General features: G+C 35.4%; 55 protein-coding genes and 1 pseudogene (1 of these 56 only partly in view). 21 read left to right on the top strand and 35 right to left on the bottom strand.

Going from position 1 to position 57,671, the window contains the following annotated elements:
- Together msrB and N7Z68_RS04885 are read left to right on the top strand one after the other, a co-directional pair.
- Nucleotides 1-851: the 3' portion of a peptide-methionine (R)-S-oxide reductase MsrB gene (msrB, locus tag N7Z68_RS04890; protein WP_275117347.1), read on the top strand. The gene continues 109 nt to the left of window position 1, outside the view; the window shows 851 of its 960 coding nt (coding positions 110-960); its start codon lies beyond the left edge, outside the window; it ends in the stop codon at nucleotides 849-851.
- A 209-nt stretch (nucleotides 852-1,060) separates the two neighbouring features.
- Nucleotides 1,061-2,953, top strand: a complete 1,893-nt coding sequence (locus tag N7Z68_RS04885; protein ID WP_275117346.1) for a FapA family protein — start codon at nucleotides 1,061-1,063, stop codon at nucleotides 2,951-2,953.
- Nucleotides 2,954-3,067: 114 nt separating this feature from the next.
- Here the strand turns inward: N7Z68_RS04885 and N7Z68_RS04880 are convergent, their stop codons facing one another.
- The 4 genes from N7Z68_RS04880 to N7Z68_RS04865 all read right to left on the bottom strand — a co-directional run bounded on the left by N7Z68_RS04880 (nucleotide 3,068) and on the right by N7Z68_RS04865 (nucleotide 6,738).
- Nucleotides 3,068-4,081 (bottom strand): ABC transporter permease, encoded by a 1,014-nt coding sequence (locus tag N7Z68_RS04880; protein ID WP_275117345.1) that lies wholly within the window; start codon nucleotides 4,079-4,081, stop codon nucleotides 3,068-3,070.
- Nucleotides 4,071-4,949: an ABC transporter ATP-binding protein gene (locus N7Z68_RS04875; RefSeq protein ID WP_275117344.1), complete on the bottom strand. Its 879-nt coding sequence runs from the start codon at nucleotides 4,947-4,949 to the stop codon at nucleotides 4,071-4,073. Before N7Z68_RS04875 ends, N7Z68_RS04880 begins: the two co-directional genes overlap by 11 nt.
- Entirely contained in the window at nucleotides 4,936-5,334 is a 399-nt protein-coding gene (locus N7Z68_RS04870; RefSeq protein WP_275117343.1) for a GntR family transcriptional regulator, read from the bottom strand. The genes N7Z68_RS04875 and N7Z68_RS04870 overlap by 14 nt, the downstream gene beginning before the upstream one ends.
- A gap of 189 nt (nucleotides 5,335-5,523) precedes the next feature.
- On the bottom strand, nucleotides 5,524-6,738 hold the full coding sequence (locus tag N7Z68_RS04865) for a NupC/NupG family nucleoside CNT transporter (protein WP_275117342.1): 1,215 nt from the start codon (nucleotides 6,736-6,738) through the stop codon (nucleotides 5,524-5,526).
- A 597-nt stretch (nucleotides 6,739-7,335) separates the two neighbouring features.
- On the opposite strand from N7Z68_RS04865, the gene fumC reads away from it, so the two are divergent.
- Entirely contained in the window at nucleotides 7,336-8,721 is a 1,386-nt protein-coding gene (gene fumC, locus N7Z68_RS04860) for a class II fumarate hydratase (protein ID WP_275117341.1), read from the top strand.
- 112 nt (nucleotides 8,722-8,833) lie between these two features.
- Here the strand turns inward: fumC and N7Z68_RS04855 are convergent, their stop codons facing one another.
- The gene (locus tag N7Z68_RS04855) at nucleotides 8,834-9,028 is read right to left on the bottom strand and encodes a hypothetical protein (protein WP_275117340.1); all 195 of its coding nucleotides are present in this window, start codon (nucleotides 9,026-9,028) and stop codon (nucleotides 8,834-8,836) included.
- A gap of 142 nt (nucleotides 9,029-9,170) precedes the next feature.
- Nucleotides 9,171-9,722 (bottom strand): phosphatidylglycerophosphatase A family protein, encoded by a 552-nt coding sequence (locus N7Z68_RS04850; RefSeq protein WP_275117339.1) that lies wholly within the window; start codon nucleotides 9,720-9,722, stop codon nucleotides 9,171-9,173.
- 289 nt (nucleotides 9,723-10,011) lie between these two features.
- On the opposite strand from N7Z68_RS04850, the gene N7Z68_RS04845 reads away from it, so the two are divergent.
- The 4 genes and pseudogenes from N7Z68_RS04845 to mscL all read left to right on the top strand — a co-directional run bounded on the left by N7Z68_RS04845 (nucleotide 10,012) and on the right by mscL (nucleotide 12,405).
- Nucleotides 10,012-10,740, top strand: a complete 729-nt coding sequence (locus N7Z68_RS04845; RefSeq protein WP_275117338.1) for an alpha/beta hydrolase — start codon at nucleotides 10,012-10,014, stop codon at nucleotides 10,738-10,740.
- 24 nt (nucleotides 10,741-10,764) lie between these two features.
- A pseudogene (locus tag N7Z68_RS04840) lies at nucleotides 10,765-11,279 on the top strand (YjcG family protein).
- 2 nt (nucleotides 11,280-11,281) lie between these two features.
- Nucleotides 11,282-11,701: a GNAT family N-acetyltransferase gene (locus N7Z68_RS04835; RefSeq protein ID WP_275117337.1), complete on the top strand. Its 420-nt coding sequence runs from the start codon at nucleotides 11,282-11,284 to the stop codon at nucleotides 11,699-11,701.
- Nucleotides 11,702-11,901: 200 nt separating this feature from the next.
- Complete coding sequence (mscL, locus tag N7Z68_RS04830; protein WP_275117335.1) at nucleotides 11,902-12,405, top strand: large conductance mechanosensitive channel protein MscL; 504 nt, start codon at nucleotides 11,902-11,904, stop codon at nucleotides 12,403-12,405.
- Here mscL and hlpB read toward each other — a convergent pair.
- From hlpB to N7Z68_RS04810, 4 genes are all read right to left on the bottom strand, one after another.
- Nucleotides 12,402-12,695 carry an HNH nuclease-like protein HlpB gene (hlpB, locus tag N7Z68_RS04825; protein WP_275117333.1) on the bottom strand — a complete coding sequence of 98 codons (294 nt, stop codon included), beginning with the start codon at nucleotides 12,693-12,695 and terminating at the stop codon, nucleotides 12,402-12,404. The two genes, mscL and hlpB, sit on opposite strands and share 4 nt — an antisense overlap.
- Before the next feature lie 9 nt (nucleotides 12,696-12,704).
- A complete protein-coding gene (locus N7Z68_RS04820; RefSeq protein ID WP_275117331.1) occupies nucleotides 12,705-13,598 on the bottom strand; it encodes an MBL fold metallo-hydrolase in 894 nt (297 codons plus the stop codon).
- Nucleotides 13,599-13,602: 4 nt separating this feature from the next.
- On the bottom strand, nucleotides 13,603-13,776 hold the full coding sequence (locus tag N7Z68_RS04815; protein ID WP_275117330.1) for a hypothetical protein: 174 nt from the start codon (nucleotides 13,774-13,776) through the stop codon (nucleotides 13,603-13,605).
- A gap of 79 nt (nucleotides 13,777-13,855) precedes the next feature.
- Nucleotides 13,856-14,095, bottom strand: a complete 240-nt coding sequence (locus tag N7Z68_RS04810) for a hypothetical protein (protein WP_275117329.1) — start codon at nucleotides 14,093-14,095, stop codon at nucleotides 13,856-13,858.
- 218 nt (nucleotides 14,096-14,313) lie between these two features.
- Here N7Z68_RS04810 and N7Z68_RS04805 point away from each other — a divergent pair, with 218 nt between their 5' ends.
- Complete coding sequence (locus N7Z68_RS04805) at nucleotides 14,314-16,611, top strand: ATP-dependent helicase (protein WP_275117327.1); 2,298 nt, start codon at nucleotides 14,314-14,316, stop codon at nucleotides 16,609-16,611.
- A gap of 103 nt (nucleotides 16,612-16,714) precedes the next feature.
- On the opposite strand, the gene N7Z68_RS04800 is transcribed toward N7Z68_RS04805, so the two are convergent.
- From N7Z68_RS04800 to N7Z68_RS04790, 3 genes are all read right to left on the bottom strand, one after another.
- Nucleotides 16,715-17,242 (bottom strand): hypothetical protein, encoded by a 528-nt coding sequence (locus tag N7Z68_RS04800; protein WP_275117326.1) that lies wholly within the window; start codon nucleotides 17,240-17,242, stop codon nucleotides 16,715-16,717.
- A 161-nt stretch (nucleotides 17,243-17,403) separates the two neighbouring features.
- Nucleotides 17,404-19,284, bottom strand: a complete 1,881-nt coding sequence (locus N7Z68_RS04795; RefSeq protein ID WP_275117325.1) for a glycosyltransferase family 4 protein — start codon at nucleotides 19,282-19,284, stop codon at nucleotides 17,404-17,406.
- A gap of 173 nt (nucleotides 19,285-19,457) precedes the next feature.
- Nucleotides 19,458-20,267: a UTP--glucose-1-phosphate uridylyltransferase gene (locus N7Z68_RS04790; RefSeq protein WP_275117324.1), complete on the bottom strand. Its 810-nt coding sequence runs from the start codon at nucleotides 20,265-20,267 to the stop codon at nucleotides 19,458-19,460.
- A gap of 194 nt (nucleotides 20,268-20,461) precedes the next feature.
- Here N7Z68_RS04790 and N7Z68_RS04785 point away from each other — a divergent pair, with 194 nt between their 5' ends.
- Nucleotides 20,462-20,770 (top strand): hypothetical protein, encoded by a 309-nt coding sequence (locus N7Z68_RS04785; protein ID WP_275117323.1) that lies wholly within the window; start codon nucleotides 20,462-20,464, stop codon nucleotides 20,768-20,770.
- A gap of 83 nt (nucleotides 20,771-20,853) precedes the next feature.
- Here the strand turns inward: N7Z68_RS04785 and N7Z68_RS04780 are convergent, their stop codons facing one another.
- From N7Z68_RS04780 to N7Z68_RS04765, 4 genes are all read right to left on the bottom strand, one after another.
- Entirely contained in the window at nucleotides 20,854-21,615 is a 762-nt protein-coding gene (locus tag N7Z68_RS04780; RefSeq protein ID WP_275117322.1) for a CsxC family protein, read from the bottom strand.
- Between the two features lie 256 nt (nucleotides 21,616-21,871).
- Nucleotides 21,872-22,045 carry a hypothetical protein gene (locus N7Z68_RS04775; protein ID WP_275117321.1) on the bottom strand — a complete coding sequence of 58 codons (174 nt, stop codon included), beginning with the start codon at nucleotides 22,043-22,045 and terminating at the stop codon, nucleotides 21,872-21,874.
- A gap of 284 nt (nucleotides 22,046-22,329) precedes the next feature.
- Nucleotides 22,330-22,752 (bottom strand): M67 family metallopeptidase, encoded by a 423-nt coding sequence (locus N7Z68_RS04770; protein ID WP_275117320.1) that lies wholly within the window; start codon nucleotides 22,750-22,752, stop codon nucleotides 22,330-22,332.
- Between the two features lie 5 nt (nucleotides 22,753-22,757).
- Nucleotides 22,758-24,875, bottom strand: coding sequence for a coiled-coil domain-containing protein (locus N7Z68_RS04765; RefSeq protein WP_275117319.1), 2,118 nt, complete (start codon nucleotides 24,873-24,875; stop codon nucleotides 22,758-22,760).
- A gap of 245 nt (nucleotides 24,876-25,120) precedes the next feature.
- Here N7Z68_RS04765 and N7Z68_RS04760 point away from each other — a divergent pair, with 245 nt between their 5' ends.
- Complete coding sequence (locus N7Z68_RS04760; RefSeq protein ID WP_275117318.1) at nucleotides 25,121-25,864, top strand: BMQ_0737 family morphogenetic spore coat protein; 744 nt, start codon at nucleotides 25,121-25,123, stop codon at nucleotides 25,862-25,864.
- Nucleotides 25,865-26,041: 177 nt separating this feature from the next.
- Here N7Z68_RS04760 and N7Z68_RS04755 read toward each other — a convergent pair whose 3' ends face one another.
- Complete coding sequence (locus N7Z68_RS04755; RefSeq protein WP_275117317.1) at nucleotides 26,042-26,497, bottom strand: hypothetical protein; 456 nt, start codon at nucleotides 26,495-26,497, stop codon at nucleotides 26,042-26,044.
- A 316-nt stretch (nucleotides 26,498-26,813) separates the two neighbouring features.
- Here N7Z68_RS04755 and N7Z68_RS04750 point away from each other — a divergent pair, with 316 nt between their 5' ends.
- From N7Z68_RS04750 to N7Z68_RS04735, 4 genes are all read left to right on the top strand, one after another.
- Nucleotides 26,814-27,524: a BMQ_0737 family morphogenetic spore coat protein gene (locus N7Z68_RS04750; protein ID WP_275117316.1), complete on the top strand. Its 711-nt coding sequence runs from the start codon at nucleotides 26,814-26,816 to the stop codon at nucleotides 27,522-27,524.
- Nucleotides 27,525-27,721: 197 nt separating this feature from the next.
- Nucleotides 27,722-28,450 carry a BMQ_0737 family morphogenetic spore coat protein gene (locus tag N7Z68_RS04745; protein ID WP_275117315.1) on the top strand — a complete coding sequence of 243 codons (729 nt, stop codon included), beginning with the start codon at nucleotides 27,722-27,724 and terminating at the stop codon, nucleotides 28,448-28,450.
- Nucleotides 28,451-28,693: 243 nt separating this feature from the next.
- Nucleotides 28,694-29,182 (top strand): hypothetical protein, encoded by a 489-nt coding sequence (locus N7Z68_RS04740; protein ID WP_275117314.1) that lies wholly within the window; start codon nucleotides 28,694-28,696, stop codon nucleotides 29,180-29,182.
- A gap of 78 nt (nucleotides 29,183-29,260) precedes the next feature.
- Nucleotides 29,261-30,232: a CgeB family protein gene (locus tag N7Z68_RS04735; RefSeq protein WP_275117313.1), complete on the top strand. Its 972-nt coding sequence runs from the start codon at nucleotides 29,261-29,263 to the stop codon at nucleotides 30,230-30,232.
- A gap of 69 nt (nucleotides 30,233-30,301) precedes the next feature.
- Here the strand turns inward: N7Z68_RS04735 and N7Z68_RS04730 are convergent, their stop codons facing one another.
- The 12 genes from N7Z68_RS04730 to N7Z68_RS04675 all read right to left on the bottom strand — a co-directional run bounded on the left by N7Z68_RS04730 (nucleotide 30,302) and on the right by N7Z68_RS04675 (nucleotide 42,486).
- Nucleotides 30,302-31,396 carry a YheC/YheD family protein gene (locus N7Z68_RS04730; RefSeq protein WP_275117312.1) on the bottom strand — a complete coding sequence of 365 codons (1,095 nt, stop codon included), beginning with the start codon at nucleotides 31,394-31,396 and terminating at the stop codon, nucleotides 30,302-30,304.
- Nucleotides 31,397-31,472: 76 nt separating this feature from the next.
- Entirely contained in the window at nucleotides 31,473-32,285 is an 813-nt protein-coding gene (locus N7Z68_RS04725) for a sulfotransferase domain-containing protein (protein WP_275117311.1), read from the bottom strand.
- A gap of 45 nt (nucleotides 32,286-32,330) precedes the next feature.
- Complete coding sequence (locus N7Z68_RS04720) at nucleotides 32,331-34,937, bottom strand: glycosyltransferase (protein ID WP_275117310.1); 2,607 nt, start codon at nucleotides 34,935-34,937, stop codon at nucleotides 32,331-32,333.
- A 369-nt stretch (nucleotides 34,938-35,306) separates the two neighbouring features.
- The gene (locus tag N7Z68_RS04715; RefSeq protein WP_275117309.1) at nucleotides 35,307-36,236 is read right to left on the bottom strand and encodes a glycosyltransferase family 2 protein; all 930 of its coding nucleotides are present in this window, start codon (nucleotides 36,234-36,236) and stop codon (nucleotides 35,307-35,309) included.
- A gap of 44 nt (nucleotides 36,237-36,280) precedes the next feature.
- Nucleotides 36,281-36,736: a dTDP-4-dehydrorhamnose 3,5-epimerase family protein gene (locus N7Z68_RS04710; RefSeq protein WP_275117308.1), complete on the bottom strand. Its 456-nt coding sequence runs from the start codon at nucleotides 36,734-36,736 to the stop codon at nucleotides 36,281-36,283.
- Nucleotides 36,729-37,577 carry a dTDP-4-dehydrorhamnose reductase gene (rfbD, locus tag N7Z68_RS04705; RefSeq protein WP_275117306.1) on the bottom strand — a complete coding sequence of 283 codons (849 nt, stop codon included), beginning with the start codon at nucleotides 37,575-37,577 and terminating at the stop codon, nucleotides 36,729-36,731. The genes N7Z68_RS04710 and rfbD overlap by 8 nt, the downstream gene beginning before the upstream one ends.
- An 11-nt stretch (nucleotides 37,578-37,588) precedes the next feature.
- Complete coding sequence (rfbB, locus tag N7Z68_RS04700; protein ID WP_275117305.1) at nucleotides 37,589-38,548, bottom strand: dTDP-glucose 4,6-dehydratase; 960 nt, start codon at nucleotides 38,546-38,548, stop codon at nucleotides 37,589-37,591.
- Nucleotides 38,545-39,297, bottom strand: coding sequence for a sugar phosphate nucleotidyltransferase (locus N7Z68_RS04695; protein WP_275117304.1), 753 nt, complete (start codon nucleotides 39,295-39,297; stop codon nucleotides 38,545-38,547). Before N7Z68_RS04695 ends, rfbB begins: the two co-directional genes overlap by 4 nt.
- 128 nt (nucleotides 39,298-39,425) lie before the next feature.
- Complete coding sequence (locus N7Z68_RS04690; RefSeq protein WP_275117303.1) at nucleotides 39,426-40,256, bottom strand: SP_1767 family glycosyltransferase; 831 nt, start codon at nucleotides 40,254-40,256, stop codon at nucleotides 39,426-39,428.
- Nucleotides 40,257-40,307: 51 nt separating this feature from the next.
- On the bottom strand, nucleotides 40,308-40,991 hold the full coding sequence (locus N7Z68_RS04685; RefSeq protein WP_275117302.1) for a glycosyltransferase: 684 nt from the start codon (nucleotides 40,989-40,991) through the stop codon (nucleotides 40,308-40,310).
- 65 nt (nucleotides 40,992-41,056) lie between these two features.
- Complete coding sequence (locus tag N7Z68_RS04680; RefSeq protein WP_275117301.1) at nucleotides 41,057-41,749, bottom strand: galactosyltransferase-related protein; 693 nt, start codon at nucleotides 41,747-41,749, stop codon at nucleotides 41,057-41,059.
- Between the two features lie 62 nt (nucleotides 41,750-41,811).
- Nucleotides 41,812-42,486, bottom strand: a complete 675-nt coding sequence (locus N7Z68_RS04675) for a glycosyltransferase family 2 protein (RefSeq protein ID WP_275117300.1) — start codon at nucleotides 42,484-42,486, stop codon at nucleotides 41,812-41,814.
- 252 nt (nucleotides 42,487-42,738) lie between these two features.
- Here N7Z68_RS04675 and N7Z68_RS04670 point away from each other — a divergent pair, with 252 nt between their 5' ends.
- The 6 genes from N7Z68_RS04670 to sat all read left to right on the top strand — a co-directional run bounded on the left by N7Z68_RS04670 (nucleotide 42,739) and on the right by sat (nucleotide 49,920).
- A complete protein-coding gene (locus tag N7Z68_RS04670; RefSeq protein ID WP_275117299.1) occupies nucleotides 42,739-44,019 on the top strand; it encodes a UDP-glucose dehydrogenase family protein in 1,281 nt (426 codons plus the stop codon).
- The gene (locus N7Z68_RS04665; RefSeq protein ID WP_275117298.1) at nucleotides 44,016-44,972 is read left to right on the top strand and encodes an NAD-dependent epimerase/dehydratase family protein; all 957 of its coding nucleotides are present in this window, start codon (nucleotides 44,016-44,018) and stop codon (nucleotides 44,970-44,972) included. Before N7Z68_RS04670 ends, N7Z68_RS04665 begins: the two co-directional genes overlap by 4 nt.
- The gene (locus N7Z68_RS04660) at nucleotides 44,972-46,144 is read left to right on the top strand and encodes a glycosyltransferase family 4 protein (protein WP_275117297.1); all 1,173 of its coding nucleotides are present in this window, start codon (nucleotides 44,972-44,974) and stop codon (nucleotides 46,142-46,144) included. The genes N7Z68_RS04665 and N7Z68_RS04660 overlap by 1 nt, the downstream gene beginning before the upstream one ends.
- 205 nt (nucleotides 46,145-46,349) lie before the next feature.
- A complete protein-coding gene (locus N7Z68_RS04655) occupies nucleotides 46,350-48,119 on the top strand; it encodes an SLC13 family permease (protein WP_275117296.1) in 1,770 nt (589 codons plus the stop codon).
- Nucleotides 48,120-48,154: 35 nt separating this feature from the next.
- Nucleotides 48,155-48,778 carry an adenylyl-sulfate kinase gene (cysC, locus tag N7Z68_RS04650; protein ID WP_275117295.1) on the top strand — a complete coding sequence of 208 codons (624 nt, stop codon included), beginning with the start codon at nucleotides 48,155-48,157 and terminating at the stop codon, nucleotides 48,776-48,778.
- Between the two features lie 5 nt (nucleotides 48,779-48,783).
- Complete coding sequence (gene sat, locus N7Z68_RS04645; protein ID WP_275117294.1) at nucleotides 48,784-49,920, top strand: sulfate adenylyltransferase; 1,137 nt, start codon at nucleotides 48,784-48,786, stop codon at nucleotides 49,918-49,920.
- A gap of 86 nt (nucleotides 49,921-50,006) precedes the next feature.
- Here the strand turns inward: sat and N7Z68_RS04640 are convergent, their stop codons facing one another.
- Nucleotides 50,007-51,869 (bottom strand): hypothetical protein, encoded by a 1,863-nt coding sequence (locus tag N7Z68_RS04640; RefSeq protein ID WP_275117293.1) that lies wholly within the window; start codon nucleotides 51,867-51,869, stop codon nucleotides 50,007-50,009.
- 218 nt (nucleotides 51,870-52,087) lie between these two features.
- Here N7Z68_RS04640 and N7Z68_RS04635 point away from each other — a divergent pair, with 218 nt between their 5' ends.
- Nucleotides 52,088-52,501: a hypothetical protein gene (locus N7Z68_RS04635; RefSeq protein WP_275117292.1), complete on the top strand. Its 414-nt coding sequence runs from the start codon at nucleotides 52,088-52,090 to the stop codon at nucleotides 52,499-52,501.
- Nucleotides 52,502-52,682: 181 nt separating this feature from the next.
- Here the strand turns inward: N7Z68_RS04635 and N7Z68_RS04630 are convergent, their stop codons facing one another.
- The 4 genes from N7Z68_RS04630 to N7Z68_RS04615 all read right to left on the bottom strand — a co-directional run bounded on the left by N7Z68_RS04630 (nucleotide 52,683) and on the right by N7Z68_RS04615 (nucleotide 57,241).
- On the bottom strand, nucleotides 52,683-54,527 hold the full coding sequence (locus N7Z68_RS04630; protein WP_275117291.1) for a glycosyltransferase family 4 protein: 1,845 nt from the start codon (nucleotides 54,525-54,527) through the stop codon (nucleotides 52,683-52,685).
- The gene (locus N7Z68_RS04625; protein WP_275117290.1) at nucleotides 54,524-55,636 is read right to left on the bottom strand and encodes a CotS family spore coat protein; all 1,113 of its coding nucleotides are present in this window, start codon (nucleotides 55,634-55,636) and stop codon (nucleotides 54,524-54,526) included. The genes N7Z68_RS04630 and N7Z68_RS04625 overlap by 4 nt, the downstream gene beginning before the upstream one ends.
- A 177-nt stretch (nucleotides 55,637-55,813) precedes the next feature.
- Nucleotides 55,814-56,779, bottom strand: coding sequence for a dTDP-glucose 4,6-dehydratase (locus N7Z68_RS04620; RefSeq protein ID WP_373323101.1), 966 nt, complete (start codon nucleotides 56,777-56,779; stop codon nucleotides 55,814-55,816).
- A 108-nt stretch (nucleotides 56,780-56,887) separates the two neighbouring features.
- Entirely contained in the window at nucleotides 56,888-57,241 is a 354-nt protein-coding gene (locus tag N7Z68_RS04615; protein WP_275117288.1) for a DUF1360 domain-containing protein, read from the bottom strand.
- Nucleotides 57,242-57,671 lie beyond the last annotated feature (430 nt).

Raw genomic sequence — 57,671 nt, 5'->3', positions numbered from 1 at the left:
CAGGGGGGCATAAAGAAAACCCTACGTACGAAGAAGTTTGCAGTGAAACAACAGGACATTATGAAGCTGTACAAATCACATATGATCCAACCATTTTTCCATACGAAAAATTAGTCAATATCTTTTGGCAGCAAATTGACCCTACTGATCCAGGCGGACAATTTCATGATCGAGGCCACTCCTATAAGACTGTGATTTTTTATCATACTGAAGAGCAAAAAAGGATTGCGGAAAGCTCTAAAAAGGCCCTTGAAGAAAACGGTCGATTTTCAAAGCCGATTGTTACTGAAATTCAACCTGCTGTACCGTTTTATCCAGCAGAAGATTACCATCAAGATTTTTATAAGAAAAATCCGTTTAGATATATGACGTACAGAAAAGGCTCAGGTCGTGACCACTTTATTAAAGAACATTGGTCGGTTAAAAAAGACCCTGAAACACTTAAGAAAACTTTAACGCCGATGCAATACGAGGTAACTCAAAATAATGGCACCGAACCTCCTTTTCATAACGAATACTGGAATAATAAGGAAGAAGGAATTTATATAGACATCGTTTCTGGTGAACCATTATTTAGTTCATTTGATAAATTTGATGCCGGCTGTGGCTGGCCTAGTTTTTCGAAACCACTTCATCAAAACAAACTAGCTGAAGAGATGGATACTAGTCATGGAATGAGGCGTATCGAAGTTAGAAGTAAAAATTCTGATTCCCATCTCGGTCATGTTTTCGAGGACGGGCCAAAGCCGACTGGATTACGCTATTGTATAAATTCTGCAGCATTAAGATTTATTCATAAAGACGATCTAGAAAAAGAAGGTTACGGGGAATATAAAAGTTTATTTAAATAATGTACACTAACGAAGCTGACAACAATCCCTGTCAGCTTTTTTATGATTTTTAGACTATCTCTTAAGATATTTGTTCCTATCATTGAAGTTATGTTCAACTAACAAACTCTGATCCTAAATAAAATTGCGAGATCTTTTTCTATTTTCATGTAGTTTCGTAAGACTTTTATACTATATAATTAAATTATTAATTTCTTAGGTGATGCAGAATGAACAAAAAACAAAATGACATTATAGAGTTAATTAGAGATATACAAATTGAAAACTTCAGCAAGTATGAAACGATAGATACGACTACTGAAAGCGAACCAACTGAACACCATATCCTAAAGGATGATGGTTTTATTGAAGTAAGGGACCACCAGTTGTTTATTATTAATCCTAATGCCAATGGACGCCAACCTGTACTTGTTCCTAATGAGAACATTTACATGACCGTAAATGGCAAGGTCCTCAAAAAAGAAATCGCTGTGTTTGAAAAAGATACCATTGAGTGGACGGTTAAAATAAAGAAACCTTATCAAATTACAATTAGTGAAGATAAATTAAACGTTTACTTACAAGTATTTCCTGAACTTTTTACAAAGTACCGCTTAAAAGATAAAAAACGCAGTTTACGTTTCAAACTTGAAGTGGAACCATGCCATAAACCTTGTCACGTTGAAGAAGTCAGCTCAAAAATACTGGAGGATATCACAAAGTATGGAGTAAAAATTGAAGTCAAAACTTCTGCGATTATGCAGGAGTTAATGCAACCAACCTTTAATCGGATCCTAGTTGCTGAAGGACTCCCCCTCATTCCATCAAGAGATGGATTTGTAGAGAAGTTCTTTAAAAACGAGGTTGAAGAAGTCATAGAAGAAGTAAACGGTAAAGTTGACTTTAAGAACCGTCTTAAAATTCCGATTGCAGAAGCTGGGGCTGTAATAGCTCAAGTTCATCCGCCGAAAGAAGGAAAAGAAGGATATAATGTACTCGGTCAAACCTTATTGCCAAAAAAGGCAAAACGACTGGATGTCCGTGCTAAACCTGCCATAAAAATTACCGATGACGGAAAAGTAATTGCTCTACAACAAGGGCGCCCATCTGTAACCGGCCATTATGTAAAACATATAAACATCCTAGAAACATACGAAGTCAATGGTGACGTTGATATGTCAACAGGTAATATATTTTTCAGCGGAGATATTATCATTCGCGGTAATATTAAAGACCATATGACGGTAGAGAGCTCAGGAAGCATTTTCGTGTACGGAAGTGTGTATCATGCTTCAGTTACTGCCTCTCAGCACGTTATTATTTTAGGAAATGTAATGAATAGTAAAATAAATGCTGGGCAATTTGGTTTATTTTATAGTCGTGTGTATAAAATTACACAAGATTTATCTCTGTCCATTAAACAGTTGTGGGAAGCGTTGAAACAATTACAACAAGCAATGGAATTAAAAGGCATTTCAATGGATTTTGGCTATGTTCTTTCAACCCTTGTTGACTCTAAGTTTAAAAATATTCGCGATAAAGTATTTGAACTATACAAAACCATTCAGGAAATGGCTGAACATCAGATTTCCTTTCCACCTCAACTGAAAATTATCTTAAATGCGTTAGCCAAATTTAAGGACAATCAATCCATCTTATCCATAACATCTGAACAGTCTTTGCATAGTATTCAATATGCCATTAATGAATTGATGCAGCAGATGGAGTCGATTATTTTAGAAGAAAGTAATATTGATTTTTATTCCGCTACATCGTCTCAGATTAAAACAAATGGAAAGATCACTATCAAAAAAGAAGGTATTATTAACACAACGCTTTTTGCGGGTAAAGATATAGTATTCAACAGACAAAATGCTGTAATTCGCGGCGGAAAAGTTGAAGCCCTTGAAACCATTAAAGCAGGTATAGTTGGAACTGATATGGGACAACCTCCAGAACTTTATGCAGGTAAAAAGATATCGATTGAAAAGCTCCACCAAGCTAAAATCAGCTTTCCAAATTATAACTTATTCATTGAAGAACCCATTGAAGAAATTGAACTTATATATAACTCGAAAACAAATAAAGTTAAAAGTACTAAAATTTTCTACAACTCAAATTAAAACCTACCATCTAAGATGGTAGGTTCATATTTTCGATATATACGAAACAAAAAGCTAGGAAAAAAAGCAACACAATATACAACCAAAAAACTCTCTTCATCTTTTCTCACCTTTTTATTTATTCTTAACTGTGACGTTCATTGTTAATAACCTTGTCGTTAATCTATAAGACAGGTAAGCAAATACGAGAAACCCTATCCAATAGAACACGATAGTCAGTATATTACCATTCGTGTATGGCGTCAAGCTAGAAATTAACATGCCGCCCAGCAAAGAAAAACAAACGATAATTCCCACCTTAAAAATCGGCTGTAACCCCTTAAAAATAAGGAATTCACCATTATGTTCGGCTTTATTTACCATATACAACCGCGTTGCAATAATTGTGAAAATGATTGTTGCGGCAATAGGGATAAGTAATGGTTTGGAAGAATAGGTGTCGATACTATAAATCGGCCATACAAGATAAGTCAGTGCTTCAGGCTCTGGTAAATACCCATTCGTATGAACCATCCAAAACCCTTGTAGCAAGAAGTAAAACCCAAACGGAAAGAATGTAAATATGAAAGTCAATGCCATTTGTGAAATCATTTCTCCAGCAATTGTTCCAATTAACATAGCAAAGCTAAACAACGTAATAAAACCTAAGAGTGGTGTAATAAAAAGTTGAACATGAGAAAACTGCTCTAAAAAGTGACTATAATTTGAAGTTGCTACTAAGAAATAAGCCGCAAAATAATTGATTGTATAAAAAGTTGTGATTGTCACAAATCCAATCAACCATTTCGTTAAAAACATGTCACTTCGTTTATATGGCAGAGCAAACGAAAAGTCATTCTTACGAGTATTTCGTTCGGATCCAATCATAATTCCAGCTAATAAGACGATAAGTATTAATCCTAAAAACGTTGCAAATCCTCCAAAAAACAAGGAACGAACCATGTAATCATTTACAATCACATGCCCATACATGTCTGGATTGATTGCAGCCTGTTCCTCTAGTGTTTTCCAACTTTCTAAACTAAGTGAAACTCGAATAGGAAAATCAAAAAAGAAGAGTAAAAGTAAACCGAAAATCAAAGCCTTTGTTTGTTTAAATTCTTTCATCCATAACGCTTTATTCAGCAAAATCCTCACCTCCGAGCTTCGCTACGAAAATATCTTCTAAAACGACAGAAAGTTCTTCGTATAACAACGGTTCATACTTTTTGATTTCCGCCTCTTTTTCCGCTAAATCCCCGTCAATTAACAACGTGTAAACTCTTCCCGTTTGGCTGAGTACATTCACGTAATTTTTCAATTCATCTGGTAAGTATTCTTTAAACACGACTTGAACTTTTCGATAAGATTGTTTCATTTCATCTAGATCATAGTTGGATTCAATGGTGCCGTCTTTAATAACGATAATTTGATCGGCCATAAACTCCAGTTCATCTAAGCGATGTGATGAAATGATGACGGAAACTTGTTGTTCGGCCACTTCTTCAATTATATAGCGCAGGATTTTCTTTTTAATAATGACATCAAGACCATCGGTAGGTTCATCTAATAAGATATATTTTGCCCGCGTAGAAAAAGCTAAGACCAGTGCAAAAAGTGCCTTCATTCCTTTGGAGTAATTTCCAACTCTTCTCGTCTTCGGTAAAGAAAAGCGGTCTAGTAACTCATAAAAATATGTTTCATCAAAATTCGGATATATTTGTTTATACAACTTTACAATTTCCTGGGTCGAATAACTTTTCAACGCTTCAGGAGAATCTGGAACAAACACAATTTCCTTTTTAACTTCCGGAAACTGATATATACTTTTCCCTTCTAGTAGTACATCCCCTCTTGAGGGTAAAAGAATCCCAACTAGAAGTCGTAAAAGAGTTGTTTTACCAGCACCATTTCGACCGATCAATCCAATAATATTACCAGGCTTTAATTCAAAGTTAATATCCGATAAAACTTGGTGATTATGAATTGATTTAGATAACTGTTTAATTTCTATCATCTGAGTCACCACCTAAGTCTTTAAATAATTCATCTATCCACTGTTGCAGTTCTTCTTTCGTTATCCCTAAATACACACTATCTATAACTAGCTGTTCTAGAGATTTCTTCATTTTTTCTCTCTCCTTTTCAGACGCTTCAATTGATTCTCCTTCCGCTATAAACGTTCCCTTTCCCCGGATCGTTACAATAATCCCTTGTCTCTCAAGCTCCTTATAGGCTTTACTGACAGTGTTCGGATTAATAACGATCTGCGAACTTAATTCTCGTACCGATGGAAGCTTCTCATTCGCCTGTATGATTCCCTTTGCCCTAAGTTCTTTAATTTGCATAATGATTTGTTCATACAATGGAACATTACTTTTTGGATCAATTCGTAAAAGCATGCATTCACCACCTTATAGGTTGCACTAATTGTATTATGTGTACTACTTAATGTATTACACTTAATACAATATAAAATATTCCAGCATGTGTCAATAGATATATTGAAAGTAACTCATTTTTTTTACAATGTTAAGATCAACAATAAAAAGGTCCTCTTCATTTGTTGAAGAGGACCTGACCTTATCCAATTAAAATAACATTCCTGCCACTGCACCGCTTAATAACGAGGCCAACATCCCCGCTGCTACTGCACGTAAACCTAGTTTTGCAATATCACTTCGCCGGTCAGGAGCTAAGTTTCCTAGCCCGCCTAATAAAATTGCTAATGAGGAAAAGTTAGCAAATCCACAAAGCGCAAAGCTGACAACTGCCACTGTTTTTTCCGATAAATTCTCAATTTGCGGGGCGAATGAAAGGTACGCTACAAATTCATTGACGACTAGCTTTTGCCCAATAAAGCCCCCAGCTGTAACGGCTTCATGCCACGGTACACCGATCGCAAATGCTAAAGGAGCAAAAAGAAATCCTAAAATTCCTTCCAGGGTAAGTGCCGTTACTCCGAAGATCCCCCCTATCACACCGAGTATTCCATTAATCAGTGCAATTAAGGCAACAAAGGCTAGTAACATAGCGGCGATATTTAGTGCTAAAGTTAACCCCACACTTGCACCTCTAGCAGCAGCATCAATCACATTTGCAGACTCTTTATCTTTTTCCATCGTAAATTCACCTGTAATATCTTCTGGGTTCGTCTCGGGCACAATCATTTTAGCCATCACAAGCCCAGCAGGAGCTGCCATAAAACTGGCGGCTAACAAGTATTCCAGCGGAACACCGAGCAATGCATAACCGACGAGGACAGATCCAGCAACAGAAGCCAAACCACCTGTCATAACAGCAAATAACTCGGATTGAGTCATTTTTGATATATAGGGACGGATAACAAGTGGTGCTTCTGTTTGTCCAACAAAAATGTTGGCTGCAGCACTCATTGATTCAGACTTGCTAGTACCTAACAGTTTCGATAAAGCACCACCAATTATTTTAATGACCCACTGCATAATATTTAAATAATATAGAACGGAAATTAGGGATGAAAAGAAAATAATAACCGAGAGGACATTGATCGCAAACATAAAAATGCCGTTTTCTTCAACAAACATTTCACCAAACACAAAGCCGATGCCCGCATTAGCATAATCAATAATACTTCCGACCCCTTGCGTCAGCCAATTTAAAACTTCTCTCCCTACAGGAACTTTCAGTACGAGAATGGCAAATAAAAGTTGGATAGCAAATCCACCTAGAACCGTTCTTAAGTTGATTGCTTTTCGCTTTGCTGAGAGTAAAAAAGCGATAGTAAATATTACAATCACTCCAAAAATTCCCCAAAGTATATTCATTTTCCCCACCTCATTAATTAGATCCCAGAATGAACAGCTTTTTTTACAATGAAGTTATTATTTGCAATGTTGGAAATATCATTCAATACTAGGTGGGGAAATTTGAAACGATCATTCGTTATGCTCGGTCTATTTTCTTACTCTTTTGGTCGCGCAATTCTCTTTTATGGCTTAACTTCTCCTAGTTTCTTCCTCTTTTGGTCACGTAAATCTTTTTATGGCCCAACTTCTCCTGGTTTCTTCCTTTTTTGGTCGCATAATTCTCTTTTATGGCTCAACTTCTCCTATTTTCTTCCTCTTTTGGTCGCGTAATTCTCTTTTATGGCCCAACTTCTCCTATTTTTTTCCTCTTATGGTCGCATTCTTTTTACAATCTATCCCCTCAACATCCTTCCTCCTCTAGTAGTCAGATCATGCCTTCTTCACGTTCCCTAGGATAATATATTAGATACACTATTTGTATCCAAGTACCATCGCGTTATCAAACCGTTTATTGTTTTAAAAAAGTAGAAAGATACATATTATAGCGGGTATTAGGTATTTATTAACAGAAAATATATAAAGCTAAGGATATTAAGATGTTTGGAGGAATGAACAATGGAGTTTCGAATTGAAAAAGATACGTTAGGAGAAGTGTCAGTACCGAATGATAAATCATGGGGAGCACAAACACAAAGAAGTTTAGAAAATTTTAAGATCGGTAACGAAAAAATGCCGCTTCAAGTAATGCACGCTTTTGCCATTCTAAAAAAATCTGCTGCAATCGTTAACCATGAAATTAATAATCTTGCGGCAGAAAAAAAAGAGGCAATTGTTGCTGTAGCTGTTCAAATCATTGAAGGTAAATTTGATACACATTTTCCATTAGCCGTTTGGCAAACAGGAAGCGGAACCCAATCTAATATGAACATAAACGAAGTGATTGCTCATGAAGCCAATCAATTACTAGCCCAAAAAGGCAGTAAAGACTGGGTTCACCCCAATGATGATGTGAACAGATCCCAAAGTTCCAATGATACATTTCCAACAGCAATGCATATTGCTGCAGTTGAAGAAGTAAATAAATTATTACTCCCAGCAATTGAGAAAATGAAAACAACAATGGAAAGAAAAGTGAAAGAATACGATAATATAATAAAAATTGGACGGACGCATTTACAGGATGCAACTCCTTTAACATTAGGTCAAGAAGTAAGCGGATGGCTGCGAATGCTTGAGAAAACTGAGCGAATGATCATCGAAAGCTTAGAACATATGAAAGAATTAGCCATAGGTGGAACAGCTGTTGGTACGGGAATTAACGCTCACCCTGATTTTGGAAATAAAGTAGCAAAAGAAATCAGTAAGATAACGAACATTTCATTTACTTCAGCTAAAAATAAATTCCACGCCTTAACCAGTCATGACGAACTCGTTTATGCCCATGGTGCATTAAAGGCACTTGCAGCAGATTTGATGAAAATTGCAAATGATATCCGTTGGTTGGCAAGCGGCCCTCGGTCTGGAATTGGGGAGATTACCATTCCTGCGAATGAACCAGGGAGTTCTATTATGCCTGGGAAAGTAAATCCAACTCAAAGTGAAGCTTTAACGATGGTTGTTGCACAAGTGATGGGAAATGACGCAACCATTGGCTTTGCTGCTAGTCAAGGTAATTTTGAATTGAATGTATTTAAGCCTGTCATTATTTATAACTATTTACAATCTGTTAAACTGCTAGCCGATGCTATCCATTCGTTTAACGATAAATGTCTGGTTGGAATTGAAGCGAATACTGACGTTATTGAAAACCTGCTTTCTAGGTCGCTCATGCTCGTCACTGCACTGAATCCTCATATCGGCTATGAAAATGCGGCTAAGATTGCTAAAAAAGCGCATGAAGAAGGGTCTACTCTTCGTGAAGCTGCTATTGCAAGCGGTTTATTATCTGGGGAAAAATTTGATGAGATTGTCCGCCCTGAAAAAATGATTGGGAAAAAGTAAAAAGATATACTCTATAACTCATTAGACAGAAAATAGTTGATCAGCAACTATTTTTTTGTCTATGTATTTCTATAACTTTCTACACGTTATTCTCTAGGTGAAAAAAGAGATGTCAGGAACCTTCTGACATCTCATCATATGTGTATCGAACAACATACTTATTCGTTTTTAACTTTTTTATTTCCACACATGGTCCAATTTCATAGCCATTGTGCCAGTTATCTTCAAGCTTTGCTTTTAAACATCCTGCTTGAAATTTAGATTGAAATGTCTGTTTCCAATAAATCCACCGTGGACTTTTTCCCATACCATTCCCTTGCCTTTCACTGATTTATTTTTATTCTATCCAAATTTCATACAAAAGTTTACTCTTTCATAAAAAAATGGGAATTTCTTCAACAGCTTTTTCTCTCCGGCAAGGACAACTCTTCTATAGACCTTCTATCTATTTAGCCGATTTTATCTTCCATATCTAGTTTTTCTATTTCCTGACGGCTTCGATTTTCATCTCGGTCCCGCAGCCTGTGAGCCAATCTCGCAGCAGCACTAGCTGCGATACTCGCAACGAGGTCGTCTAAAAAAGTATGAGTCTCTACTTTAATCTCATCTAATTCTTTAATAATTCCCATCTTCGCTTTATCTAAATAGCCGAATGTTGTCACTGCAATACTTCCAAAACCAAATACAGAACCTAAGGCAATTGTTTCATCTACACCGAAAAGTCCTTCATCTGACTTAATGATAGACAGTAAAGGTTCCGATAACTGACCTCTTTCTGCCAGCTCGTCTAATTCGATTCCGACAAGGATTGCATGTTGTATTTCACGCTTATATAATACAGCATCAACACTTTCTAAACAGTCTTCCATTGTCAAACCACTATAAAACTTCACTTGGAGATCGTACACGATTTGGGCAATATCCTCGATCGATACACCTCGTTCTGTTAATTTTGTTCTTGCAGCTTGTTCAACAACATTTGATGGAACTGGTACTTTCATTTCGCTTCCCCCTCAGTTACTAATGACTATTTTTAACATAACTAGTACATATGCTTTTCTCGCAAAAGATCTTTTTTCAAACTACTGTAAATATTTTAACATAAGTTAGGAAAGGGAGCACTTGGAGTGGCAATTACGACTTCGCTAAACGGGCGCTTGGGCATTTCATATAAAAAAATTCTACACGTTTCGTAAAATAGTTCGTTTTGAAACCGAATTTTCTGCATATATGTTAGAATAATAACATCATCACGATGAAAATCTGGACAATGTGAAAGGTTGAATAACAATGAGCAAACAATTATTCGGAACAATTAAAGAAGATCAAATTTACAGCAAATACTTAAAAAAAGAACTTCCCCTTATGATCTATTTACCACCTAACTACTCACCTTTATACAGCTATCATTTGCTCATAGCTCAGGACGGTAAAGATTACTTTCAACTCGGTCGTATCGCTCGTCAAGCTGAAGAACTTATTTCTAGTAATGAAATTGAAGACGTTATCATTATTGGGGTCCCATATGAAAATGTACAGGAACGAAGAGAGATGTATCATCCAGACGGAGCGCAAGCGGATGCTTATATTCGTTTTTTAGCAGAGGAGCTTGTTCCCTATGCAGAAGATCATTTTCAAACGTTTTCACTCGCAGCAGGACGAACACTTATCGGTGACTCATTAGCCGCAACGATTTCTTTAATGACAGCTCTGCATTACCCAAATACATTTGGTCAGGTCATATTACAATCTCCTTATGTCAATCAAACCGTTTTGAAAGAACTGTCTTCGGTAAAAGCTCCCCATTTAAAAATTTATCACGTGATAGGCAGTGAAGAAACGAACGTAGAAACAACCAATGGAAAACAAAAAGATTTTCTTACGCCTAACCGCGAAATGAATAAATTACTAGTTAATATGGGAATGACTTATCATTATCATGAATTTAAGGGCGACCATCGTTGGACGTTTTGGCAACCTGATATTAAGTCTGCGCTACTTTATATGTTTCATAAATAAATTTTGAAATAGGAGGACGATTTTATGAAATATGGAATTGCGGTGTTTCCATCAAAAGCTTTACAGGACCAAGCCAATTCTTACCGAAAAAGGTATGATTCACATTATTCATTAATCCCTCCCCACGTCACGATAAAAAATCCATTTGAAATTGTTGATGAAAAATTGGATAGCTGTATTCAATATATAAGAAGTGTTACATCAACGATTTCACCATTTACTATTCATGTTTATAAAATTGACTCGTTTTTTCCGAAAACGAACAAAATCTTTTTTAAAATTCGTTCTAATCCTTCATTAGAACAGTTACATCACTTATTACATGAAGATGTTATTAAAGAAGAGGTGACTCAAAAGTTTACCCCGCATGTAACGATTGCGCAAAACTTAACGAATCAAGAGCATTTTGATGTTCTTGGACAACTAAAAATGCATTCGATTAACCATGAAGAAACAGTTGATCGCGTCCGCTGCTTTATCAGTTAGAAAACGGATCTTGGACCGTACATGAAACATTTCACTTAGGAAAGGATTGTTAAATTTGAAAGTTATCGTCGTTGACAATGAAGCCCAATTACAGGATGCTTATTCTGTACGAACTACTGTATTTGTTGAAGAACAAAAAGTACCTGAAGAAGAAGAAATTGATCAATTTGAAAAAGAAGCTACTCATTTTGTCGTTTATGACGATAATAAACCGGTCGGTGCTGGAAGATTAAGAGTCGTTGATGGGTATGGAAAAGTAGAAAGAATTTGCATCCTGAAGAGTTATCGTACTAAAGGAATTGGTAAGTTATTAATGGAAGAGATTGAAGCCGTTGGGCGTCAAAATGGATTGACAAAGTTTAAGCTAAATGCACAAACACAAGCAGAAAAATTTTATAAATCTCTCAATTATGAAACCGTTTCTGGTGAATTTCTCGATGCCGGGATTCCTCATGTAACGATGACTAAGTCCTAAACACTTTTAAAATAAAAATAACTTTTAAAAAGCAGCTGATATTTTTAACGTCAGCTGCCTTTTTCATATCTCTATTATGCTACCTAGCTTATCACAAGCCGATCATATTTTTTATACATAAACAATTGTCTATATCGTCATTCTTACAAAAATAACTGCATAACATCTCATAAAGACAACCTTCTGAGGTGGGAGCATAAATGAAGATCTTTACTGAATTCAAAGAGTTTGCAATGAGAGGAAATGTAATTGATATGAGTGTTGGGGTCATTATTGGTACAACATTTGCGAAGATTGTTCAATCGTTTGTGGATGATGTTTTAATGCCACCCTTTGGATTATTAGTCGGGAAGGTGGATTTCTCAAGTCTCTATATTAATCTTACCTCCAACCATTACAACACTCTATCAGAAGCTAGGGAAGCCGGTGTGCCGACCATTAATTACGGGGTATTCTTGAACCATGCGATACATTTTATGATTGTTGCTTTCGTATTGTTTTTATTTGTCAGACAAGTCAATCGTATTCGACGTCCTTCTGGTGATCCTTTAGATCATATGAAACAGAAGATGTGCCCTTTTTGTTTTTCCAATATTCCGTTTAAAGCAACGAAATGTCCGAATTGTACATCTGAGCTAACAATAGATGAAAATAGTGAACCGCGAAAGCCAACCAAAATTACAATTAAAAAACGAACAGGCTAACGTCTTTTTCTCGTTTTGCGTACAGGTACGGATTTAGAAGCTGGTTGTTTCTTTATGTATTTTAAATATTTTTTTATTTCCTCATCGTCCTTTAGCTTTTCAATCGTATTTAATCTAATCGCTAACTCTCGATTAGAATACATGACGTGAATTTGTCGATGGCAAGGAAGGCAAAGAAGTGCCGTTGGCAAATTCACTCCCCCTTCCTCTCTTGGAGTCAAGTGATGCACAGTTCTTTCAACCGCTTCTCGTTCACATAATTCACACGTTCCTACAGTAGCTTTACCCATGTCTTCTCCTTACGTTCTTCTATACGATAGATAATTGTTATCGAATATGATTTGCACTTGTCCTTCTTCTACTACTTTTTTTAGATAAGCACAGACGGCTGTTCGAAACAACGCCCACGACGTCATATTATCAATTTTCACTCCACAGAACTGACACATTTCAGCAATGACCGTATCTAAAGATGTCGACTTTTCTCGGGAAATAATCTTTAACAGGTCTTCTTCAACCTTTTGATGATACAAGATGTTTTTTTGAACTGTATCTTTAAAGCTCTCTTCATATTCCCCGTGTCCCGGAACCGCACCTTTAACATCCATACTTAAGAGTTTGTGCAACGAGCGAAGGGTTTCAGTCCCATCGACTACATATGGGATATTGTGTTTAACTAACGTCTTTTCATCAAAATAGCTGTCTGCAGCATACAATACATCATCGACTTGTACAGCTAACATATGGTAACTATGACCTGAGACATTATGTAAGGTTACGTTAAGCGAACCAATGCTGTAAGGACCTTCCGTACACGTTTCATCAACGGTTACCGGTTTACCCTCAACAAATTTATTCCTCAATTCTTTAAAAGGGTAATTCCCATTTTGTAAGTAAATAGGCTCTAAAATCGGAAAGGTGAGAATGGCTGACTCTAATTCAGGCGCAGAAATCTTGACTTCTTTTTTCTTTTTTAAGTAAGCCGCTCCTCCAAAATGATCAGCATGAGCATGTGTAATAAACAAATGAGTTAAGGGCCACCCTTTTTCATCTAATTGCTTGATTACTTTTTTTACAGCTGAGTCATCGAGACCAGCATCAATTAAAATACCTTCTTCTTCATTTTTTATATAGCCGATATTAACTGATCCTTTAAAATAGAAGCATTGTTCATTAATTTGGTTCAGTTCCATCTTCTTATCTCCTCTTTCGTTGGTACATTCGTACAATCGCCATAAAAATAAAATTTATTCCAACAACTAAGCCAATAAAAGGGCCGAATAAAAATTGGTTTTCAACTGATAAACCTATGTAAAAAATAACACCTGATCCTATTGTAACAAGTATTCCAAGAATTAGAAAAGAGACCATATTCATTCCTCCCGTTCTGTTGTTTCAATTTAGTGTTTGTAAAATCGATTTTCTTCAACCCAAAAAAACAGGCCTATCTTTAGGCCCGTTGATCGAATAGTAAACCTTTTTGGGAAAATTGGTTTTCCATACGTCTCGAATTCGTATAGAGAGTAAAATGACCGCTCTCAAAGTCCTTCTCTTTCTTATAATGCTCCATTAAGTCCGGCAGCTTTACCTTTTGTACTTTTTCCTTTCTTCTAATGGATGCTTGTCTAACTTTCATTCGATTTCCATAATGAACTGCTACAATATTATGATGTGGAGGTACATATCCCAAAGCGTCTCCCCCTTTATTTTTATACAGAATATTCTTACTATTATATGTAACTACTTCTGGAGATATTCCTACTTTTTTGATGTTGAAGTTAACTTTTGCAATTATTTTGCGAGCTGGTTTTTAGTTTATCGGTTCCTATTATGTTGTTTTCCTTTATTATGTTTTGTGCTACAATGCTATTTTAGTTATTGTCCGTTCATTTTAAGGAGGAACCTGGAGTGGAAGTCGCATTTTGGAATGAACGCCTTGTTCAGTTAGCAAATATAGATGCCAGTCAATATCAACAACTTTATCGAGATAGTAAACGCGGAAGGTTAACATGTCCTCACTGTGGTGAGAAAATGTCTTTTTCAGTAAGCATTCAACACCCGCCTCACTTTGTTCATGTAGCCGATGATGAAGAATGTGAAACCGCAGTTACGTCTCTTCTAGATAAAAAGAAAGAAGAGTTAATCTCTAGCAGCCCTAATAAAACAACAGTTGGTTTCCGGTTACCTGACCGGCGAACAATATCAAGTCAATCTTCAACTAAGCCAGCCGAAATTAACTGGAAAAAGCCTGAAATTGTTTGCCGTATCTCCAATTTTCAGGAGCAGAATGATACCACTGGTGAAATTAGTCACACCTATTATCAGGAGTTGTCACAAGAAGGCTTCAAATTAGATCCATATCAATGGGAAGCTGTTACGACAACTGAAGGACCGCTACTTATTTTAGCTGGTGCAGGAAGCGGGAAAACAAGAGTACTAACCGCAAGAGCGGCTTATATGATGACCGAAAAACAAATTCCTTCTAATCGATTGTTACTCGTTACATTTACTGCTAAAGCTGCGCGAGAAATGAAGGAAAGAATGCTGCAATACCCAAACCTTAAGCCATCAGAGATTAGGCAGCTTCTCGTCGGAACGTTTCACAGTATTTTCTATAAGATGCTCTTGCACCATGACCCTAACCGCTGGCACCAAGACCGTTTATTAAAATGGGAATGGCAGAAAGAAAGAATTGCAAAGCAAGTGGGGCGTGAACTAGGACTTGAAGAAAAAGAGTTTGCTTACGATCAAGCTCTCACACAAATCGGCTGGTGGAAAAACAACTTAATCATTCCTGATCAAGTTGAGCCGAAAGACATCTTTGAGGAGCGAACATTACATATATACAAGCATTACGAAGAAATAAAAGAAAAAGAACAATTATTTGATTTTGATGACATGCTCATTGGCTGTTATTATTTTTTATCAGAAAATCGTAATCTCCTAGAAAAGTATCAAGAACGGTTTTCCTATATTTCAGTCGATGAATTTCAAGATATTAATAAAGTTCAATACCAAATCGTCCAGTTGTTAGCTCAGCCGCAAAATAACTTATGTGTAGTCGGTGATGATGACCAATCGATTTATTCCTTTCGAGGAAGCAACCCGTCCTATATTTTAAATTTCAAAAAAGAGTATCCCGCAACTAAGACGGTTATTCTCGCTAAAAATTATCGCTCCGTTCATTCGATCGTAAGTTCAGCAAGCTATGTCATCTCCAAAAACAAACATCGCTACGATAAACAACTTTCAGCGCTATCTAACAGCGATTTCATGCCACTTGTTTTCTTTCCCTTTGATGAAGAACTAGAGGCGACAATCATTGTAGAAGACTTGAAAGAGCGAATAGCACAAGGCGCAAGCCCTTCCGATTTTGCTATTCTTTATCGAACGAACGTATCGACTCGTGCCTTATTCGAACGCCTCGTTCATACGAGCTTGCCATTTATCGTTGAACAAGAAGGAGATTCTTTCTATCAACGTAAAACTGTTAGAAAGATTTTAGCTTATATGCAATTATCGATTAACCCAAATCATACTGATGCGATGAGTGACTTGATCGGCGCTTTATTTTTAAAACAAGATGTACTGCGGGATTTAAAAGCTTTAAGTATAATCGAGGATTGTTCTTTAGTGGAAGCTCTTACGAAATTAACACAGCTGCCGGCATTTCAATTAAAGAAACTAAAAACGATTGTTCCTCTATTCTCAAAAATCCCTTCGTTAAAACCTGTTGACGCTATTGATTTTATTGAAAAAGAAATGGGGTTAACCGATTACTTGAAAAAGCAAGGCAATGAGGGGAATGCGATGGATAAAGGCTCAGATGACGTAAGAGACTTACGAGTCGCAGCTCAATCCCATCCGTCTGTGCCTGAATTTCTTGAGTATGTTGACCATATCATTCATAAGCATAAAGAAATAGTTTCTAATAAAAATACAATGACCGGTGAAGCGATTCAATTAATGACGATCCATCGTTCCAAAGGATTGGAATTCAAACAGGTGTATGTGATCGGTGCTGTTGATGGAGGACTTCCCCACGACTACGCACTTGATGCATGGCGTGACGGGAACGATGAACCGATGGAAGAAGAAAGAAGACTGATGTATGTGGCGATGACCCGTGCCAAAGAAGCACTATATATTTCCGTCCCTTCCATGCGCCGTGGCAAAAAAGCCATTCGGTCAAGATTTTTGCGGTAGAAAAAAGCAAAAGAGAATGTAAAGAATAAAAAAAGAAATGAAAGAAAAGAAATATGGGTGCCAGGCACCTTTAGTATACTAAAGGTACTTGGCACCACTTACATTAATCGTCGTCTTCATCTTCATCTTCGTCATCATCGTCATCGTCATCATCGTCATCATCGTCATCATCGTCTTCGTCTTCGTCTTCATCGTCGTCATCATCATCGTCTTCGTCTTCATCATCATCGTCTTCGTCGTCATCATCATCGTCTTCGTCTTCATCATCATCGTCTTCGTCTTCGTCCTCATCGTCGTCTTCGTCTACTTCATTGCCTTCATTTTCGATTTTAAACTCTACTTCTGTTCCATCTAAGAATGAGATCTCAACATCTAATTCGATAAAAGAATCATTACCTAAAGCTTTTAAAATTTTCTTGATTAACTTCTCTTCAGACATATCAGATGAAATAGATAAATCATCCATAAAGTTGGGGTTAATAACTGATCCAGCGCTGCTTACTACTTCCTCACCAGCGTCTGTTTTTTTATGAATCGTTAACTCCCCAACTTCACCATCAAATTCTAGCTCATAGAATGTGTCCCCTTGAAGCTCAAGTTCAATAGTTAATTCATGTAATTTACTTTTCATATGAATCCTCCCTAAGTTAAATTAATTAGTTTTTAGTGCACTGATATACTGTATGGTTATTCCGCTGTATCGGTATAGGTATTTGAGTAGGTGTTTTAGATTTTTTTGAAAAAAATGAAGTTAACTCACTAAGTTAACTTCATTTAAATATATTCAAGAGGTTATGAGCTTTTTTTACGTCTCTTTTTGTTTCTATTAAAATCCACTACGTTCATAAAAAGTTTTGCTGTTGTAATATCGTTGACTGCTTCTACTAAATTGGATGGCTTCTCTAATTTTTCCTCTTGTTCTTGAACTTCCTCCTGTTTTTGCTCTGAATCGAATTGCTCTTCAACACCTGCTACTACACTTTTGATGATATTTTTCATCTCATTTTCACTACTATCTTTAGAGTTCTCCATTTTCTCTTCTGCTGCCGACATTAATGACTTAATGTATTGATTGCTCTTGGTTAGTTCAGAGAATAAGATTTCTCGTATTCTCTCTTTTTTCGATTTCGTCTTTTGTGAATTCGGTTCTACTTCAGCCTTAGTTCTTTCCTCTACTTCTTCCATTTCAGGATTTTCCTCTAAAATTTCCACAGTACTGGAAGGATCTACCTTTGCACTTTCTCTTCCGTCTATCGACTCTTCGTTATCCCCATCTTCTTCTGTTTCTGTCGATTCTGTATTATCCATATCTTCTTCTACTTCTGTTGCTTCTGTGTTTCTTATATCTTCTTCTGGTTCTGTCATATCTAAGTTTCCCATATCTTCTTCGGCTTCTGTCGTTTCTGCAGTTTCCATATCTTCTTTTGCTTCCATCGCTTCTGCACTTTCCATATCCTCTTCTATTTCTGTCATTTCTGTATTACTTACATCTTCTTCAAGAGCATTAACGGAAATATTGTTCTTTATCTTATTCTCAATCTCATTCCAAACAGAAAGAATATCGTCTGCTACACGTGACCACGTATAGTTCTTTTCTGCAAGGCTACGTCCGTACTCCCCCATTTTCTTTGCTGAGTTAGGACTTGAGAGCAAGAATGAGATTTGATCAGCAAATTCTTGTGGGTCTTCTGGATTCTGGATAACAATACCGTTTTCTTTTTCCTCTATTACTTCTGGATTTCCACCACGAGCTGTTGTTACGATTGGGCGCCCTGACGCCATCGCTTCATAATGAACACGTGCAAGTGGTTCCTGCCATTGAGACGGACAAACGAAAATATCCGCTGCAGCAAACCAATATTGGATTTGATCAGGGGCAACAAAGCCCGTTGTTATAACTGGTATTGGTAATCGATTAGCAAGAGCTCGAACATACGCGACATAATCGGTAATATCATCTTGACTAAACCATTTACTTCCTACAATCACTAGAGCAATATCTGGATGCTTTTCCGCTAACTTCGGCATTGCTTTTACTAAAATATCCGCACCCTTATTCGCAGAAAGTCTGCCCGTAAACAAGATAATCTTTTTATCTTCTAGATTATGTTCTTGGCGGATTTGTTTACGCATTTTACGAGCTTGGTCTGAATGAGGATGTGCAAATCGCTCAATATCTACTCCTGAATAGATAGTTTTCAACTTAGATGCTGCTTGCGGGAAAGGTTCAGCGATCGTTCTTCCAATATAATCACTAACTGTTATAATCTTATCCAACTGTTCAATAGCCTTCTCCGCTTCTTCGTGATCGATTTTTTCAGGCTTAAACATATCGTTATGCATACTTAATACGAGCCTGGAGTTTGGAGCAACCTCCCTCACACTCGTTACTAAACGTGGCCGATTAAAAATGTGAATGACATCAAATGTATTTGTTTTTAGGTAGTCAATCACACCTTCTTTATAAATTTCGAACAGTCCTCCCGGGACTCGAACATACTTAACATTTTTTATTTTCTCTTCATTAGGTAAGCTTAAGTCATCTCTTCCAAGAATCGTTAACTCATAATGGCTTGATAATTTATCAGAAACTCCTGCTATATATGTTTGAATAGCGCCACCTCTCACTGGGGGGACAGGGAGTTTTTCTGTACAAATCATTAAAACTTTCATTATCTCTTTTCCCCTTTCCAACAAAAAAAGAATACGATACTAACCTAGCTAGTAGTTATCGTATTCTTAAAAAAGATTTAGGTATGGTTAATAGCCTTGAAAATAACTAGTTTTAGTAAGATTTAAAAGAACAAATTGGATAACATAGGACAACCAATTAATGAAAAGCTGACTTAATCCAATTCTCCATTCATTTTCTTTAATAGCCTATAGTAATCTTTGTTAGATCCAATATCATAACGTTCTCCAGAAACTTCATATCCATAACATTTTCTTTGTTGTAACATATCTTTTAAAGCATCAGTTAACTGTATTTCTCCACCAATACCTAGTTTTACTTGTTTTAAAAACATAAAAATATCGGGATGTAGAACATACCGACCGACAACAGCTAAATTAGAAGGTGGTGATTTTCTTGGTTTTTCAACAATATCTATAATTTCATGCAGCCCGGGTGATATCTCTTTCTCTTTTATAACTCCATAATTCTTTAGAAATTCTTTTTTTACTTGCTGTACTCCTATTACACTACTACTGGTTTTTTCATAAACATTTATTAATTGCCTTAAGCTTATCTTCTTCTCAATAAAGATATCATCTGGTAAAAGAACGGCAAAAGGCTCATTGTTAATAAAAGAAGACCCCACTGCAATTGCATCGCCTAACCCCCTTGCAAAAGGTTGACGGACAAATTGGATGTGTACATTGGGAACCGATAACTTATCTAATAAGTGCTGTTTATTCATTTCCACTAGAAATGCTTCCAATTCAAGAGAACGATCAAAATAATCAATAATCATATTTTTATTTCTAGAAACGACAATCAGTATCTCCTCTATTCCAGCGGCGACAGCTTCTTCAACGACATAATGAATGGCTGGTTTATTATTAATGGGAAACATTTCCTTTGGTAGAACTTTCGTTATCGGGAGACTTCTCGTACCATATCCTGCTGCTGGAATAATAGCTTTTTTTACTCTCATATTACTCCCCCTTTAGAACTTGTTCCTTTTACTAAAATATTCGTCCACTTAGGAAAAGAAAGTTGTCCTACAAAAAAAAGGCAGAAGACTATTTGATATAAATACCCAAATCTAGTTGAAACGCCTACACTTAATAGATAGTCATGCATACCGTATAGTAGGCAACCATACTAAGGTAGAGGGAGGGACTATTTATGAAATCAAATGATACTTCTACTAAGAAATTAGTGGAGAAGTTTATTTCAACTGTATTAAAACAAAATAACATTGACCCAAAAAGCCAACTGTCGAAAGCAGAAAAACAAGAAATTAAAAAAATAATTACAGATTGCCACAATCAAGTGAATGTTTTTTTAGCCAAAAAAGGGCAATTTGTCACGGAAAACGATATTCAACCCAGTCCTAAAAAAGTTCGCCCGCATAAACATAAAGTTATTGCTGCAAACGATTTTAATACGTTAAAGATGTTTCAAGGATCCATTATTAACACTTCAAGTCATTAACTTATACAAAAACTTAAATTAAATAACACTTTCTCCCAGAAAAAAGGATGTTGACTATAAGTCAACATCCTCCATTACAGAAATCAGCCTTTTGGTGTATCATTACCATTATTAATATCTTTTTGTTGCATTTGTAATACTTTTAAGCGCATTTCGACAATCATTTTTTCTCTAACTGTTCTGAATACATTACAGCCTTTTTTCCAATCTTCAGCAATATCTAGTTCTGTTACCCCTGCCCATTCTAATTTACAGAAAGGCATATCATTGAAGTATTCATAAGTTGCAAATCCTTGTACTTTTGAATCCATTCCCATTCCTTTTTTATCATTATACACTAGTTCATAGATACCATTTTTCACACTAAGCTTAGTAGGATCAAAGCCATAAACATCAGGTTTTACAACACAGTGGAACGGTGTGTCTACTGTATGATGTTCAACAGCACCAGAACAGCTTGGAACGTATTCTATATTTTTACGAACAAACCCTTCAATATATAGTTTATACTTTCCTGGGTAAAACGGACAACACCCATTACCATTGGTATCCCCATAAGAACCATAGGCTGGAGACTCTGGATTAGAAAATTGTGATTGTACTAATTTACATTGTGTTAAGTGTACATTTTTTCGAATTCTTTTAATTTCTTTTGCTGGTTTCGGTAATCTTTCAACTGCCTCCACGTCTACTTGGATCCATTCGTCGGCTACAACTACTGGTACAACCGCGTAACCCGTAGTTTCGTAACCGTATTTCTCATTGTCACAGCGCAATGTCTTTGAATAATCAGCTGTTTTACAGCTCTTATCATGATGATGCTTACCTTTTTTGTAAAAACCCATATACATCCACCTTTCTAAATTTTTTTGTTGTACAACGTTGTACAGTATATAAAATGCAGAAGGTGAGTTTTTGGTAATAGGACAAGAAACCAAAGTTTACTTTGACATTAAAATTGATGAAATCACCCTTAAACATAATCCTAAGAGGTTTGTTAGTTATTTGGACAACCTTGATTTAGACTTTTTTAACAGAACGAAGAAAAAAAGATGCAGTTGTTTAATGAGAACAACTACATCTTTCCTGACTTTAGAACCTTTATTTTTTATTACCGCAGCCACAGCCTCCACTATTAGGACGACCTTGATTATTATGGTTCGAAGAATAAATTTTATATGGTGTTTGGTCTTTAATACCTTGTTTTTGACTCATGTGAACATGACCGCTGCTCTGGTATGTTCCAGGGGAAATCCGTTTTTTCTTTGCCTTCAAAATGTTCCCTCCTCCTTTTGTAAGACTATCTTCTAACGGCTCTGTTCTCAAAAAATTAAGAGAAAACAGCCTTTTCAATGGAGTGTGTCTTTAGATACAGGATATATATTACCCAAACTGGACTGTATTAAAGAAGTTAGTCTGACTTCTAAAGTATTGTATGCAAATGGTATGAAAGGTGTTTCCGCACTTTCGTTACCTTAAAAAAGAAGATAGAATTCTAACTACCCTTCCTCAATTTTTGGAGGAACTCTTTAGAATAATGTGTAATAAGGATAAGGTAGTTAAATTAATTTTAGAATGAGCGTAGTCACTTCCCTATTTTTATTAATATAAAAGCAATTAACAACAGGCTCCTTTTTTAATAAAGAAATAATAATATATACAACGGTAGGATAAGTATGATTTTTAATATCATTAAAAGATGGGTACGCTCTTGTTGTTGGGTGGGAGTGAAAAATACCTGTTAATTGTTCTCCTTTTTTCTCAATCTTATTAAACGTATCTTTCAAGACATCTTCTGAAATGGCAAATCGAACTGGACTTTCCTTTTCATTAGGTACTGGCCAACAAGTAAGACCAACTTGACCTTTTCCAGATATGAACCCACAAGCTTCTATCGGTGCCTCACTTATGCAGTGTTCAACCATCTGCTTATATACTTCTGTTTTTAAGTGAAAAACTTTATTACTGTTGATGCTCATCATCTTTTTCACTGATCAGGTGCTTTTCCAGCATCCTGTTGGTCTGTTGAAGGTTGTTGCTGCAATCGTTTATTAAACGATAAAAAGGTATCTCCTGTCGTTCGGTTCGGTGTGGACTGTGGTTTAGCATTACCCTTGTTTTTCATTGAATTTTGATCTCTTAAGTTTCTAAGGAACCATGAGTTGCTAGTTGTTTCATCCAATTGTCTTACTGTCTTTTCTTCAATTGGTGTATTCGTTTTCTGAGGAATACTATTAGGTTCCACCTGTTTATCCATTTGCAAATTAGGTTTACTCGTTTGATTTTGCAGCAGGTTAGCTAATAATTTTTTATCATTTAAATATTCATCTCTTTGTTCCTTCAACCGTACTAAATCTGCTGTTTGTTTTTCCAATTGAATTTCGAGTCTTTGGTATTCCTGTTGTATTTTATTTAAATTCTTTTCAGATTCCAGTAATAATTCCTTGTACTCTTTAAGCTGTTCACTGTGTTTTGTTTGATTTTCTCTTGATTCCTTCAATTGTGTAATTTGTTTTTCGAGTTCCTGGGTTAATCGGTTCCTTTCTTGAGTATTGTCTTTTAACTCTGCTTGAATGTCAGTCATTTCTTTCTTTAAGTTCTTAACTTCTTGTTTCATCTCTTCATTTAAACTTTCATAGTACTTTAAATGCTCATGAATACTGTTATTTTGTTGTTCAAGTCGTTCCATTTGACTACTTAAAGAGTTGTTTTCCTTTACTAGCCTTTCATTTTCCATTACCGTTTCTCTACACTTCTCCTGAAGATTTTTCAGTCCCCCTGCTTGATTCTCAACTTCAGTCATTTTTTCTATCTGTTGCTCATATTTTAGTTGTAGTTGTGCTTTTTCATGCTTTAGCTTTTCTACTTCTTCGTTTGGATGGTGCTGACTCAAATTTTCTTGATAATCTTGTAACTTACCTTCAAGTTCACTCATTTGCTGAATTAATGTTTCTTTTTCTGATAAATACAGCTTCAGCTGTTCATCTGCTTCCTCTTTTTGCTGTACAATCACATTCTGTTCAGCTTCTAATTGGTCAATATAAGAAAATTGCTCTTGAACCTCTTGCTGTAATTTACGGTATTTATTAGTTATATCTTCTATTTCACTGTTAGCTTGTTTTTGACCCTCAGCCTCCCTCATTTTATATAAATTTATCTCTTCCTCACGTTCTTGAAGGTGTGCCTTTAGTTGTTCTATCTGTTCATAAAGTTCTTCTTGGTTTCGTTCCGATGCTTCGTGTAACTGTTGGATATTGATCTTCTGCTCTTTTATAGTCTCTTCGTATTTTGTAACGTCTGCTTCCAAATTCTGAAATTGTTGTTCAAACGCTTTCCTTTCTAAATAATAAGCTTGCATTTCCTCGTGTAATTTCTCTTGACCAGCAGTTGTTTCCTCAAGTTCCTGCTCCAATTTCCTTTTTTCTAGTTTCAGTTGTTCATATTTTTCGATGATGTCCACTTGATCATCATTCATCTTCTCTTTTAAAGTTGCAATTTCACTGTGAAGTTGCTCGTTTGATTTTGTAATACTACTAATCTCTTGTTCATAAGTGCGATGTAAACCTTCCATTGATTCTAATTGTTGGATCATCTGTTCATTTTCATTTGCTAATGCCTCGTTTTCTTGTATATAGTTCTGTTTTAACGCTTCTGCTTCATTAATTATATCCGTCTTCTCCTCTAGAGCTTGTTGAAGTTCGGTATTTTCACTTTTTAGAAAAGCTATTTCTTCTAACAGCGGTTGTTGGCCTTGATCTAAGAGTGCTTTTAATTCTTCTAACTGTTCAGCTAATTGAATTTTCTCAGTTTCATAATTAGAAACCGTTTGTTCGAGCTCAACTTTTACCTTTCCTAATTCCTCTAGTCGAGATAATAATGCTAATTTCTCACTACTAAATTCACGACTTTCTTCTGTAATTTCATTTAATTGATTGATTTTATCATTTAGAGCTCTCTGTATTTCTTTCTTTTCCTTTCTTAACTTCTCAACTGCCTGCTCATACCGTTCCTCATTCATTTGATAGCGTGACAGTTCCGACTTTAAATGTATTAACATTTGTTTTTGTTGTACGTTATTAAACTCACTTTTCATTTGACGGCTCACCACAATCTCTCCTTTCAAGCAAACTGAGTAACCATTATCCTTAAAGCAACCAACCCAAAAGCAGGCAAAAATTATCCATCTGTATCATGTATATGGGCAAATGATTAATTTGTTTCTCTTTTTCATCAAAAAAAATTGGATTCATACCGAGAAGACTGTGCATGTACCTATACAAAATAAACCGGGATACATACAATACAGTGTGGTAAAAACCCAATTATTTATATTCTGAAAGGATGAGTGTATTGAAAGTTAATCCAATTCGCGGTGGCCAAGAAACACTATGTATCAAAGTACCCAAAGTGTATGATTGGGTAACTCGCCAAGCTGATATTCATCGATCTTTTAATGGTCTTATTGGTTTAGATGAGTTAAATTTCGAATGTAAAGACGGCTATATACCTGATGCTGACCCATGTTTAATTTTAGATTGCCACAAAGGCGATTCTAAGCTTGGAATTGATTGTCATACTTTAAATGTTGAATGTATTATTACTGATGCTGCAGGAAAACCTGTTGATCCTGAAGCACCAGGGGGATTAATCTGTAAAGAGATAACTGACCCAAGAAACCGTGAAAGCTTTGAATTTACTTTACCAACCGGAGATACAGTGACTTTACAAAAAGTAAAAGTCTTAAAAAAAGGCTTCTTTATCATTAAAGTATCCAATGGAAAAGGCGGAGTTTGTTATTCTGACCCCCAACCATTCGCAACAGTAGAAAAATTCTTCCTTTGTGCGCCAACAGGAACTAAATTACAATGTGAAATCACCGATTTTCAATGTGAGGCTGTTCTTTGTTGTAATGACGATGGTACGTTTAATCAAGTAGAAGTCGCTATTAGTATGTGTCAAAACATTCAAATGGAAGCACTTGTAAAATTAGAAATTACCGCAGATTTCTGTCAACCTCGTCAAGAAATTCCATTTGAATGCCCACCACTACCTGTACCTCCACAATGCCCAGACGTTTTCCCTGGTAATACTTAACTAGAGGAAAATATATCAAATCCATGCAAGTCGGTTCAGTCTACTGACTTACATGGATTTTTTGTTAAAGCAAACCACCAAAATTAGTATTATTTAAACTAAAAATGAGGATAAAAACAGAAGGAAGTGTCACCTAAAGATCTTTTAGGTAACACTTCCTTTTAATGTTTGATTGTATTACTTAACTGCACAGCATATACCACAAATTGGTTCAGGACCATGAGCTACTCCTGCACCGAACCAGCACATAGAAACCTCACATAATTCATAGATGAACCCTTCTGGTAAGAAGATTGTGTATATTGCACTATCTCCGTCTCCTTCTAGTCCATCTTCATCTAGATTCTTTACACCTCTACAGCCAGTAGTTGGATCGACTTCCTCTACTTCATAAATAGTATCAGTAGTCATCCCATTTCTTGTTACTCGACCTGGTAAAGTTTCAGGAAATTCATCAAACGGACACAATGGTAAATCTACCGTAAAGTGACTAAGTCCGCTTCCAGGACCAGTTCTAAAATTAGTTACTCGGTATTGAAGAATACCAGCTGCGATATTCTCTTGAGTCGATAAAAATTCAAATAGAACACCATTAATTTCTTGTGTTTGAGGGCAAATATTTCCGTTTACCATTTATCTCACCTCTCTTTCTATCAAGATAATATATAATATGAAGACCATTCAGTTCTGTAAAGGACAATCATCCATTTTAGTTTTATATTCAAAAAAAGAGGCGGGAGTCATTCCAGTTATAAAATATCTCATCCTCTTTTGGATCAGCTACGGTTACTATCAAACAATTACTCAAATTGAATATTATGGCTGCTGGACCTAATCACAAGGGATCTAATACTATTTTAAAAATTTCTCATCACCAAAAAAGGGCATTTACATAGTATAAAAGTGGGAAGGAACCCTATAACAATGCTCGAAAGGAGAAAAATAAAATATGGAGATTAAACCAATTGAGGGACGCCAAGAAACCCTTTGTATTAAAGTACCAAAAGTATATGACTGGGTGACTCGTCAAGTGGATGTACCGCTTCAAGCTTTCACAGGGGAGAAAGGTTTAAAGCAACTGAATTTTAATGGAAAATACTTGGATCCTTGTGCTGAATTAGATGGTATGGGGGCATTATCAATCAATTGTATCGTGACAGACTCTGCTGGTCATCCTGTTGATCCATTAAAACATGGTTCAATACTATGTACTGAAATTCCTCAAACACATGGCCGACAAGAGGTAGAAATTACGCTTCCAGATGGTGAAGTGGTGACACTACAAAAAGTAAAGGTATTGAAAAAAGGCTATTTTGTCGTTCAAGTGACAAATGCGGCGGGCACGGTTGTCTATACATCCGCACCTCAACATTTTGCTGTTGCTGAAAAATTCTTCTTATGTGCTCCTGAAGGAACATATTTACAATGCGAAATTACTGATTTTGAATGTGATGCGCATTTAATTTGTGATAAAGATGATAAGGGAGATTCAGAGTTTCAACAAATCGATGTATCTATTAACATGTGCCAAAATATTCAAATGGAAGCTTTAGTAAAACTAGAAATAACTGCAGATTTCTGTCAACCACGTCAGGAGCTGCCGTTTGAGTGTCCGCCACACCATGTTCCACCACAATGTCCAGAAATCTTTCCATCTTAATGTAGTGAAAAAGAGGGCCGCCACCCTCTTTTTTCTTTGATGGGCAATTTTGTCGTTGCATTTACCTATTAAATTTTTTACTAACTACTTTTTTATCTACGAATTTATTCGAAAATATAGACTGGCACATATAAATCTAAAGTTCATACTATAAATTAGACATTTTACCTAAACAACAATTGAAAGGATTGATCATTTTGTTTAAGTCCAAAAAAGATGAAAAAGAAACACTTTGTATCAAAGTACCAAAAGTGTATGATTGGGTAACTCGTCAAGCAGATGTCCCTCTTCAATCATTCACAGGCCATGAAGCATTAAAGACGTTAAAGTTCAAATGCAATGGTGCTGATTGTGTAGATCCTTGTGCCGAATTAGCGGAAATGGGGAAATTGTCTATTGAGTGTATTCTAACTGATGCCCACGGTAACCCAGTAAATCCATTAGCACCTGGTGCCATCATTTGTAAAGAAATAACACAACCTCATGGACGACAAGATGTAAATATTACTCTTCCAGATGGTGAAGTACTAACACTTCAAAGAGTTAAAGTGCTTAAAAAAGGTTATTATATTCTCCAAATTAGAAATGCCTCTGGAACTGTAGTGTGTACATCTGCTCCTCAATCATTCGCTGTCGCTGAAAAGTTTTTCTTATGTGCTCCAGAAGGGACATTTTTACAATGCGAAATTACTGACTTCGAGTGTGATGTGAATTTAATTTGTGAGGAAGATGAAGAAGGAGATCCGACTTTCCAACAAATCGATGTTTCCATTAACATGTGCCAAAACATTCAAATGGAAGCAATCGTAAAGCTTGAAATCGAAGCGGAATTCTGTCAACCTCGATCTGAAGTACCGTTTACTTGTCCGCCACTTCAGTTTCCACCACAATGCCCAGAAATCTTTCCTGTACCTGACGATTATTAATAAAAAACCATTTCAAGAGGAGATGCTCTCCTCTTTTTTTATCTTCTTCTCCCTCTTTACTATATGTATATTCATTTACGAAAAATAGTACATGACATATGTCCAGGGCATATGTGGAAATTACATAAGAAATTATTATTTATATACTCTCTCCCAACTAGCTACTTATTTTCAGCTATATAAATATATGCGGCTCTAATTACATACATATGAATTAGGTAATGGAAATAAGGAGGTAGTTAAATGACCGATGATGTTCAACAACAATTAAAAAGCCAAGCATTTTTTAATTACTCAGTTGTTCTCCCCGAAATGGAAGAAGCAGAAAAGGAAGTACTTATTATAGGGAATTTTATTATCGAAAATATAAGTCAAGAAACATTGCATACGCCAGTTATTTGTATTCGTCTTAAGCCAGCTGAAAGCGGGAAATTAGGTGGCAAAATCGAAGGAACTTTACGAAATGAAATGATTGTTGACGCTAGCAATTCGATGGAGTGGCAACACCTTAACTCCGAACGGAAAGAAAGAGTGAAACAGTCAGGAGAGTATTGGTTGAAACCCATTGATTGTGAAGAATTAGCATCAGGTGACAAGTTATTTTTCTCAAACTTTGATTTAACACTAAAAAAACCTGCTGAAAAAAATTCAGTGATTATTGAAGGATTTGTATATTTTAACGAACTACGCCAAGGGGTAGGAGCTCTTAATAAAATCATTATTAATTTTTAACCATGTGATCCCAAAAAGGTGGTTATCCCCTCTTTGGGGTCTTCTTTACTTGGACTAACTTAAGGAGTGTATATAGTTATGAAAATACTCTATATTCCTACTGTCAATAATAGTCTCTATCATTACTTTGACCATGCCATCATTGATGGTTTACTTCAATTAAACCACGGAGTAAGAACGTGTTCTGATTACACTAACATTGATACACTTAACACACTCGTCTCTTCTTTTCAACCCGATATAATACTGACTATGGCACGATTTAATATCCGGAATTCATTTCTTAACTGGATCAAAGAACAGAAATGTACGACGGCTATATGGCTAACCGAAGACCCTTATTACACTGACAAAACCATAAAAATAATCCATTACTTCAAATATATATTCACCATCGAATCATCCTGTGTTCCATTGTACAAAAAATACGGACATCATAATGTTTATTATCTGCCACTTGGAACAGATCCTGTTATATACTCCCCACCTCAAACGAACCAAAAGTATAAATATGATATTAGCTTAGTAGGATTTCCTTACCCTGAGCGTATAAAAACTATAAAATTTTTACTCGACCACACCTCTTATTCGATTCTTACTGCAGGAAATACATGGCTTCAATCACTTGGAGACTACAAAACAACTCATAATTACAACGTCATTGATTATTGGATTGAGCCATGTACTGTAGCTTCTATTTATAATCAGTCTAAAATTATATTAAACACTCACCGCTCTTCTAAGTTTAAATATAATCGAAATAATCAAGGAGTTTACAATCAAAGTTTAAATAATCGAACCTTTGATATAGCGGGATGTAGAGCCTTTCAGCTTATTGATAATAAACCTGATCTTGGAAAACATTTTGTTGAAGGAGATGAAATTATTGCTTTTGAGGATTGTACAGACTTATTACAAAAAATTGACTACTATCTTATAAACGAAGAAGAAAGAAACAGAATTGCTTCAAATGCTAGAAACAGGGTAATAAAAAGTGAAACTTTTCTTCACCGCCTAAGTAATATATTAGGGATTATTCAAGACCACTGATGATATATGAAAAAATTAATACAAAAAAAAGAAATAGAGATAATCCTCCATTTCAACACTTTTTTTACTTTACTTCACTAGATTTTTTAATATTTCTTTAAAGTTACCTTTCTTTTGTGTTAAAAAATAAGCGTATTCAAATGGCAAAGTCAAAGACTTATCATTTAATTTATGAAAAGGGTGAGGAAGGTGATTAACTTCAAAGATCCATAACTTTCCCTGGTTATCCATGCCTAAATCAATACCCAGATCGCCCATATTATATTTTGTTTTATCAAAGGTTTTACAAATACTATAACCCAGATCTATAATTGATTTTTTTATTATCTCATGGCTTTTATCAGAAAATAATTGCTTTAATAAGTGATCTATATAAATTAATACATTGTTTCCAGCTCCTGCAGCTACAAATACTTTATTCATTGCTATTCTTCCAACTAAAAAACTAACTTCCCACACTCCATTACCATTTTTGTTCATATTTAAACGGATATCGGTGGATTTATCTTCTTTCCATTTTTTTGTAGTTATTGCTTCTTGTACCATATATATATTGGGTTGAAAGTATTGTTGAAACCATTCTACTAAATTGGAACAGTTATCGAATATAAATTTTTCTCTTTTACCAACACAATTAACATTTCCATTCCCTAATAATTCTATATAATAGATCCCCTCACCACTATGTCCTTTAACTGGTTTAAGATAGAACTGATTAAATTTTTTTGTATAGGTATGGAGGTCATCTAAGTTCCCTAGTAAACTAGTTTCTGGTATATGTGGCCGAAGATAATTATTTTTTGACAGAATTTCTATACATTCATACTTTGTATAAAAATGGTTATTAAAAACTTTTCCCGGCAACACCTTTTCGAGTGCTTGCAGTTCATCAAAATGAAATTCACTTTGTATATAAACAACATCTGGTAAAGGATACGTACCTGTTTCCTTCATTATTTCTTCATTTGACCAGTGAAAACGTTCTCCTGTTACCGTGAAATTACTAAGGGATAATTTATCCATTGTAAAAACAATTACATCCTTGAAATGGTTATTTTTATACTCAACCAACCTTCTCCTGACCATGAGCAGAAAAGCTTTTCTTTTTTTATTCTCTTTACGTCCAACACATATTCCTAGTGTAGGTTTATCTAGTCCTTTCATATTATCCCCCTCAAAGTAAAAATTTTTATCATATCTTTATTTCTTAGTAGGTTAATTGATAGGAATAATTATATATTTACTGCCATAGTGTAACTAACTCTTTGTTTAATAGATTTGAGAGTTTTAGTATATCTTCACTATAAATTTCCTTAAGTTTTTTTCTTGTTTGTTTATTAACTACTAACTGTTGATGTTTAATACCACTTTTACTATCAATAGATACGTAGTAGTTATTATCAATTTTTACTCTACTCATACCTTTATGAATTTCTGTCATATGGTTTATAGGCATGAACGTATTTGTCACGTTTAAAAAATTAAAGGTTCTTTTCAATGTTTCCTTACTGTTTTCTTTTATATCCGTTTCGTAGATAATAATTAAAAAATTCTCTGGGTTAAAAAATTCAAACCACTTTACTAAATGTTCATAATAAAACCCCATATGAATAATACCATGATACTTCCCGACATCTAGCAAGTCATTCTGAAATGAAATTCTATTTTTCTTACAATGGTGGAAGTACGCTGAGACTGCCCTCTCAATTGGGTTACGGAGCAATAGTACAAGTTTAGTTGAGGATCCTAAAGTCTCATGGACTTGTTTTGGAATATCCTTTTCAAACCCATTGGGTTTAAAATTCCATTTAGAATAGTTATTTGCATTCCAAAAATAACTTGGTGTCGCCTCTCCTATAGCCGTCTTCCCATTAGCATCTAGAAAATTACTTGTGTAATTTTTGATATCCCCTAAGTTATTTTTTGAGTAACTGAAAAATTCTAGTTCCTTCTTTTTTGCCATATATACTTCAGGATGTTGATTTAACATATCGTAAAGCCAAGTTGTTCCACACTTTTGTGCACCAATGATGAGAAAATTAGGTAAATTCATTATACTTTCACTCCTAAAGGAAAAAGTTTATCCTATAAATAAAGTTTAATGACTCTCACTCCGTACTATTTCTAAAAAGAAATTAGCTGCAGATATCGCTGCTTCTTCAATAGAATAACGTCTTGCACTTCTTATAGCTTTTTGAGAAAAATATTGGCGAATTTCATGGTCATCTATTAACCTGCAAATATATTCAATAACCTTTTCTCTATGTTGAACATTGACTAGATAACTATTTTCATTGTGAACTGCGTATTCATCCGTACCACCAATAACAGGCAGTATTACACAACACCCAACAGCCATCGCTTCTAATCCAGTACGTCCAAAAGCCTGATACGAAGATAAATCAATAAAAATATCTGTCCCTTTCAACAGCGTTGCGACTTGGTGCCTTTTAAGGACCCCATAGTTTTTAAAGAGCGAACGATCCGAGTCTTCTAACTTTTTTAACTCATCATTTGTACAACCAAATGTAGAGATTTCCACTTTATCCCCATACATTTCTTTTATTTCTTTTAAGACTTCTACTGTCTCTTTAGGTGATCTTCTTGGCGTCTTTGGTCTAACCATTGCGGAAATACGGACTTGTTTATTATCTACCACTCTTTCAAAACCTGAATTAAATAGTGATTGGTCTAAACTAGGTTGTATTTTATGAACATTCAGGCCATGGTTTTTCTTTACGATATTACAAATCCAATTCGTTTTAGCATATGCATAAATGTTGGGTAATAATTCATAAGACTCAATGGCTTGAAGATATGATGGATGGTCTGTTGTGAAAAACCAAGGCTCGTAATCTTGGATATAGTACGCAGATTTAATATACGGATATTTATCTATAATATTCTTGACAAGTGATACAGAAGAGAAAATGGTTGCAACTACGATATCAAAATGTTGAGAAATCCTAATTAGCTCCTCTTCATCCTTAAAATATAGAAAATAGTCTTTGGCTTCTGGGTAATTTTCAAGGTACTCTTTCTTTAACTTACCTTTTATTGCTATTTTTGCATTTATATTTATTTTTTGCAGCCCAATGGTTTCTTGAATGATGGAATGTACCCCTCCATTCCCTCCTTTTACTGGGAGAACAAATAATACTAACGGATTATTATTTTCCGGTATTTTTTTATTTATACCTTGAAGAACGTTGCTTCTTAATAATTGAAGTTTCTCATTTAACTTCAAAGCGTCAGTTGCCTTTTTAATTTCTTCTAAGCTAAATTTCTTGTTTAAAGAATTATTTGCACGTTTTTTTAATATACTTTTTTTAGCTTCCGTATAACTCTTTGATTTTTTATGGTAGATAAAACAATTTTCAGAAACTTTCAGCTTAAACCCTGCACTAGTAGCACGTAAACAAAAATCATTTTCTTCACCATACCCATGCTCAAAATTTACTTCATCAAAATATCCTATCCTATTCAAAACATCTCTTTTTATCATTAAACAAAATCCGTTTAACAAAGGAACTTCAGGATAGCTTTTAGTCGATGCCTTTTCAACAATTCTAGATTGTTCCTCTACGGTTAGATCTAACGGATTAGTTGCCCAACCTGTTCCATCAGTAACCTTAGGTACAGATTGCCATGTTGCAGCATTAGATACTGGACCTACAATACCTACGTGTTTTTCAGATTCCATACATTGAATAAGCTTTTCCAACCAATGTTGAGTAACAATTGTATCGCTATTTAATAATACAGAATAATTAGACCTTGATAGCTTTAATCCTTTGTTTGCTGCCTTAGTATATCCCTGTGCTACCCGATTCCTTACTAATTGGACATTGTATTTATTTGCAAAGTGTTTCAGATAGGATTTTGTAGCATTATCACTCCCATCATCAACTATTATTAAATTAAATGGTATTGTTTTTTTTACCATTAATGATTCTAAACATTCCATTACATCTGCTAGTGCATTGTGTACACAAACAATTACATCAATTGTTTCAACGTCTGTTTGTTTCATAACGGATTTAGCAGCCTGACTTATTTGTATATCTTCTTTTACGAGTTTAATATCATGACTCTTAGTTTTGGAACGTCCTACTTCAATGAAATCATTACCAGATATACTCCAACACCCATATAAACCTTGTACTTCACCAGTTATACTTTTGTTCATATCCTTATTAATCTCATATTGACTCCTAGGGTAACTCCAAATTCTCAACTCACCTAATAGTCCATTAAAGTAACCATAAGGTTGAAGTCCTCCAATAATCCCCGATGCATATACTTCATTCTTCAGGCTTTTAAGCCCACTTTTGACCAATTTACCGTTTATATATAAAAAAGGTCTTTTATCTTTATATACAACTGCGACGTGTGTCCATTTATGAATTTCTCCATCATATACTAAGGTTGCAGGTAAATAATTGTGTGTATGTTCAAATACTGTAACACCATTTTTACCAACTGAGATCCCAGCTCCCGCAATACTGTGTGTACCGCCATGTACTGGACCTATCACATAGTTTTGGCCTGTCATTCCAGAGTTTTTTATGAAAGTTTGAATTGAATTTTTATGCTCGGTTAAAGGTTTTACCCAAAATTCATAGGTGAAGGAATTTTTTACTTCTTTTATCAAAGGATCAATAACTATTGACTCTTTTCCAGAAAAACGTAAAAACTCTAACAATTTTTACACCTCAATTTCTATTATGACTGATACAACTTAACGCCAACTAAAAAATTTAGCTGACACCTAAAATACCTTTGAACTATAAAAAAACTGTTACTTTACTTCACGTTTATATAAATATAAATGTTTCAAGAGTAGCGTTATTATTAAACATAGAGAACCAGGAAAGTTCAGTTTAAATTCCTGCTGCTTTTATATCTAATTTATGTAAAAAAACTTGAATTGATTGTACCTATAACTAGTTAAATATCAACTTAAATTAAAAAACCCGAATATATCACTATTTATAGTGCCTTCTATTCGGGGATTAATCATCTATTAATAAAGGTCTCTATAGATAATGATGTTTTAATTAAAAACATCATTTCACTTCTTCTTGTTTAAAAGCTCATTTCTTAGTCTAGCTTGTTCAATAGCTAGTAATTCACAATAGCTTAGAAAATTTCTCATAAAACAAACTTCATCTTTCTTTGTATACCTAATTTCTAAATCCTTACAAAATGATAAGTTAATGGGATGGTGATATAGCTTTTTTTTAGCTAACATGTGATTTAATGTGAAATTAGGTTTATTTTTAATTTTCTCAAACCACTTTGCCCATCGGCGAGATGCTCCTTCTGTTCGATCGTGTCTAGATAAGTTTGCAATCCAGCCAATGACAGCCTTTGATTTAAAGTGGTCATCGGAACGTATTGAATAATGAGCAATCTTAATTTTCCTTAAAGTTTCCCTCTGTAAACTTTTTTCCTTTGGTAATATTCCATGGTTTCCTTGACGAACATTAATTGGATATCTATTCATAATTTCTTTAGTGAAGACTACTTTTGGTGCAGGGTTTTCATTACTCTTATATGTGATCCTTCTTGGTACAAATAATTCGCCCATATTATCGGTGTAATGCGGATAGTAATTTTCTCTTTGAAGATAGTACACCTTAACTTGTGTAAGTTGATCAATAAAGTCCCTTGGATGATCTTGATGGTTTGAAGATACTAAAAATTCATCTGCATCCAGTATAAAAATTATATCGGGGTTATATCTATTTAATGTTTCATATAACATTTTCGTTGTTTTCTTTCCTTTTATAAATTCTAAACTATCATCTTGGATAATAGTCAAAGGCAAACCTTCTTTTTTTAACTTCTCAAGAATTATCCAAGTATTGTCCGTACTTTTGTTATCTAAAATAACAATACCATCGAATATATTTAGATGATATCTTACAAATGACTCTATAATATCTGCTTCATTTTTAACCATACTGATTAAAAAATACTTATTTTTCTTTTGGTTCATTACAATCTCCCTTTTTATATTGATCTAATCTATTTAGTTGACCTTTATCGGTTCTTTGTTTCCCAATTAAATCCAATGGTTGGATCATCATAAGGAATTCGTTTTTCATCTGGATTTTTAGAATTATAGGACTTCGTAGTAAAGTAAATGATTGTAGCCGGCTTTTGCCCTAATACTCGATAACCATGTGCCACGCCCTTTGGTATGAGTAAAACGATAGGGTTATCTTCACCCATGTATATAACATCTGTTTCACCAACTGTATTGGAGTCCTTTCGAAGGTCATGAAGAACAACTTGAGCGTTTCCAGCAGGAAAGAACCATACATCATCTTGTTCTTCATGATAATGGAATGCTTTTATAACCCCTGGATAACTCATAGACCAGGAAGCTTGCCCAAAACGTTCTAACAAATCCTCGTCATCTCTCACTAGTTCAGCAAAAAAACCGCGATCATCACAGTGTTTAAGAAGTTTTTTTACCTTGACACCTTCAATCACGATTTAACTCCTCCCTTATGAATTCATTAACAGCCTCTTGCCATCCCCTAGGGTCAGGAATACCTTCACGTTGTAGTGATTCGTGACCCAAAGCGGAATAGGCTGGTCTAGTTGCTCTCGCCCCAAACTCTTGAGTCGTTGTTGGTTGAATAAGACCTGGATCATAACCTGCTTGTTTTAAAATATGTTTTGCAAACATATACCACGTACAACACCCCATGTTACTAACATGATAAATACCAAATTTTTTATAAATTAACTGCATAATGACACCAGCTAAATCTTTTGTATATGTTGGTGACCCAACTTGGTCATTAACTACTTTAATCTCTTTATTTTGCTTCGCTAGTTTGAGGATCGTTTTTACAAAATTCTCGCCACCACTCCCAAATAACCAAGACGTTCTAACAATATGAAATTTACTCGTTGACGATTGAATCAGTTGTTCTCCGAGCCATTTGCTCATACCATATATATTCTTCGGATTTGGTTCGTCTCTTTCAATATAAGGCGTCGTCTTCTCACCACTGAAAATGTAATCGCTACTAAGATAGACGATACTTGCTCCCACATGATCCGCTGCTTTAGCTACATTAAACGTACCTAAACTATTAACCTCAAATGCTTTCTTTTTTTCATACTCACAATTGTCTACAGCTGTATAAGCCGCTGAGTGAACGATGATATCTGGTTTAATATTATTCACTGTTTCTTTTACTTCTGAAACATTAGTTATATCAAGCATCTCTTTTCCTAATGCTGTAACTTCTGATACTTGTTTTGCCTCTCGTGTTAACTCTTTTCCTAGCTGGCCATTAGCACCCGTAATTAAAATCCGCACTAATTAGTCACCTACTTCTGTTGAGTTAATTTATTCATATACCATTCAATCGTAGTTGTTAAACCTTCTACAAAGGAGATTTCAGGCTTCCACCCTAATTCCTTATGAATTTTTCCCCAATTAATTGAATATCTTCTGTCATGTCCCTTACGATCTTCTACATATTTAATTAAACGTTTATCTTTGCCTAAATAATCGAGGATAAAAGAAATGACTTCTTCATTTGTTCGTTGGTACCCTCCACCAATGTTATATATTTCACCTATTTCACCATGTTCTAAGACCTTGTGAATAGCGCGACAATGATCCACAACAAATAACCAATCTCTAACATGTTGTCCATCACCATACAACGGAATGTTTTGATCATTTAGAACATTTGTAATTACTTTAGGAATAAACTTTTCAATATGCTGTTTTGGTCCATAATTATTGCTGCACCTAGTAATAATTAGTGGTAGTTGGTGAGTTTGATAAAAGGATCGAACCAATAAATCAGCACTTGCTTTGCTAGCTGAATATGGATTATTGGGATAAAGTGAAGATTTTTCTGTAAAGGGAAGGTTGTTTTGTTCTAGAGACCCGTAAACTTCATCTGTGGATATTTGTATCATCTTTTTTGCTTTTCTATTCAGCACAAATTCAAGCAGATTTAAAGTCCCATAAATATTTGTTGTTAGGAAGGGGTGTGCATTTTCAATACTTCGATCTACATGCGATTCTGCAGCAAAATTTATTATACAATCGTAACTTTGATCAAAGACATCCTTTAATTGATTGTTATTACTTATATCGCATTGAATAAAACGGTAATTAGGATAACATTCAAAGCCGAGCGTATTATCTAAGTCTCCTGCATATGTTAGGACATCTATATTCGTAATAGCATAATCTGAATTCTTTAACATATATTCAATGAAGTTTGATCCGATAAACCCAGCTCCACCAGTAATTAGAAGGTGTTTCCTCACATTCCTCCCCCCTTTATCAGCGACTTGTCTTCCAAACTTCGGAATACTAATTTATTCGCTTTATATAGTGATTCATGTGTACCTGCGTCTATCCACCAGCCATTTAGAATATCATACTGTAGTTGTTTTTCTTTTATATACAAATTATTAACATCTGTAATCTCTAGCTCGCCTCGGCTTGATGGATGAATTGAATCAATATATTTAAATACTTGGTTATCGAACATGTATATACCTGTTACACAATATTGAGAAATTTTTTTTACTGGTTTTTCTATGATCGATCGTATAGAGTTATCTTCTTCATTTAATAGGGCTACTCCGTATCGAGATGGGTTAGGAACCTTCTTTAATAAAACTCTCGCCCCACCTATTTGCTTCTTAAAACGGTTAATATATGGCGCCAGTGAATCTTCAAAGATATTATCACCAAGTAAAGTAACAAACTTCTCATCTTTCACAAACGATCTTGCATATGACACACCATCTGCTATTCCATCGGCTGCTCTTTGAACTTTGTAACTTAAATTCACTTGTAATTCCTGTCCTTGATCAAATAATGTTTCAAAAGACCTTAAGTGTTCTTCATTGGTTACTATTAATATATCTGTTATTCCTATCTCTTTTAGCTTCTGGATTGACCAATAAACCATCGGATATGGACCAATTGGAAGAAGATGCTTATTAATTATTTTTGTAAAAGGCTTTAGTCGAGTACCTCTACCTCCAGCTAGAATAACTCCTTTCATTTTTTCACACCCTTTATGACTAGAGAAATTTCACTATGGTAGTACTCTATTCTTGTAGAAATGAGAAAGAAAGTTGTCCTACCGAAAATAGGGGTGATTTGGGAACTTTAAAATATCTAGATGATTTCTTATTCTTCAATTCTTTTTACAATCTGTTCCTCATATTCTATATCCCTTTTAAAATCGACCCGTCTTCCCCCTTTTACTTCATTAACATATTTATTCTTTATAGGTATTTTGTCGTTAGTACCTTGCAAAAACCATTCGTATTCAATGTCAATGTGACCAATATCTATTGCTTGGAACCCACTTTTCGCCAAATCATAAGCTAATACTGTAGCGGTAGGTCCAAGTGAAATTAATATTAAATCCTCTCTACTTTGTTTTTTTACTTCTGTAACAATATCCTGATATTTAGAAAATGCACTTTCCGCAGGACAAATTATTCTTTTTATTGACCTACTATTCTCTAATAAATTATTTCCCCTACCGAACCTAGTTTTTGAACCTTCAACAATTACAATATTTTTTCCGTCCCATATTTTTTTAAATTTTTTAAATCGCTCCAATGATTTACTTTTATCTAAATGATCGATATAAACTCTTGTCACTAGGGAGTCATAGTATTCGTTATTAGAGTTAAGAAGAGTTTTTATTTCATTGTATTTTGAATTCATGTATTTTCTCCAATAGTCCTTTGATTTGGGTGTAAGACCTCTCAGACTTTTAAATACATACGGAATGCAAACAATGTGATTAGAATGTTGGCTGTTAATTATTTCAAAAAGTCGATCCTTTAAAATAACAGAATGCTTTTGGAAATTTATACTGCCGCCTAGCATAACATTAAATTCCCCGTCTCCGAACCTACTTACAGAACAATTGGATTCCAATATTTTGTCTAAGGTTTCATCACTATTTTTAATTATTAACTCATTATTTTTAAAACTCGGTGTCATATATATCACCCATTTCTTTTCTGCTTAAAGGTAATAAATAATAAAACACAGTCATATGTCCTTACTAACAAAGTTCTGATAATTATCTGTCCTTGTGACAACCTTGCTTTGCTTTAAAAATTCACTCTCATCTATTTTCCAAGTGTGACCTTGGATATCTTTTCTTATAAGCACGAAATTGTAATGGCTCGTCGCATAGATTTTAAAACCTTTTTTTCTACAATCTTTCTGAAACTGTTGATCTTCACCTAATGTTATATTTCTGAATTTTATATGTTTTGTTATATTCTTTTTGAAAACTAATGTTGGACCAGCAACTGCACCAACAAATTTATTTTGTCCCTTAAACCGAATTACTAAGGATTTTGTCCTTTCGATATATGCAAAAAAAGCATGCTTTCCTACAATGTCTGCGTTTGTTTCTTTAAGAGCTCCTAATGCTTCTTTTAGATAATAAGGGGCATAGTAGTCATCATCATCAAACTTGGCAATGTAATCATACCTTGACCTTTCTATTCCAAAATTTAAACATTCTCCTAAATGAACACCACTTGGTAGTTTATAAACAGACACATTCTTATACTGTTTTGCTTTTTCCTGCCACTTATTTATATCCATTTCGTCTCTATTAAGTATAATTATTAGCTCCTTTTCTTTTAAAATCTGTCGATCATAGTTCTCAAACACAAGATTTATATTTTCTTGCCTGATTGTACAAGTGATAATTGATATCACAAGGAAAACTCCCTTCATTAAAGTTATAAATACCTTGTCCGTCTAACCACAAAATAATTGACCATTTATCGACTATTAATTAAAGCCTGCATTCTCTTTACTTTTCCATTACATCGAACGTATTGTCTATATAGTTGTTGATTATAAGAAAAATGTGGATTACCCTTCATTCCCACTTTGGGATGCCATAAATGGTATATATACTCATCTTCAATTCTTTTATAGGGTCCACATAACGTATTCATGGCATTTTTAAATGCGTCATCCTCTCTACCCCAACCCTTAAATCGCTCATCAAACCCTTTAACTATATTAAAATCTTTACGGAACAAAATATTCATACCTCCTACTGACTCATAAGCGCTTTTGTTAAAACGTTCTTTATACTCTATTTCTAAGGGAAAAGGCCATTGAGGATGCGAATTTAATAGTTTTTCAGTACTCCTTGCAGTAATATCTAAACACCTATTATAAGGAATTACCCACGCATGACTCTCAAGTAATTGAACAGATTTCTTTATTATTTGTGGATTATATACAATATCGGAATCGACTACTACAAAAATATTTTTTGTTGCTTTTGCGGCGGCTGTATTAATTGCTTTTGATTTATTAAAGGGTTCTTCATCATTCTCCCCTATACATATCTCTACATCTGGTAATACATTTTCATAGTAACTTAATACCCACTCAAAAAGTTTACTTCTAATGCCACTACTTGGTTTAAAAGGAATTAACACCGAGACTTCATCTAACACGTTTACCCCTCTCTTTTTCTCAAAGTTTCATATCATCTTCAGTTTTAACTCAGTTAACAACATCAAAAATCTTTTTTGACATAATCTTCATAATCCTCTGTATAAGTCACTAATTCAGAAATTCTTAAAAATTCTTCATCGCTGATTTTCCACGTATGTCCTTTAGAGTCTGTCCTTATCAAGGTAAAATTGTACTGACTTGTTGAGTGGAGTTTATACCCATACTTTAGACAATCTCTTTGGAATTTCTGATCAGACCCTGCTTTAATCTTGTTGGAAAATTTCACTTTATTAAATATACTTTTTTTAAATACTAAAGTAGGACCAGCAAGGGTTTGTTGTCCCATCGTATGGAGCACAAGCGCTTTTTTATTTTTCATGTATGCATAAAAGTTTTTTTTCCCCACCATATCAGAATTAGTTTCATAAATTGCCTTAAGTGCCTCTGTTAAATAATGAGGCGCATAGTAATCATCATCATCAAATTTTGCAATGCATTCATAATTTGATTTCTCTATTGCATAATTCAAACAAGCTCCTAACCTCATATATGCTGGGAGTTGAAAGATAAATACGTTTGAATATTGTTTCGCTTTTTCCTGCCATTTTTTTATATCTGTTTCATCATAATTCAGCACAATAATTAATTCTTTCTCCTTTACCACTTGCCGACCATAATTTTCGAATATATCATTTATTCTCTCTGGCCTTTTTGTACAAGTAATAATTGAAACCATTTAACTTATCCCCCTCCAATCCAAAGTTTTTATCTTTAGCTTTGTATATATGTTATGAGACAAACTTCATTAATGTTTAAACCAATTAATTAGTTCATTGGAATTTGTATTAAAAACATAACTAACGCAGCTAGGGCAATACCTATTTTTAATGAATTGGATAGGAGATCGTCACGCTTTCCCCTGTTCCAGTAATACGATATATAAGCCTTTGATTAGAATTTCGGATTTGCAACTGGAAGGAGATATGGAATGAATATTTGTGTCGTTGGAGCAGGATATGTAGGGTTAACAACTGCAGCTGTTTTGTCAGACTGTGGCCATCATGTTGATTGTGTTGATATAAACGAAGTAAGAATTGAAAGGTTAAAAAGTGGCAATGTTCCTATTTTCGAACCCGGCTTAGAAGAATTAATTGTAAAAAACTTAGAAAATAACCATTTAACTTTTTCTACTAAAGTAGAAGAAAAGATTTCTAAAAATCCAATAATTTTCATTACAGTTGGCACCCCCTCTTTAAAGGACGGTAGCCCTGACCTCTCCTATGTTGAATCAGTAATTGATAAAATAGTAACGTCAATAACTTCTCATAAAACAATTATTATAAAAAGTACAGTACCTCCTGGAACAAATGAAAATATTCATCAACTCTTATTAGAAAAAAACGTGGAGCCTGATCTATTTGATGTCGTTTCAAATCCTGAGTTTCTTAGGGAAGGGACAGCTGTAAAAGATATGTTCGAACCAGACAAGATAGTGATCGGAGTAAAAAGACCGGAACCACTTCAAGTAATACAAAAAATCTATAAAGGCGTAAATGCACCTTATATTGTGACAAGTTTATCGGGTGCAGAAATGATTAAATATGCTTCTAATGCGTTTTTAGCTACGAAGATTTCGTTTATCAATGAAATGGCCCGAATTTGTGATGCATATGAAGTGAATGTATCAGATGTTGCTTTAGGACTTGGGACTGACCCAAGGATTGGCCCGCTTTTCCTAAGATCAGGATTAGGGTACGGTGGCTCATGTTTTCCAAAGGACTTAGAAGGGCTTGTGTATGCAGCAAAAAAGAAGGACATTCAACCTGAATTAATAACCTCTGTACAAAAGGTTAATGACACGCAAATTGATATTTATGTTAACAAATTAAAAACGGTGGTACCTGACCTTTCTTGTAAAAAAATTACCGTTTGGGGACTCTCTTTTAAACCTAATACCGATGATATTCGCTATTCAGCTTCAATTCGCTTAATAGAAAAATTACTAGAAGAAGGTGCAACCATTCAAGCTTACGATCCTGTTGTTAAGTTCGAACATCCTGAAATTATCTGTCATTCGAACGCTTATGATTCTGTTAAACAATCAGATATTCTAATCGTTGCCACTGAATGGAATGAATTTAAGTCAGCAGACTGGTCAAAGGTCCAAAAAGAAATGAAAGGAAACGTCGTTCTAGACGGCCGTAATATCATTGATCCAAGGACGGTTAGACATCTTGATCTTCACTATCTAGGGGTGGGGCAATTGTGAAAATTTTAGTAACTGGGGCAGCTGGGTTTATCGGTTCACACCTCTGTGAATATCTATTATCTGATAAAACAAATGATGTCATTGGTGTCGATGGTTTTTTAGGATTTACAAACCATTCTATAAAACTACGTAATCTAAAGAACCTCCTGAACCATCCACGCTTCCAATTTGTAAAAGAAGATTTACTCTATATTAATTGGACTGATTATTTAAGCGACGTCGATGTTATTTATCATTTGGCAGGAATGCCTGGGGTGAGATCAAGCTGGGGTGAAGACTTCAAAACCTATGTTGACTATAATATCAATGTGACTCAGCGGTTGTTAGAGGCATGCCGTACATTACCTATAAAAAAATTCATTTATGCTTCCACTTCCTCTGCTTACGGTGATAAAACAGGAAAGGTTTCAGAAGATTCAAGCTGTGCACCCTTATCGCCCTATGGTGTAACGAAACTAACTGGAGAGTACTTGTGTAAAGTTTACCAAGAAAATGATAGTATTCCGATTGTTATTTTAAGGTATTTTACTGTCTATGGACCAAGGCAACGACCTGATATGGCCTTCCACCGCTTTATTAAAAGGATGCTTTTAAACGAACCTATTCAAGTTTACGGGGATGGAAAACAAACGCGAGACTTTACATTTATTTCTGATTGTGTAAAGGGAACAGCAGCCGTCCTTTATACGAATAATTCAGTTATTGGTGAAACGATTAACATTGGTGGTACAGAACGAGCTTCAGTGTTAGACACTATTTCAATCCTTGAAGAACTTTTACAAAAAAAAGCTAACATACAAATAACCGGTACTACACGCGGGGAACCGAAACATACATGGGCAGATATTTCTAAAGCGCAAAAAATTCTCCATTACCAACCTAAGACTACATTAAAAGCAGGGTTGCAAAAAGAAATTAATGATCTCAAAATACTGTACGGGGAGGTGGATTGATGAAAATTGCTTTTATTTGTACTGAAAATCTTCCTTCTCCTGCAATAAAAGGTGGAGCCATTCAAGTATTAGTTGATGGAATTGTGCCACTGTTAAGTAAAAAAAATGAAATTACCATCTTTTCAGTGGCTGATTCTACTTTACCAACTTTTGAAACAAAGAATAACATTCACTTTATTCGAGTACAGTATAAATATTATATACGGGAAGTAAAAAGGTATTTAGCTAAATCACAATTTGATATTATTCAAGTATTCAATCGCCCAAAAGCCCTTCTCCATTATAAAGAAGTTGCTCCTAAAAGTAAGTTTATTCTTAGCCTCCATAACGATGTAATGCGTGAAGAAAAAATTTCTATGGATTTAGGAAATAAGGTAGTCAAAGCTTGCGACCATATTTTTACAATTAGTGAGTTTATTAAGGGAAAAGTGATTAATAGGTTTCCAGAAGCTCAAGAAAAAACAACCGTTGCCTACTCTGGTGTCAACATAGATGAATTTTCACCGTTATGGGCTTCTCATATCCAACCCATACGACAACATTATCGTCAAAAATATGGGGTTGAGAATAAAAAAGTCATTTTATTTGCGGGACGACTTTGTAAATCGAAGGGACCACACCTTCTCATTCAATCGATGAAAAATCTGCTAAAAATACATCCTGATACCGTTTTGGTCATTGCTGGTGGAAAGTGGTTTAGTGACAATTCAATAAATCATTATGTTCATTACCTCCATCAACTAGCAAAGCCACTCAAAGATAAGGTCATATTTACGAGATTTATTCCTGCACAGGAAATTCCAAAGTTTTTCCTTATAGCAGATCTATTTGTATGCAGTTCACAATGGGAGGAACCGCTAGCAAGAGTTCATTATGAAGCAATGGCTGCTGGTCTTCCGATTATTACAACAAACCGAGGCGGGAATCCAGAAGTTATTACTCATATGCAAAATGGTTACGTAATCGACAATTACAATCAACTAAATGCATTTGTTGAAGCGATTGATTACTATTTATCTAACCCTCTCGAAGCTTCAGAAATCGCTAAAAATGGACGTCTATTGACTGAAGAAAATTTTCAATATAAACATACGGTTAAACGGATAGAAGCGGCTTATCAAACATTAAAGGAAGCCGAGACAAAATTAACCCAGCCATCTAAATTTCAGTAGGGTTTAGGGTTACACTTCCTAAACCTTTTTTTCCTCTTTAAAGTAGCGTTACAGCTTTAATATAAATTCGTTTCAAAACATATTGTTGATATATTTGCGCTTTTATCCTCACGCATTTTTTTCAATATAGGCGCTAGTCGGGACAAATACACCAACTTTTACATACTAAATAAACTATATGTATAAATGAATGTGGAGTGTTATTATGTCCTTTGCTGGAATTACCGTCAGTATTGTTTTATTTCTAATGTTCCTGAGTCTTATCAAAGAGTGGCTTACACCCGAACTAACTGTTTTTACAGCTTTCTCTTTACTTATTGTATTAGGAGTACTCTCTATCGATGAGGCATTTCAAGGTTTTGCGAACCCAGCCGTCCATACTATTGCCCTACTAATGGTTATTGCCTTCGCTGTACAAAAATGCGGTATTGTTCCTAAGCTCTTAACACGTATCTTAGGGAAAAATAAAAAGTTTTCAATCGTCCTCATTAAAATCATGTTTCCAGTATCTTTCCTATCAGCTTTTATGAACAATACACCGATTGTAGCTATGCTAACTCCTATCGTTCATAAATGGGGAATTCAACACAAAATATCACCTTCTAAGCTTTTAATTCCACTCTCTTATGCCGCAATCATTGGAGGAACCGTTACATTAATTGGAACTTCAACAAATTTACTCATTCATGGACTGCTACAGCAAAATGGACATCCAGGATTTTCAATGTTTCAATTCTCACTAATTGGTATCCCATTATTTATAGTCAGCCTATTCTATATGATTTTTTATGGTCAAAAAAAACTACCTAATAACAAAGACTTGATCGAAGCTTATCAATCAATACGAAAAGATTACACAGTCGAAGTTAAAGTAATCAGTAATTCGTTATGGATTGGTAAAGCAGTAAAGGACGTAAATTTAAGAGCATTACATGATATTTTTTTAGTACAAATCATTCGTAACAATAGTACAATTACACCAGTTTCTAATTATGAAATGATCCAAGAAAATGACTCACTTATTTTTTCTGGGAATGTAGAAAGCATCTTAAAATTGCTTAACTTAAAAGGATTAGAACTCCCCACTGTAAAGGAAGGAACAAGCAGTATGGCGCAACACAACAAGTCTAATCTAGTTGAAGTTGTAGTTTCTCACTCTTCTCCGTTAGTTAGTAAAAAGATAAAGAATTCAAATTTTAGAGCACAGTATAACTCTGCTATTGTTGCTATTCGAAGAAATAATCAGCATATTACTTCCGGAATTGGAAATATGACTATTAGACCGGGTGACACACTTCTGCTTTTAGCTGGACAGGATTTTATTAAAACTTGGTCAAATTCTCGTGATTTTTACCTTGTATCTGGGGTCGAAACCGACGAACCAATTAGCAGTGGTAAATCCAAGATCATTATTCCAACCGTAATCTTTGTCATTGCTTTAGCTGCTTTTCAAATCGTTTCTATCCTTCAAGCAGCCTTACTCGGAATGATCATTTTAACAATAACCAAATCGATAACAACGTCAGAAGCAAAAAAAGCGATAGATTGGGGAATTTTAGTTCTTATCGCTTCAGCCATTGGAATTGCAAAGGCAGTAGAAAACGCTGGTTTACCGACTTTTTTAACGAGCTTATTAAACTTTGAAAATCAAATAAACCTGATTATCCTTTGCTTTATATTATACTTTTCAACTTTAGTCCTAACAGAAATTATTAGCAATATTGCTGCCGCCGCTCTCATTTTTCCAATTGGATACTCATTAGCTATTCAACTAGGGTATAACCCTGAACTATTTTCAATGATAATCGCTATTGCTGCCTCCTGTAGTTTTATTACCCCGATAGGCTATCAAACCAATTTATTAGTTTACGGACCTGGTGGATACCAATTTACTGACTTTTTTAGAGTAGGCTTTCCACTTAGTCTTCTTTGCATGATTACTACTGTTCTTCTATCTGTATTTATATGGGGATAAACAGGAAGTTATTTAAGAAGAAGGGAGCTTTAAAAATGGAAGACAACAAAAATGAAACTTCAAATATTGTATGGCATCAGTCTGATATAACGAAAGAAGATCGGCAAAAACTACATGGCCATAAAAGCTTAATGATCTGGTTCACAGGACTATCTGGTTCTGGAAAGTCAACTATCGCTAACGCACTTCAACACGAATTGTATAAAGACGGTAGCAGTGTATATTTATTAGATGGTGACAACCTCCGGCATGGAATCAATCGGAACCTTACATTTACTGAAGAAGATCGAAAAGAAAATGTAAGACGCACAGCTGAAGTTGGCAAATTGTTTGTTGATGCTGGTGTAGTCGTGCTTGCTGCACTCATATCACCTTATGCAGCTGATCGCGAGCAGGCCAGGATACTTTTCGAACCTGAAGAATTTGTTGAAGTATACGTAAAATGTTCACTGCAGGAATGTGAAAAACGTGATCCTAAAGGGTTATATAAAAGGGCACGCCTTGGAGAAATTAAACAGTTTACTGGAATCAGCCAACCATATGAAGAACCACAAAATCCAGAGATTACGATTGATACAACAGTTATGTCTGTAAAAGAATGTGTACAAGAAATTCAATCATATCTTAAAAATAAAATACACTTGAGAGAAGAGGAGTGACAATTTTGACACTTAGTATTCCCCACGGTGGACTTCTTGTTAATAAGATAGATTTAAACTATGACCATTCATCACTTACAAGTGAAATTGAAATTGATAGTATGGCGTTGTCTGATATGGAGTTAATTGCAAATGGGGCATTTAGTCCATTAACTGGTTTTCTTGGCAAAGAAGATTATAAATCTATTTTATATAATATGAAACTAAAAAATGGCTTCGTTTGGAGTATCCCTGTTACTTTACCTGTGCATGAAAATGTAGCAAAACATTTAAATTTAGGAGAGAATATTAAATTAACCTATAAGAATACAGTTTACGGGGTACTAAAAGTGCAAGAAATATACGTTCCAGACAAATTATTAGAAGCTAAACTCGTTTATCAAACAACTGATACGAAACATCCAGGCGTAAAAAAATTATTGGATCGACCTAATGTTTATGTAGCTGGACCTATCACCTTAACCAAACTTCCACCAAAAAATAATAGTTTCTCGTCTTACTTCAATTCTCCTATGGAAACGAGGAAAGCATTTGAACAGAAAGGATGGAAAACCGTTGTCGGATTCCAGACGAGAAACCCCGTTCATAGAGCACATGAATATATTCAAAAATGCGCTCTTGAAACAGTCGATGGACTATTTCTCAATCCGCTTGTAGGAGAAACGAAATCAGATGATATTGCAGCTGACGTTAGAATGGAAAGCTATGAAGTTCTATTAAAAAATTATTATCCAGACGAACGAGTATTTTTATCGGTATTCCCAGCTGCGATGCGATATGCTGGACCGAAAGAAGCGATATTTCATGCCCTTGTTAGAAAAAATTACGGATGTACCCATTTTATCGTTGGACGTGACCATGCAGGGGTTGGAGATTATTACGGAACGTATGATGCCCAAGAAATTTTTAAGCAATTTAAGCCTGAAGACATCGGCATTAACATCCTATGTTTTGAACATAGTTTTTATTGTACAACATGCGGAAACATGGCTTCTAGCAAAACATGTCCACATCCAAAAGAAGACCACCTTCACTTATCGGGAACAAAAGTACGAGAAATGTTACGAAACGGTGTTACCCCCCCACCACAATTTAGTCGACCTGAAGTAATTCAAGTATTAATTAAGGGAATGAAAAAATAAATTGTTAATAGGGATTGACTATGAAACATTCTTCATGTCAATCCCTTTGCTTTATATTTATTAGCCACCTTAATTGTTACACTCCGTCAAATCGTACCCCCTAATCTTTCCTGAAGCCTCTTCAGTTTTTCTTTCCTGCCTTTTTGATCTTCTTTTGTTGGATGAGAGGCATGGAATTCTTGCAGCAATTGCTGGACTCTTTCCTCGTTACAATTTGACTGTGTTGTATTGAAATTATTTGTACCTACTGGCTCACAAGTCGTGATATGCAATTCCCAGCCACCAGCCATAATACCTGTGTCACCAAGGAACTGATCGTTAATATAAAGTTCCCAAGTCCCATTTGGATCTGTACCAATATAGACGCTCAATGCATCATTAGTAGTTGGAGTGGGTGCAGGAGATGGAAATGGTACACTAATTCCATTATTAGTCGGTTGATAGGTTCCTGAGACAATAGGAATTGGTAGTGGTTCCGCTGCATCATCGTCAAATGTTAGCGTAACATCTTCAATGTTAGCACCGCTACCAGCTTGAGCCATTAAGATTGTATCTTGACCTCTAGGTCCAACTAACATAGCTGCAATATCTGCTGGGAATGTATGCGAAAAATTATTAAACGTTACTGTCACTTTTATAATGGGTCCTGTTAGACCAGAAACGACAATGGGTGAAGGGTACGGTGCTGCAGGTCCGGCAGTACCCGTTTCTGGAATAGCTATAGGCGCAGTATTGCTAAAGGTTGTGGTCCTTTCAATACACGTTCTGGCTGTTCTTAATAAGGATTGTAAAACAATTTCCTTTTTAGTAAGCAATCGGATGCATCTTTCTACATCTCCACCTACGTCGATACAAGCCCTTAAGGCAGCTGCTAACGATTGTTCCATAGACACAACTGAAGCCTTAACGTTTTGGGAAATTAATGGGTCTCGTAATGTATCCATCAAAAATTGTAAAACCGTTTCTTTTTTCGTAATTAACGTGACACATCTTTCTATGTCTCCTCCTTGTGCTATACAAGCTCTTAAGGCAGCTGCTAACGCTCGTTCTACTTCAGCAGCGGCTAATATGAACGCAGGGGGAACAGCTATATCTCTTGATGTTTCAAGAAAAGACTGTAACACTATTTCTTTATTAGTTATTGCTAATAAACATTCTTCTATACTGAAAGCGGGTGGTGTTGTACAAGCATTTAACGCCTCTGATAGTGCCTGTTCCATGTCGGCCACTGCATCATCAACAGCTATTCTTGCTTCACACCCTTCAATCCTTACGTTATCAATAAAAGCAGCAGTATCAAGGACACAGTCTCCAACATCTGAAACTCGGAAAGTGACTGTAATTGTTTGCCCTGCAAAAGGAGAAAGATCAAATGTAGCCGTTTGAATTGTTGGTGTAATTCTTGAATAACAAACATCATTTGCTGCTGGCAGAGACAACACTGCGTTATTGACCGTAATTGGAAAGTCAGTAATTGAAGTACCATTAACAAGAACATCAAAGTAGTCATTGAAAAAAGTCGGTGGAAATTCTCTAGTAGCGAATTTCCAGTTAAAAATTAAATTCCCGGGATTTTGTGGAAGATTAAACGTTAAATTTAATGAAACCGTATCAAATCCTACAGGACCAGTTTCACTTTCAAAACAGGTACTACAAAAAATATTACTTTCATTTGCTTCCCCCGCTATTCCACTACTTAATACAGCAAAAGCATCCCCATTAGTCGGAAATCCTTGAAGCGGGAAAGTAAAAACTTCCGCTTGCAGGGGGCTAACAGCATCTAAAGCAGCATCTGTTAAACAGGTTAGAGTTGCAGGAGAAACAATAGCACTTGCTAATTCGAGCGGTGTCGCTTGCAGAGGTCTAACGTCGGCTGCACGAACTCGATCAGCCTCTTTATGCTTTCTTTGCCTTTCTTCTTTTAGTCTTTGTAACTCTTTTTTCTCCAAAATGAACATACCTCCTTCAAACTATAAATCATAGTATTGTATGCTCGTCTAGTAGAAAGGGTATAAACAGATATCTGTATTTAATATAGATGAACCACTAATTTTGTATTAGATTACTTACCTTATTAGAAAATCCATGTTCGCCTTCAACAACTACCTATACTGCTCAAACCCTTTTGTAATACTGTATATTATATTGGTCAAAGGAGTGGTCTGCCGTGAGTCTATACAGCACTACATGTTATGTATCGAATTTCCATACAAAGAAAAAAAGGACATATAAGAAACCTGCAAATAAGCATACAGTACCTTTACCGAAATCTTCCCATCAGCCAGAATCTCAGCCAATATCTCATCATCAACCGGAATTTACTCACCAACAAGAATTTCCTCAAGTATCTAATGAGAGTCTGGATGAATTAATCACTTCAGTAGCGAATATTGAAAATGCTCTAGCGAATGCGATAAACGCTGTATGCTTTAGTATCAATCAAGACAACCTTGCGATCGAAGAACGTTTACAATTGATCAAAAAACTAGAAGAAGTAATAAATTTAACGATTAATATCAATATTATTTTGGAATTTTTAATTGAAGATGTGAGCACAATAGACAAACAGTCAAATGCTTAAGGACTAGTCTATTATCCATTGAATAGATTGAATAACTTTTAATCTAAACATATAAAAAAAATAAAATAAGAGATTGACTTTGATGAATAATCAAAGCCAACCTCTTTTGTTACTCAGTACCTATTAACTCACTTTACTATCCATGGAGGAGCTGGCGGATGATAAGCACAACTACTCTTAATCAATCCCGTTTACTCCCATTTTCATCAATTAGTTGATTAACTTCTTTTATTTTTATTAATTCGGCGATTAGCTCTTTTAACCCCAAATCCATCTTTACTTCAGCTATGTCTGGTTTTTCAGTGCCCTCAACTTCTAGAGTGTTGACGATCTCTACGGTTTCTGCTGATTCTACTTCTTTGGGTTCATCTACTTCTTCTATACCTTCTACTACTCTAACTTCTGAAGCTTCTGCAACGGTTTCTACGGTTTCTACGGTTTCTACGTCTTCTATCATTTCTTCTTGAGGTATTGCCTTAACCTCAACCTCTTGCTTTTGAAATTCTTCCGTTTCCTCAATTTTGACCATCTCATCTGTCTCATCATCTATTGGAGCCTCAGCCACATCGGCTTCAACCACTTCTGCTATTTGTAATCTTTCTAACACACGCTCTTTCTCTTCTCCAGCTCGGTGAAGTTCTTTCGCTTTATTAGTCTTCCCATCCAATTGAGCCTCTTTCAGTTCCTCAGTTTTAACGTTTCCTTGTATCTCTTCTTTTTCTAACTCTATTACTTTTCCTTTTTCCTTTCCTTTTGTGATACGAACAACAAGTCGTTTCTTTTTTAAATTGGGTTTGACGTCTACTTCTTCTTTTTCTTGATGAACTTCATCCACTATTGGCTTTTCTGCGTTATTTAATGTTCTATCAACAGAAACCCCTGTCTCAACCTCACTCCAAACCCCAAGAATGTCTGTCACGACACGGTTCCAGCTGTATTTTTCTTCTGCTAGCTTACGTCCGTACTTCCCCATTTCTTTACACTTTTCTGGATTAGACAGCAGATCTGATAAATGATCAGCAAATTGTTCAGGATCACGTGGTTTTTCAACTATAAGCCCGTTTTTATTCACCTCAATGACTTCCGGGTTGCCTCCTCTTGCTGTTGTTACAATCGGTAATCCTGTGGCCATTGCTTCATAGTGGACTCTCGCTAGTGGTTCTTGCCACTGCGAAGGACAGACGAAAATGTCTGCGGCTGCAAACCACTCATGAATTTTATCGGGTGTTACAAATCCTGTTGTAATAACAGGAACAGGAGAGCGCTCTGCTAACGTACGAACAAACGCAATATAGTCTGTGATTCTATTATCACTAAACCACTTGCTTCCCATGAGAACGAGTGCAATATTGGAGTGTTTTTTTGCCAGGGTATTCATTGCTTTAATCAGTACATCAGCACCTTTGTTAGCCGATAATCTGCCTGCGAATAAAATGACTTTTTTACCTTTTAAATTGTTTTCGTTTCGAATTTTTTTTCTAATCTTTTTCGCTTTTGATGACGAAATAGGGACAAATTGCTCCAAGTCAACGCCAGAATATATGGTTTTTAATTTCGACTCGGCTTGAGGAAATAATTTTGTAATCTCCTCCCCAATATAATTACTGATTGTGATGATCTTATCGACTTCTTCTATGGCAAGGATTCCTTCTTCATAGTCGATCTTTTGCGGTTTAAACATATCATTGTGCATGCTTAATATGATGCGGGCATTCGGTACACATTCACGGACTGGGGCAACAAGACGCGGTCGGTTAAAAATGTGAATTAAGTCAAACTTGGAGCTAGACTTTAAATAGTCAACAACGCCTTGTCGGTATGTTTCAAGGAGTCCACCTGGTATCCGGACATAATGTATGCCCTCTTTTGTCTCTTTATCAGGTAATGACTCATCATTTCTTCCGAGAATTGTAATTTCATGTTTTTTACTCAAAAAAGGAACTGCACCTGCAATATACGTTTGAATCGCCCCGCCACGAACAGGAGGAACTGGTAGTTTTTCAGTACATATGATTAAAACTCTCACTTACCTTTTCCCCCAAGCCAGCTATTGTCAGCTAGTTCTTCTAAAACAGGCCATTTTGTTTTATCTATATCTACAATTCTTTGCACTAAATTCTTAAGTTCTTCATCCATAAAGACAGTTGGCTCATAGACCATTTCTTTTACATTTTTATAAAACAAGTTTGGTAATGCTAGATCAATCATTAATATTTCGTACAGTTGGTCGTCTATAGGATTAGCCTCGTGGTAGGCGGAAATCATCTCTTTTATCCAATGGACATCCCATCCACCTAAATCATCCATCGTTCCTGTCATTAATTTTTGTAGATCACGTATAGGTAAATCATAAGCTACACCATCAAGGTCAATGATCCACATGCCGCCGTCACCTTTTTGCCCGTTGGACCAACCATAATCTTGGTGAACAAGTCCCCACTCTTTATTTCCTTTTTTTACTAAATTATAATAAACCGAGCTCTCTAACCTTTCAAAAGCTTTAACGGCTTGCTCTTCAAACGTATCGATAACAGATAGTACTGTTCCGCTTGCTGGCATCTCATCATAAACCGTTGCTATATCTCTTAACCACGTCATTTTTTTAACAATTTTGTTATAGGTCTTTGGCCAACGGTACAGTCTTGATGCATTTTCTGCTCCAGGTGGCGGTGTGTATCCTTTAGATAACTTATGAAACTCTCCAATGGCATAACAAAGTTCTTTAGCACCTTCTAAGTCTTTGGTTACTTGGAACAGTGACTCAATCCACTCTGCAACAAACCAAAGTTTTCCACCCATTTCTACGTAAAGTTTATCGTCTTTTGTCGGTATGATTTGCGGGACTCTGGCCTTTTTTTCTTTTACTAAATATTCTTGAGCACCTAGACTAAATAAACTTCTCGTTGGTCTACGATGTAACAATTTTAAGCTTCTCGGACCTTTATCGGTTTCTATTTTCCAGATTAGTCCACCTTTATCAGCCTTCGTTGTAATAACTTCCATATGGCTGACCTTCATATCGTAGTGTTTAATCACTTCATACGCCATGTTAACAACATATTCTGGTACATAGAATGTATCTTGTCGTTCAGCTTCTTCTACATCCCAAGGGGTAATTAGCTGTTCTTTTTCCATTTATTTACCTCCTCATTGTCTAATATAATAATTAATGTATTCCTTAGCGGCATTTTAGAAATGGACAAATACCTACAAAAACAAAAAAAGCGAAAAAACTCAGGTGGTAACTAAAATTACCTTGAGTCCTTTCGCTTTTCTTTTACTGATAATAGGCATTGCCAGCTACTAGGAATATTAAGTTTGTTGAAGTTGTTTTGATGTGTACCACTCGATGGTCTTTACTAAGCCATTATAAAAAGACATTTCTGGTTTCCAGCTTAATGTAAAGTTTGCCTTCTCCCAATTCAAGGCATAACGCCGGTCGCCTTCTTCACGATCCTCTACGTGTCGTATCAACTGGTGACTTTTATTCATATAATCGAGGATGAGTTTTACGACATCCAAAGTGGAGCGCTCCCGTCCACCGCTAATGTTGTAGACTTCTCCTAATTTTCCATGTTCTAGAACTGTATGAATCGCTCTACAATGATCCTTTACAAATATCCAATCACGAACATGTTCACCATCACCATATACCGGGATTTCTTTTTCCTCTAATGCATTTAAAATAACGGTTGGAATTAATTTTTGTTTTTGTTGGTATGGTCCATAATTATTACTGCACCGTGTGATAATCGCAGGTATTTGGTAAGCATTTATATACGAACGTACTATCATTTCACCGCTTACTTTACTTTCTACGTAACTATTATTAGGATTGATCACCGTTTCTTCTGTACTAGGACGCTCTTTTTCTTCTAGTCCACCATAAACTTTTCCCGTTGAAACATAAATGAACTTCCCAGCGTAACCTTGCCTTACCTTCTCTAATAAGTTCATCGTACCTAACACATTTACGTCATAATATTCGATAGGTGAGTACTTTTTTTCATTTACGTCTGTTAGGGCTGCAAAGTGAATGATTACGTCATATTGACGATCAAAAACCTCATTTAATTGGTCTTGATTACGTAAGTCTAATAGATAAAACCTATAATAAGGTGATTTTGAAAATTGCATAAGGGCTTCTGGATTGGCTGAATGTGTGAGAGAGTCAATATTGGTTATGTGGTAGGATGTATGGTCAAGAAGGTATTGTATGAAGTTAGCCCCAATAAAACCTGCACCACCAGTTACTAATACTTCCTTTCTCACCTTCATTCCCTCCATATTTTTGACGTTTTAAGCTTTTTCCTTTAAACCTCAGTATGCTATGCTGTCAACCATTGAATATTAATTAAACAGAAGTCATGCCTAGCGTGATTATAACTATGAATGCATGATCTTTTGGACAATGGCTTCAATTACAGAGCCGGCCCCAGCGATCGCCAAGATGATAACGACTGGGAGAAACACAATTGGAAAATAGATAAATCCAAAATATAGAAGTGCTGCTGTCCAAATTCCTGTGCACCAATAACAAGCGATTAATTCACCGATAAACTTTCTGATCCCGCTACCTTTTACTTCTAGAAAAGATGCTGTCGTTCCATCTGGTAATGTTTCTGTTGTGATTTTGTGAAATGGTTTTCTAAACGGTGCCATTATTTCATCCAATACAATTAAGTGTGCTAAACGAAAAGATGCTACCAGTAACAAAATGAATTCAAAAGGACTTATCATTTTCATCCATCCTTGTAGTTAATCTGCTAACAAAATATGTACTTAATCTAAATATGTGCCTAGCCACATTATGTTTTTGTATGGAAATCTCCGTTACTCACGCGATGCTAAAGATTTTTTTTCAGCTCGTCCTTAGAGATATATGCACACTTTACATATGGAGCAAGAGAATAAATTTAGCCAGTATTAGAAGTAGCCTCTTCTTAGCGGAAGAGGCTGTTTCTAATTGTATCGGCCGCATTCTGTGCTATTGGTTAACGCTTCCTCCCTTCCTCCTAGTTTTTCCCTCTACTGCTCACGATCCACGGCTTTTCATTCACGCGTTCTCCTAGTTTTTTCCTCTACTGCTCACGATTCCGCGCTTTTCGTTCATGCTTTCTCCTAATTTTTCCCTTTACCGCTCACGATCCACAGCCTTTCGTTCACGCTT

Origin of the sequence: Alkalihalobacterium chitinilyticum (assembly GCF_029028005.1) — a bacterium.
In the GTDB taxonomy this organism is placed as follows: domain Bacteria; phylum Bacillota; class Bacilli; order Bacillales; family Bacillaceae_F; genus Alkalihalobacterium; species Alkalihalobacterium chitinilyticum.
The sequence above is the reverse complement of the archived record's forward strand: the minus strand, read 5'-3'. Positions and strand labels throughout refer to the sequence as shown.

What these genes read in the sequence shown, in the direction of transcription:
- fumC (WP_275117341.1), top strand. Translation starts at nt 7,336, where the DNA reads ATGGAGTTTCGAATTGAAAAAGATACGTTAGGAGAAGTGTCAGTACCG.
- N7Z68_RS04820 (WP_275117331.1), bottom strand. Translation starts at nt 13,598, where the DNA reads ATGGAACTGAACCAAATTAATGAACAATGCTTCTATTTTAAAGGATCA.
- N7Z68_RS04885 (WP_275117346.1), top strand. Translation starts at nt 1,061, where the DNA reads ATGAACAAAAAACAAAATGACATTATAGAGTTAATTAGAGATATACAA.
- cysC (WP_275117295.1), top strand. Translation starts at nt 48,155, where the DNA reads ATGGAAGACAACAAAAATGAAACTTCAAATATTGTATGGCATCAGTCT.
- N7Z68_RS04740 (WP_275117314.1), top strand. Translation starts at nt 28,694, where the DNA reads ATGACCGATGATGTTCAACAACAATTAAAAAGCCAAGCATTTTTTAAT.
- N7Z68_RS04845 (WP_275117338.1), top strand. Translation starts at nt 10,012, where the DNA reads ATGAGCAAACAATTATTCGGAACAATTAAAGAAGATCAAATTTACAGC.
- N7Z68_RS04735 (WP_275117313.1), top strand. Translation starts at nt 29,261, where the DNA reads ATGAAAATACTCTATATTCCTACTGTCAATAATAGTCTCTATCATTAC.
- N7Z68_RS04875 (WP_275117344.1), bottom strand. Translation starts at nt 4,949, where the DNA reads ATGATAGAAATTAAACAGTTATCTAAATCAATTCATAATCACCAAGTT.
- N7Z68_RS04770 (WP_275117320.1), bottom strand. Translation starts at nt 22,752, where the DNA reads ATGATGAGCATCAACAGTAATAAAGTTTTTCACTTAAAAACAGAAGTA.
- N7Z68_RS04660 (WP_275117297.1), top strand. Translation starts at nt 44,972, where the DNA reads ATGAAAATTGCTTTTATTTGTACTGAAAATCTTCCTTCTCCTGCAATA.
- N7Z68_RS04870 (WP_275117343.1), bottom strand. Translation starts at nt 5,334, where the DNA reads ATGCTTTTACGAATTGATCCAAAAAGTAATGTTCCATTGTATGAACAA.
- hlpB (WP_275117333.1), bottom strand. Translation starts at nt 12,695, where the DNA reads ATGGGTAAAGCTACTGTAGGAACGTGTGAATTATGTGAACGAGAAGCG.
- N7Z68_RS04625 (WP_275117290.1), bottom strand. Translation starts at nt 55,636, where the DNA reads ATGGAAAAAGAACAGCTAATTACCCCTTGGGATGTAGAAGAAGCTGAA.
- N7Z68_RS04780 (WP_275117322.1), bottom strand. Translation starts at nt 21,615, where the DNA reads ATGGGTTTTTACAAAAAAGGTAAGCATCATCATGATAAGAGCTGTAAA.
- N7Z68_RS04855 (WP_275117340.1), bottom strand. Translation starts at nt 9,028, where the DNA reads ATGGGAAAAAGTCCACGGTGGATTTATTGGAAACAGACATTTCAATCT.
- N7Z68_RS04675 (WP_275117300.1), bottom strand. Translation starts at nt 42,486, where the DNA reads ATGGTTTCAATTATTACTTGTACAAAAAGGCCAGAGAGAATAAATGAT.
- N7Z68_RS04730 (WP_275117312.1), bottom strand. Translation starts at nt 31,396, where the DNA reads ATGAAAGGACTAGATAAACCTACACTAGGAATATGTGTTGGACGTAAA.
- N7Z68_RS04865 (WP_275117342.1), bottom strand. Translation starts at nt 6,738, where the DNA reads ATGAATATACTTTGGGGAATTTTTGGAGTGATTGTAATATTTACTATC.
- N7Z68_RS04850 (WP_275117339.1), bottom strand. Translation starts at nt 9,722, where the DNA reads ATGAAAGTACCAGTTCCATCAAATGTTGTTGAACAAGCTGCAAGAACA.
- N7Z68_RS04815 (WP_275117330.1), bottom strand. Translation starts at nt 13,776, where the DNA reads ATGGTCTCTTTTCTAATTCTTGGAATACTTGTTACAATAGGATCAGGT.
- N7Z68_RS04695 (WP_275117304.1), bottom strand. Translation starts at nt 39,297, where the DNA reads ATGAAAGGAGTTATTCTAGCTGGAGGTAGAGGTACTCGACTAAAGCCT.
- N7Z68_RS04755 (WP_275117317.1), bottom strand. Translation starts at nt 26,497, where the DNA reads ATGGTAAACGGAAATATTTGCCCTCAAACACAAGAAATTAATGGTGTT.
- N7Z68_RS04795 (WP_275117325.1), bottom strand. Translation starts at nt 19,284, where the DNA reads ATGAAAGTTTTAATGATTTGTACAGAAAAACTCCCTGTCCCCCCAGTG.
- N7Z68_RS04615 (WP_275117288.1), bottom strand. Translation starts at nt 57,241, where the DNA reads ATGATAAGTCCTTTTGAATTCATTTTGTTACTGGTAGCATCTTTTCGT.
- N7Z68_RS04750 (WP_275117316.1), top strand. Translation starts at nt 26,814, where the DNA reads ATGGAGATTAAACCAATTGAGGGACGCCAAGAAACCCTTTGTATTAAA.
- N7Z68_RS04655 (WP_275117296.1), top strand. Translation starts at nt 46,350, where the DNA reads ATGTCCTTTGCTGGAATTACCGTCAGTATTGTTTTATTTCTAATGTTC.
- N7Z68_RS04715 (WP_275117309.1), bottom strand. Translation starts at nt 36,236, where the DNA reads ATGAACCAAAAGAAAAATAAGTATTTTTTAATCAGTATGGTTAAAAAT.
- N7Z68_RS04725 (WP_275117311.1), bottom strand. Translation starts at nt 32,285, where the DNA reads ATGAATTTACCTAATTTTCTCATCATTGGTGCACAAAAGTGTGGAACA.
- N7Z68_RS04785 (WP_275117323.1), top strand. Translation starts at nt 20,462, where the DNA reads ATGAAATCAAATGATACTTCTACTAAGAAATTAGTGGAGAAGTTTATT.
- N7Z68_RS04800 (WP_275117326.1), bottom strand. Translation starts at nt 17,242, where the DNA reads ATGAAAAGTAAATTACATGAATTAACTATTGAACTTGAGCTTCAAGGG.
- N7Z68_RS04620 (WP_373323101.1), bottom strand. Translation starts at nt 56,779, where the DNA reads ATGAAGGTGAGAAAGGAAGTATTAGTAACTGGTGGTGCAGGTTTTATT.
- mscL (WP_275117335.1), top strand. Translation starts at nt 11,902, where the DNA reads ATGAAGATCTTTACTGAATTCAAAGAGTTTGCAATGAGAGGAAATGTA.
- N7Z68_RS04690 (WP_275117303.1), bottom strand. Translation starts at nt 40,256, where the DNA reads ATGACACCGAGTTTTAAAAATAATGAGTTAATAATTAAAAATAGTGAT.
- N7Z68_RS04670 (WP_275117299.1), top strand. Translation starts at nt 42,739, where the DNA reads ATGAATATTTGTGTCGTTGGAGCAGGATATGTAGGGTTAACAACTGCA.
- N7Z68_RS04790 (WP_275117324.1), bottom strand. Translation starts at nt 20,267, where the DNA reads ATGAGAGTAAAAAAAGCTATTATTCCAGCAGCAGGATATGGTACGAGA.